The 55871-nt window shown below is 68.3% G+C and carries 55 protein-coding genes (2 of these 55 cut by a window edge); 25 read left to right on the top strand and 30 right to left on the bottom strand.

The window, feature by feature from the left end:
- A protein-coding gene (locus FEI13_RS05460) for a MarR family transcriptional regulator (protein WP_138180154.1) crosses the window boundary here: on the bottom strand, positions 1-44 show its beginning. It extends 370 nt beyond the left edge of the window; only the first 44 of its 414 coding nucleotides appear in the window; its start codon is at positions 42-44; the stop codon falls past the left edge of the window.
- Positions 45-190: 146 nt separating this feature from the next.
- Between FEI13_RS05460 and FEI13_RS05455 the strand changes: the two genes are divergently transcribed.
- Entirely contained in the window at positions 191-757 is a 567-nt protein-coding gene (locus FEI13_RS05455) for a YIP1 family protein (protein ID WP_138180151.1), read from the top strand.
- Between the two features lie 102 nt (positions 758-859).
- Complete coding sequence (locus tag FEI13_RS05450) at positions 860-2029, top strand: globin domain-containing protein (RefSeq protein WP_138180149.1); 1170 nt, start codon at positions 860-862, stop codon at positions 2027-2029.
- 146 nt (positions 2030-2175) lie between these two features.
- Here FEI13_RS05450 and FEI13_RS19050 read toward each other — a convergent pair whose 3' ends face one another.
- The 7 genes from FEI13_RS19050 to norR all read right to left on the bottom strand — a co-directional run bounded on the left by FEI13_RS19050 (position 2176) and on the right by norR (position 10625).
- Positions 2176-2325, bottom strand: a complete 150-nt coding sequence (locus FEI13_RS19050) for a hypothetical protein (RefSeq protein ID WP_158294514.1) — start codon at positions 2323-2325, stop codon at positions 2176-2178.
- A gap of 13 nt (positions 2326-2338) precedes the next feature.
- Positions 2339-2857 carry a hypothetical protein gene (locus FEI13_RS05445; protein WP_138180147.1) on the bottom strand — a complete coding sequence of 173 codons (519 nt, stop codon included), beginning with the start codon at positions 2855-2857 and terminating at the stop codon, positions 2339-2341.
- Positions 2858-3051: 194 nt separating this feature from the next.
- The gene (locus FEI13_RS05440) at positions 3052-3759 is read right to left on the bottom strand and encodes a succinate dehydrogenase iron-sulfur subunit (RefSeq protein ID WP_138180145.1); all 708 of its coding nucleotides are present in this window, start codon (positions 3757-3759) and stop codon (positions 3052-3054) included.
- A gap of 133 nt (positions 3760-3892) precedes the next feature.
- Complete coding sequence (locus FEI13_RS05435) at positions 3893-7012, bottom strand: efflux RND transporter permease subunit (RefSeq protein ID WP_138180143.1); 3120 nt, start codon at positions 7010-7012, stop codon at positions 3893-3895.
- A complete protein-coding gene (locus tag FEI13_RS05430) occupies positions 7009-8367 on the bottom strand; it encodes an efflux RND transporter periplasmic adaptor subunit (protein ID WP_138180141.1) in 1359 nt (452 codons plus the stop codon). Before FEI13_RS05430 ends, FEI13_RS05435 begins: the two co-directional genes overlap by 4 nt.
- Positions 8364-8981, bottom strand: a complete 618-nt coding sequence (locus tag FEI13_RS05425) for a TetR/AcrR family transcriptional regulator (RefSeq protein WP_240036441.1) — start codon at positions 8979-8981, stop codon at positions 8364-8366. Before FEI13_RS05425 ends, FEI13_RS05430 begins: the two co-directional genes overlap by 4 nt.
- Before the next feature lie 108 nt (positions 8982-9089).
- Positions 9090-10625 carry a nitric oxide reductase transcriptional regulator NorR gene (norR, locus tag FEI13_RS05420; RefSeq protein WP_138180137.1) on the bottom strand — a complete coding sequence of 512 codons (1536 nt, stop codon included), beginning with the start codon at positions 10623-10625 and terminating at the stop codon, positions 9090-9092.
- Positions 10626-10778: 153 nt separating this feature from the next.
- On the opposite strand from norR, the gene ytfE reads away from it, so the two are divergent.
- Positions 10779-11435, top strand: coding sequence for an iron-sulfur cluster repair protein YtfE (gene ytfE / locus FEI13_RS05415; protein ID WP_138180135.1), 657 nt, complete (start codon positions 10779-10781; stop codon positions 11433-11435).
- A 59-nt stretch (positions 11436-11494) separates the two neighbouring features.
- Positions 11495-12127 (top strand): hemerythrin domain-containing protein, encoded by a 633-nt coding sequence (locus tag FEI13_RS05410; RefSeq protein WP_138180133.1) that lies wholly within the window; start codon positions 11495-11497, stop codon positions 12125-12127.
- Positions 12128-12181: 54 nt separating this feature from the next.
- On the opposite strand, the gene FEI13_RS05405 is transcribed toward FEI13_RS05410, so the two are convergent.
- Positions 12182-12610, bottom strand: coding sequence for a globin (locus FEI13_RS05405; protein ID WP_138180131.1), 429 nt, complete (start codon positions 12608-12610; stop codon positions 12182-12184).
- Positions 12611-12808: 198 nt separating this feature from the next.
- Between FEI13_RS05405 and ubiU the strand changes: the two genes are divergently transcribed.
- The 6 genes from ubiU (at position 12809) to FEI13_RS05375 (ending at position 18394) form a co-directional block, all read left to right on the top strand.
- Positions 12809-13804: a ubiquinone anaerobic biosynthesis protein UbiU gene (ubiU, locus tag FEI13_RS05400; RefSeq protein ID WP_138180129.1), complete on the top strand. Its 996-nt coding sequence runs from the start codon at positions 12809-12811 to the stop codon at positions 13802-13804.
- A gap of 8 nt (positions 13805-13812) precedes the next feature.
- Positions 13813-14730 carry a U32 family peptidase gene (locus FEI13_RS05395; RefSeq protein ID WP_138180127.1) on the top strand — a complete coding sequence of 306 codons (918 nt, stop codon included), beginning with the start codon at positions 13813-13815 and terminating at the stop codon, positions 14728-14730.
- Positions 14727-15467 (top strand): anaerobic ribonucleoside-triphosphate reductase activating protein, encoded by a 741-nt coding sequence (locus tag FEI13_RS05390; RefSeq protein ID WP_240036440.1) that lies wholly within the window; start codon positions 14727-14729, stop codon positions 15465-15467. Before FEI13_RS05395 ends, FEI13_RS05390 begins: the two co-directional genes overlap by 4 nt.
- A gap of 186 nt (positions 15468-15653) precedes the next feature.
- The gene (locus tag FEI13_RS05385; RefSeq protein ID WP_138180125.1) at positions 15654-17417 is read left to right on the top strand and encodes a ribonucleoside triphosphate reductase; all 1764 of its coding nucleotides are present in this window, start codon (positions 15654-15656) and stop codon (positions 17415-17417) included.
- A gap of 20 nt (positions 17418-17437) precedes the next feature.
- On the top strand, positions 17438-17608 hold the full coding sequence (gene nrdD / locus FEI13_RS19635) for an anaerobic ribonucleoside-triphosphate reductase (RefSeq protein WP_138180123.1): 171 nt from the start codon (positions 17438-17440) through the stop codon (positions 17606-17608).
- A gap of 66 nt (positions 17609-17674) precedes the next feature.
- Entirely contained in the window at positions 17675-18394 is a 720-nt protein-coding gene (locus FEI13_RS05375; protein WP_138180121.1) for an anaerobic ribonucleoside-triphosphate reductase activating protein, read from the top strand.
- Positions 18395-18520: 126 nt separating this feature from the next.
- On the opposite strand, the gene FEI13_RS05370 is transcribed toward FEI13_RS05375, so the two are convergent.
- From FEI13_RS05370 to ubiT, 3 genes are all read right to left on the bottom strand, one after another.
- Complete coding sequence (locus tag FEI13_RS05370; RefSeq protein WP_138180119.1) at positions 18521-19264, bottom strand: ribonucleoside-diphosphate reductase; 744 nt, start codon at positions 19262-19264, stop codon at positions 18521-18523.
- A gap of 54 nt (positions 19265-19318) precedes the next feature.
- Positions 19319-22561, bottom strand: a complete 3243-nt coding sequence (locus FEI13_RS05365; protein WP_138180117.1) for an LAGLIDADG family homing endonuclease — start codon at positions 22559-22561, stop codon at positions 19319-19321.
- A 73-nt stretch (positions 22562-22634) separates the two neighbouring features.
- Positions 22635-23120, bottom strand: coding sequence for a ubiquinone anaerobic biosynthesis accessory factor UbiT (gene ubiT / locus FEI13_RS05360; protein WP_138180115.1), 486 nt, complete (start codon positions 23118-23120; stop codon positions 22635-22637).
- Positions 23121-23725: 605 nt separating this feature from the next.
- Here ubiT and gdhA point away from each other — a divergent pair.
- On the top strand, positions 23726-25078 hold the full coding sequence (gene gdhA / locus FEI13_RS05355; protein ID WP_138180113.1) for an NADP-specific glutamate dehydrogenase: 1353 nt from the start codon (positions 23726-23728) through the stop codon (positions 25076-25078).
- A 115-nt stretch (positions 25079-25193) separates the two neighbouring features.
- Here gdhA and hemN read toward each other — a convergent pair whose 3' ends face one another.
- Positions 25194-26579, bottom strand: a complete 1386-nt coding sequence (gene hemN, locus FEI13_RS05350) for an oxygen-independent coproporphyrinogen III oxidase (protein ID WP_138180111.1) — start codon at positions 26577-26579, stop codon at positions 25194-25196.
- A gap of 114 nt (positions 26580-26693) precedes the next feature.
- On the bottom strand, positions 26694-27890 hold the full coding sequence (locus FEI13_RS05345; RefSeq protein WP_138180109.1) for an NnrS family protein: 1197 nt from the start codon (positions 27888-27890) through the stop codon (positions 26694-26696).
- 158 nt (positions 27891-28048) lie between these two features.
- On the opposite strand from FEI13_RS05345, the gene FEI13_RS05340 reads away from it, so the two are divergent.
- Complete coding sequence (locus FEI13_RS05340; protein WP_138180107.1) at positions 28049-28531, top strand: RrF2 family transcriptional regulator; 483 nt, start codon at positions 28049-28051, stop codon at positions 28529-28531.
- Here FEI13_RS05340 and FEI13_RS05335 read toward each other — a convergent pair.
- Positions 28516-30000, bottom strand: a complete 1485-nt coding sequence (locus FEI13_RS05335; RefSeq protein ID WP_138180105.1) for a sensor histidine kinase — start codon at positions 29998-30000, stop codon at positions 28516-28518. The two genes, FEI13_RS05340 and FEI13_RS05335, sit on opposite strands and share 16 nt — an antisense overlap.
- Positions 29997-30737, bottom strand: coding sequence for a response regulator transcription factor (locus tag FEI13_RS05330; RefSeq protein WP_138180103.1), 741 nt, complete (start codon positions 30735-30737; stop codon positions 29997-29999). The genes FEI13_RS05335 and FEI13_RS05330 overlap by 4 nt, the downstream gene beginning before the upstream one ends.
- A 190-nt stretch (positions 30738-30927) precedes the next feature.
- Here FEI13_RS05330 and FEI13_RS05325 point away from each other — a divergent pair, with 190 nt between their 5' ends.
- The 12 genes from FEI13_RS05325 to FEI13_RS05270 all read left to right on the top strand — a co-directional run bounded on the left by FEI13_RS05325 (position 30928) and on the right by FEI13_RS05270 (position 42494).
- Positions 30928-31212, top strand: a complete 285-nt coding sequence (locus FEI13_RS05325) for a hypothetical protein (protein ID WP_138180101.1) — start codon at positions 30928-30930, stop codon at positions 31210-31212.
- Between the two features lie 81 nt (positions 31213-31293).
- Positions 31294-32169 carry a cytochrome b/b6 domain-containing protein gene (locus FEI13_RS05320; protein WP_138180099.1) on the top strand — a complete coding sequence of 292 codons (876 nt, stop codon included), beginning with the start codon at positions 31294-31296 and terminating at the stop codon, positions 32167-32169.
- Entirely contained in the window at positions 32153-32923 is a 771-nt protein-coding gene (locus FEI13_RS05315) for a molybdopterin-binding protein (protein ID WP_204758358.1), read from the top strand. The genes FEI13_RS05320 and FEI13_RS05315 overlap by 17 nt, the downstream gene beginning before the upstream one ends.
- 158 nt (positions 32924-33081) lie before the next feature.
- Complete coding sequence (locus tag FEI13_RS05310; protein ID WP_138180095.1) at positions 33082-33399, top strand: c-type cytochrome; 318 nt, start codon at positions 33082-33084, stop codon at positions 33397-33399.
- 117 nt (positions 33400-33516) lie between these two features.
- The gene (gene nosR / locus FEI13_RS05305) at positions 33517-35619 is read left to right on the top strand and encodes a transcriptional regulator NosR (protein ID WP_240036439.1); all 2103 of its coding nucleotides are present in this window, start codon (positions 33517-33519) and stop codon (positions 35617-35619) included.
- Between the two features lie 3 nt (positions 35620-35622).
- Positions 35623-37497 carry a TAT-dependent nitrous-oxide reductase gene (nosZ, locus tag FEI13_RS05300; RefSeq protein ID WP_138180091.1) on the top strand — a complete coding sequence of 625 codons (1875 nt, stop codon included), beginning with the start codon at positions 35623-35625 and terminating at the stop codon, positions 37495-37497.
- Between the two features lie 228 nt (positions 37498-37725).
- Positions 37726-39057 (top strand): nitrous oxide reductase family maturation protein NosD, encoded by a 1332-nt coding sequence (locus tag FEI13_RS05295; RefSeq protein WP_138180089.1) that lies wholly within the window; start codon positions 37726-37728, stop codon positions 39055-39057.
- Positions 39054-39998, top strand: coding sequence for an ABC transporter ATP-binding protein (locus FEI13_RS05290; protein ID WP_138180087.1), 945 nt, complete (start codon positions 39054-39056; stop codon positions 39996-39998). Before FEI13_RS05295 ends, FEI13_RS05290 begins: the two co-directional genes overlap by 4 nt.
- The gene (locus FEI13_RS05285; RefSeq protein ID WP_138180085.1) at positions 39995-40819 is read left to right on the top strand and encodes an ABC transporter permease; all 825 of its coding nucleotides are present in this window, start codon (positions 39995-39997) and stop codon (positions 40817-40819) included. The genes FEI13_RS05290 and FEI13_RS05285 overlap by 4 nt, the downstream gene beginning before the upstream one ends.
- Positions 40820-40848: 29 nt before the next feature.
- Positions 40849-41391 carry a nitrous oxide reductase accessory protein NosL gene (locus tag FEI13_RS05280; RefSeq protein ID WP_138180083.1) on the top strand — a complete coding sequence of 181 codons (543 nt, stop codon included), beginning with the start codon at positions 40849-40851 and terminating at the stop codon, positions 41389-41391.
- A gap of 90 nt (positions 41392-41481) precedes the next feature.
- Positions 41482-42054, top strand: coding sequence for a hypothetical protein (locus FEI13_RS05275; RefSeq protein ID WP_240036438.1), 573 nt, complete (start codon positions 41482-41484; stop codon positions 42052-42054).
- 74 nt (positions 42055-42128) lie between these two features.
- Entirely contained in the window at positions 42129-42494 is a 366-nt protein-coding gene (locus FEI13_RS05270) for a DUF6164 family protein (protein ID WP_138180081.1), read from the top strand.
- 84 nt (positions 42495-42578) lie between these two features.
- Here the strand turns inward: FEI13_RS05270 and ahpF are convergent, their stop codons facing one another.
- The 14 genes from ahpF to ltnD all read right to left on the bottom strand — a co-directional run bounded on the left by ahpF (position 42579) and on the right by ltnD (position 55682).
- The gene (gene ahpF / locus FEI13_RS05265; protein ID WP_138180079.1) at positions 42579-44135 is read right to left on the bottom strand and encodes an alkyl hydroperoxide reductase subunit F; all 1557 of its coding nucleotides are present in this window, start codon (positions 44133-44135) and stop codon (positions 42579-42581) included.
- A gap of 172 nt (positions 44136-44307) precedes the next feature.
- Complete coding sequence (gene ahpC, locus FEI13_RS05260) at positions 44308-44871, bottom strand: alkyl hydroperoxide reductase subunit C (RefSeq protein WP_138180077.1); 564 nt, start codon at positions 44869-44871, stop codon at positions 44308-44310.
- A 137-nt stretch (positions 44872-45008) separates the two neighbouring features.
- Positions 45009-45401, bottom strand: coding sequence for a ribonucleotide reductase subunit alpha (locus FEI13_RS05255; RefSeq protein WP_138180075.1), 393 nt, complete (start codon positions 45399-45401; stop codon positions 45009-45011).
- A gap of 188 nt (positions 45402-45589) precedes the next feature.
- Positions 45590-46468 carry an NAD(P)-dependent oxidoreductase gene (locus FEI13_RS05250; protein WP_138180073.1) on the bottom strand — a complete coding sequence of 293 codons (879 nt, stop codon included), beginning with the start codon at positions 46466-46468 and terminating at the stop codon, positions 45590-45592.
- 40 nt (positions 46469-46508) lie between these two features.
- On the bottom strand, positions 46509-47969 hold the full coding sequence (locus tag FEI13_RS05245; protein WP_204758357.1) for an aldehyde dehydrogenase family protein: 1461 nt from the start codon (positions 47967-47969) through the stop codon (positions 46509-46511).
- Between the two features lie 27 nt (positions 47970-47996).
- Entirely contained in the window at positions 47997-49271 is a 1275-nt protein-coding gene (locus FEI13_RS05240; protein WP_138180071.1) for a TRAP transporter large permease, read from the bottom strand.
- Positions 49268-49720, bottom strand: a complete 453-nt coding sequence (locus tag FEI13_RS05235) for a TRAP transporter small permease (protein WP_275668716.1) — start codon at positions 49718-49720, stop codon at positions 49268-49270. Before FEI13_RS05235 ends, FEI13_RS05240 begins: the two co-directional genes overlap by 4 nt.
- A gap of 9 nt (positions 49721-49729) precedes the next feature.
- A complete protein-coding gene (locus FEI13_RS19410) occupies positions 49730-49870 on the bottom strand; it encodes a hypothetical protein (RefSeq protein ID WP_240036436.1) in 141 nt (46 codons plus the stop codon).
- A gap of 69 nt (positions 49871-49939) precedes the next feature.
- The gene (locus FEI13_RS05230) at positions 49940-50941 is read right to left on the bottom strand and encodes a TRAP transporter substrate-binding protein (RefSeq protein ID WP_138180070.1); all 1002 of its coding nucleotides are present in this window, start codon (positions 50939-50941) and stop codon (positions 49940-49942) included.
- Positions 50942-51003: 62 nt separating this feature from the next.
- Entirely contained in the window at positions 51004-51966 is a 963-nt protein-coding gene (denD, locus tag FEI13_RS05225; RefSeq protein ID WP_138180068.1) for a D-erythronate dehydrogenase, read from the bottom strand.
- Between the two features lie 46 nt (positions 51967-52012).
- Positions 52013-52807 (bottom strand): 2-oxo-tetronate isomerase, encoded by a 795-nt coding sequence (gene otnI, locus FEI13_RS05220; RefSeq protein WP_138180066.1) that lies wholly within the window; start codon positions 52805-52807, stop codon positions 52013-52015.
- Between the two features lie 21 nt (positions 52808-52828).
- Positions 52829-53476: a 3-oxo-tetronate 4-phosphate decarboxylase gene (gene otnC / locus FEI13_RS05215; protein WP_138180064.1), complete on the bottom strand. Its 648-nt coding sequence runs from the start codon at positions 53474-53476 to the stop codon at positions 52829-52831.
- Positions 53473-54753: a 3-oxo-tetronate kinase gene (gene otnK, locus FEI13_RS05210; protein ID WP_138180062.1), complete on the bottom strand. Its 1281-nt coding sequence runs from the start codon at positions 54751-54753 to the stop codon at positions 53473-53475. The genes otnC and otnK overlap by 4 nt, the downstream gene beginning before the upstream one ends.
- Before the next feature lie 2 nt (positions 54754-54755).
- Positions 54756-55682 carry an L-threonate dehydrogenase gene (gene ltnD, locus FEI13_RS05205; RefSeq protein ID WP_420841570.1) on the bottom strand — a complete coding sequence of 309 codons (927 nt, stop codon included), beginning with the start codon at positions 55680-55682 and terminating at the stop codon, positions 54756-54758.
- 126 nt (positions 55683-55808) lie between these two features.
- On the opposite strand from ltnD, the gene FEI13_RS05200 reads away from it, so the two are divergent.
- On the top strand, positions 55809-55871 hold the 5' portion of the coding sequence (locus FEI13_RS05200) for a LacI family DNA-binding transcriptional regulator (protein ID WP_138180058.1). It continues 972 nt past the right edge of the window; the window shows 63 of its 1035 coding nt (coding positions 1-63); the start codon lies at positions 55809-55811; its stop codon lies beyond the right edge, outside the window.

The raw sequence follows: 55871 nt of genomic DNA, 5'->3' as shown, positions 1-55871 counted from the left end.
GAGAGGCGCTGGAAGTCCTGCTTGGTCAAGGCATCGTCACTCATGGGCAGTTGTCGATCCGTTGGAGGCGTGACCAGGCGGCATGGCTGGGCCCGCGTCGGCTTGACAGAGAATGAACCGGGACCTAATGATTAATTCATAATATCACGCCGTGATATTTTATCACCCCCGAGACACGAGGAGGTTCTCCATGAACCCTGTGACGATATTCAAGCTGCCCTTCACCCGCCAGGCAGGCTGGAAGTCGCTGCAGCAGCGCCAAATCCCTATTCCCGTGCTGGCCTGGTGCCTGGTATTACCCATGTCACTGCTGCCGCCGCTGCTGCTCTACTACGCCGGCACCCACTATGGCGACGACTTCGTGGCCGGCTTCGCCGGCCGGGAGTGGCGCTTCATCACGACCATCCTGTTCCTGGCCGAGCTGCTCACCTTCTTCCTGATGGGCTGGCTGATCCACGCCGTGGTCAATACCACCCGCGAGCTGTCGCTCAGCTACCACGACGCCTACCTGCTGGCCGCCCTGGCCCCGCTGCCGCTGTGGTCCGCGTCCATCGTGCTGCTGATCCCCAGCCTGCTGCTTAACGCCCTGGCGATGCTGGTCGCGCTGGGCATCTCCTGCAGCCTGCTCTATCACGGCCTGCAGGCGCTGTGTGAGCGCAGCGACGATGACGTCAACACCATGTCGGCCACCTACACCATCATGGCCGCCGGCGTGCTGGCCTGGGGCATGCTGCTGACCATCGTCTGGGCTTACTAGTTGTCCTGCGACATTTTGTGTCAGCCCTCGGGGTATCGACGGGGCTCATAAAGATGTATTTTACTTGCATCTTAAAAGACACCCCCTGACCGGAGCCCTGCCATGCTGACGCCAGACCAGGAACGCCTGATCGCCGCCACCGCCCCCGTGGTGGCCGAACATCTCGACGCCATCACCCAATGCTTCTACCCGCTGATGTTCTCGCGCTATCCCGAGGTGAAGCCGCTGTTCAACGAGGCCCACCAGCACGATGGCGGCCAGCCACGGGCGCTGGCCGGCGCGGTGCTCGCCTACGTGCAGCTGCGCCAGGATCCCCAGCAGGCGCGAGGCGCGATGGGCACCATCGTCGGCAAGCACGTCGCCCTCGGCATCCAGCCCGACCAGTACCCCATCGTCGGCGAGTGCCTGATGGCCGCCATCGGCGAGGTGCTCGGCGAGGCGGTGACGCCGGAGGTCGCCGCGGCCTGGAGCGGCCTCTACGAGGAGCTCGCCGGCCTACTCATCGAGCTGGAGGACCATCGCTACCATGCGTTCGCCCAGCGCCCCGGCGGCTGGCGCGGCACGCGGCGCTTTCGCATCGCCGATATCCGCCGCGAGAGCGCGGTGATCCGCTCCTTCATGCTGGAGCCCGAGGACGGCGGTCCGGTGGCCGATCACGCGCCGGGCCAGTTCATCGGCGTGCGGCTGACCATCGACGGTGAACCGGTCTATCGCCACTACAGCCTCTCGGACGTGCCCAACGGCCGCTCCTATCGGATCTCGATCAAGCGCGAACCCGAGGGCCGGGCGAGCCGGCACTTCCACGATGCCATGGCGGTGGGCGATACCCTGGAGCTGCTGCCGCCCGCCGGCGAGCTGACCCTGCAGGACGGCGACGAGCCGCTGCTGCTGGCCTCAGGCGGCGTCGGCCAGACCCCGCTGCTGCCGATGGCGCGCCACGCCCTGGCCGCGGGGCGCCGGGTGATCTACCTACACGCCGCCCTGGACGCCGAGCACCACGCCTTCCGCGACGAGGTAGCGGCGCTGACCGCCGAGCACCCCCAGCGGTTGCGCGCCGTGAGCGTCCACGAGCGCGGCTCTGACGCCGACCATATCGGACGCATCGACCGCGAGCTACTGGCGCGCCTGCTGCCCGAGGGCGCCCGCTGCTACTTCGTCGGTCCCCAGGGCTTCATGACCGCCGTGGACCGGGCGCTGGCCGCGCTCGGCGTGCCCGACGAGCGTCGTCACTACGAGCACTTCGGCCCGTCGCGCCCCCTCGACGCCGCCTGACGTAGACCCAGGAACACGGCCCGATACGCCGACGCCCCGACATGGTCGGGGCGTCGGCGTATGCGTTCGAGGAATCGTCGCGTCTCTCGCGCTCTCCGGGCCTCTGGCGCCGCTTGTGCCGGTCGGATCGCCGCCCCACCGAGGGGTCACAGCGACCTGACCGCCGGCGCGATCATGGGCGACGCCGACTGGCTCGCCCCGCTGTGGGCGTGGCGCCAGAGCCTGGGCACGGCGCTCTCGCCGCAGACGGCCGCGCTGCTGCCATGGAGCGGGCGACCGATCTGTACCCGTCCCATGTGCTCGTCCGTGCTATGGCGTCCCGTCCTCAGGCCTCTCGGGCAGGGACGGCGCTTCGAGCCCCCCAAAGCGATCCGTCACGTAGCGGCTGTGACAGGCCACGCAGGAGTCGGTCATGCGACCGAAGAGGTCCACCTGCCGGGGTGTGTTCCGCTCTCTTCCCGCCTCGGCCAGGGACGCCGCCAGCCGATGCAGCCTCGCGTCCAGCTCCAGAAACTCCGCCGGCACCGCGCCCTTCAGGTCGCGACGATCCTGCGGGGTAAGAGACTGCTCGAGGATGAAGCTGTCGTGGATGGCCTGGCCGCGGCGCGCCACCTCGTCATGCCGGCCCTGGACGATGGCGCTGTACGTCTCCTGCATCGCCACCTCGATCTCGACCATCTCCTTGACCAGCAGCCCGCGCAGCTTGTCGGTCAGGTCGGGACCCACTGGCTCTGCGTCCCCGGCGACGCTCCCCGCCGTCAGGGTGATCGCGATCACGGCACCGCCAGCGACCCGCAGCCACCGTCGCGAGCGGCACCACGGGGTCATTTCACCTGGAGTCTCCTGCCTTACCGTGCGCCTGTTCATCGCCTAACGCCTCTTCTCGTCTCGCTGTCTGTCACGCCCTCGGTCGGGGGGCGCCCTGTTCCCGAGAGCAGCCGACCACGCCCTCCGACACACCGTGACGCTCTCCTCCTCTGTCAGTCGCCTGCCTGGCCTTCAGGATCACGGCTGTCGGACGTTCACGTCCCACGCCCCAGCAGCATCGCCTTGATATGGCCGATGGCGCGCATCGGATTGAGCCCCTTGGGACACACCCAGGTGCAGTTGGCGACCTGTCGGCAGCGGAACACGCTGAAGGGGTCGTCGAGCTCGGCCAGCCGCTCGTCGGTGGCGGTATCGCGGCTATCGATCAGGAAACGGTAGGCCTGGATCAGACCGGCCGGGCCGATGTACTTGTCCGGGTTCCACCACCAGGAGGGACAGGCCGAGCTGCAGCAGGCGCACAGGATGCATTCGTAGAGGCCATCGAGCTTCTCGCGCTCTTGGGGACTCTGCAGGCGCTCCCGAGCGGTCGGCGGCGTATCGTTGATCAGCCAGGGGCGGATCTTCTCGAACTGGCGGAAGAACAGCGTCTGATCGACGACCAGGTCGCGGATCACCGGCATGCCCGGCAGCGGGCGCAGGGTCAGGGTATCGCCGCGTCCCAGCACCTCCTCCACCGGCGTGATGCAGGCCAGGCCGTTCTTGCCGTTGATGTTCATGCCATCGGAGCCACACACACCCTCGCGGCAGGAGCGCCGATAGGCCAGGGTGGCATCGCGCCGCTTCAGGTGCTCGAGGACATCGAGCACCATCGCCTTGCGGAAGCGCTCCTCCACGTCCAGCGTCTCGAGGCGTGGCCGGTCATCCTCATCGGGATGGTAGCGATAGAGCTGGACCTTGAGCATAGCGCCCTCCCCGGTGGTAACGAAGTGCCCCTAGATCAGGAGAGATACAGTCCCGCAACCGTCAGCATTCGGAACCCGCCCAAATAGGTGCATAGAAAATACACCTTACAAGGTAGTCGTCAACGGCAAGGGGTCAAGCCGCCGCGGGGCTCTCCACCTCCCTGACCCACCCCCAGTCGTCGAATAATACGTAGAGTGCTGGGATCACCAGCAGCACCAGCAGGGTGGCGCTGAGCAGACCAAACACCACGGCGATCACCAGCGGCTTGATGGCATCCGCCTGGCTGCTGGTCTCGGCCAGCAGCGGCGCTAGGCCGGCGATGGTGGTGGTGGAGGCGATCAGGATGGCGCGCAGCCGGTCGCGACTGGCCTGGCCGGCGGCCGCTACCGCGTCCAGCCCCTGCTCGCGGTGGGACTTGATGAAGTGGATCAGCAGGATGGCGTTGTTGACCACGATGCCGGCCAGCGAGGCGGCGCCGATCAGCGAGGGCATGGAGAGGTAGTAGCCCATGATCACGTGCCCCCAGAGGGCGCCGATGAAGGCCAGCGGAATCGAGAGCATCACGATCAACGGCTCCACGTAGCTGCGGAACTGGAACGACAGGATCACGAAGATGCCCACCAGGCCGATCAGCAGGCCGCGGGCGATGGAGCCGCCGGTCTCGGCGGAGCTGGCCACCTGCCCCTCGAAGGTAACCGCCACCTGGGGATGGCGCCCCTCGAAGTCGGCCAGCCAGCCACTGTCGACGAGATCGTCGACGATGGCCTGCCCGCTGGCCTGACGGGCATCCACGTTGGCCTCCACGGTGACGGTACGACGCCCGTCGATGCGGGTGATACGCGCCCACTCGCGGCGCTCGGCGACGTCCGTGACCACCGAGAGCGGTACCCGACTGCCGTCGGGGAGCATCAGGGTCTGGTCGGCCAGGTCGTCGAGGCCGTCGCGGTCGGCCTCGGCCTGGCGCACCAGCACCTCGATCTCCTGCTCGCCGATACGCTGGGTATCGGCGATCTCGCCGAGCAGGCCGGCCCGCAGCTGACTCGCCACTTCCTCGGCGGTGAGCCCCAGGCCGTGGGCGCCCGATGCCAGGGAGTAGGCGCGCTGGGGCTTTCCGAGGCGCTGGTCATGCATGACGTTGTAGACCGCCGAATAGCCCTCGAGGCGCGTGGCCAGCTCGAGCGCCGCCGCCTTCATGGCCTCGAGATCCTCGCCGGTCAGGCGCACCTCCACGGGTACCCCGGCGGGGCCGAAGCCCGGTTCCTGGATGATCAGGCGCTGCACTCCCGCGATCTCGCCGATCGTCTCTCGCCACTCGGCGGTCAGCGCATCCAGGGTCAGGGTGCGGCGCTCGGCGGTGAGCAGGTCGACGCTGACCGTGGCGACGTGGGGGCCCGCCTCCCGGGCGCCGGGGTTGTGGTTGAAGCGCACCTGGATCGCCTCGACCAGCGCCGCGCCCTCGGGTTGCTCGGGGGAATAACGGGCGTCGAGCTCGCCCATGGCCGCCTCGACCCGCGCGGCCACCGCTTCGGTGCGCTCGAGCGGCGTGCCCTGAGGCATCAGGATGCGTGCCTCCAGCACGTCACCGTCGATGTCGGGCATCGCCTCGCTGCCGACGTGGCCACCGGCCATAAAGCCCACCGATCCGAGCATCACGGCCAGCACCGCCCCCAGCACCGCATGACGGAATCGGATCGCCCGGTCGGCCAGCCGCCCCACGCCCTCGCGGAAACGCTCGAAGCGGCGGTCGAAGGCGCTGCGAAAGCGGGAATCATGGCTCTGCTGTAGGTGTTTCACACTGTCCTTGAGACTGCCCTTGAGATGGTGGGGCAGGATCCAGAACGCCTCGATGAGGCTCGCCGCCAGGGCGGCGATCAGCACCACCGGCAGCACCTCCAGTACCGCGCCCAGCTCGCCGGCCAGGAAGGAGAGCGGCACGAAGACCGAGGCGGTGGTCAGAAAGGAGGACAGCACCCCGGGCAACACCTGACGGGTCCCCGCCACTACCGCCTCCAGCGGCGTGGCACCCTCCCCGGCGTGGGCGGCGATGTTGTCGGTGATCACGATGGCGTCGTCCATGACGATGCCGATGGCCATCAACAGTGCCACCAGGGTGATCATGTTGAGCGACAGCCCGGCGAGCCCCATCACCAGGAAGGCCCCCATGAAGGCCGCGGGCAGACCTAATACCGCCCACAGCGCCAGGCGCGGGCGGAAGAACAGGCTCATCACCAGCACCACCAGCGCCAGCCCCATGACACCGTTGGCCACCAGCATCTGCAGGCGGTCACGCACGATGCCGGTCATGTCCTGGGTCAGGGTCAGCGTAATGCCATCGTCGAAGCGGCGGCGCTCCGCCGCGATCAGTCCCTCGAGGCGCTCCTTCACCGTCAGGGAGTCGTCGCGCAGGCTCTTGCTCACCTCCAGCACCAGCGCCGGTTCGCCGTTGAAGCGAAGCTTCTCCTCCTCGCGCTCGCCGGTCTCGGTCAGGGTGGCGATGTCGCCCAGGGTCAGCTCGCCGCCGGCCGGATCGGACATCACCACCAGGCGCGACAGCTCGGCGAGCGAGCGGCGCTGGTCGGTGAAGCGCAGCAGGAGTTCGCGCTCGGGCGTCTCCAGGGTGCCCAGCGGCAGGTCCAGGCTCTGAGCCGAGATCCGCCGCGCCAGCTCGCGGGCCGAGAGGCCGTGCTGGCCGAGCACCTCGCCGGGCACCTCCACCTGCCACTGGCGCTGGGACATGCCGTGGATCGCCACGTCCGCCACACCGGGCAGCGCCATGATGCGCTCCTCCAGGCGCAGGGCGTACGCCTCGAGCTGGCCGGCGGGCATGTCGGATGACACCGCGACCGCCGCGACCGGGTCGCTGCGATGCAGCTCGCGTACCACCGGTGGGTCGGCCCGGGCTGGAAACTCGCTGATGGCACCGACCTCGGTGTCGATCTCGCCGAGAAAGCGCAGGGGATCGCCGCCGGCCTGCATGGTGGCGGTGGCGCTGGCCAGGTTGTCCTGGGCTACGCAGACGAACTCGTCGAGGAACTCCACCCCCTTCACCGCCTCGTGGAGGCGACGACATACGGCATCCTCCACGTCGGCGGCGCTGGCCCCGCGATAGACCACCTCGACGTTCACCTCCACCGGGCGGTAGTCGGGGAAGGTCTCGCGCTTGAGCGACGGGGCGGTGAAGAGACCGGCGGCGAGCAGCAGCACCAGCAGCAGGTTGGCGGCGGTGGGGTGGGCGGCGAACCAGCGGATCATGGCTGGGCCTGCTCGGCGACGCTCGCCTCCAGGGCCTCGTCACGACGTGGCTCAAGCGCCATCCCGGCGATCGCCGCGGGCAGGTCATCGACCACCACCCTATCGCCCGGCGCCAGACCGGACGCGATCACCGCCAGGTTGCCCTGCTCGAAGGCCACGCTCACCGCGCGCCGTTCGAGGCGATCCTCGGCATCCACCAGCCACACCTCACCCTGGTGCACCGCACTGGCCGGTATCACCAGGCGAGGCTCGGGACTGGGCGCGCTGAGCCGCGTACGCACATACATGTCGCGCTGCAGTGGCGGACGGTCCGGCGGCCGGGCATCGCGATAGGGATGCTCGACCCGCACCACGGCACGTACCGTGCGGGTGGTCGGGTCCAGGCCGCTGGCCACGCGCACCAGCTCCCCCGACCAGCCCACGCCCTCGGCGCCGGCCAGGAAGAGCTCGGCCTGCACCGCCGAGAAGTCCAGCCGCTCCGAGAGATCCAGCCCCTCGCCGGTGGGCGCCTCCGGCATGACCGCGCCCAGCAGGCGGCGCATCATGGCGATGGGAATGTGCGCCTCCACCTCGGCGGCCGCCAGGCTCTCGGCCTGGAACAGCCGCTGTCCGGTGCCGACGAACTGATGCAGCTCCACTTCCACCGCGGCCAGGCGCAGGTCGTAGGGCGCTTCGAAGCGGGTGTCAGCCAGGTCCTTGCGGGCCTGGGCCAGGCGCACGCTGGCCTGCTCGCGCTGCGCCTCGAGCACCTCGCGCCGCGCCGGCATCAGCGCCAAGCCGTCCTCCAGCGAGGCGACCGCCTGGCGCTGGCCCAGGGTGCTGCGGCGCTGCTCGTCACGCCGGGAGCTGGAGACCGAGCCGCTGGCCGCCAGGCGCTCGATGCGCGCCAGCTCCTGCTCGGCCAGGGCGAGCGCCTGCTGCTCAAGCGCCAGCAGGCGGCGGGTGTTCGCCTCCTCGGCCTCGAGCTGGGTCAGCTCGCCGGCCAGGCTCGCCAGCTCCGCTTCGGCCTCGGCGATGGCCAGCTCATAGCGGCTGGGATCCAGGGCCACCAGCAGGGTGCCCTCGGGCAGCAGTGTACCGCTCTCCAGTTCCGGGTGGCGCTTCACTACCCGCCCCGCCACGCTGGCCGTCGCCTGCCAGGTCTCGGCGGGGCGCGCCACGCCGTGGCCGCGCGCCTCCAGGCGCAGCGCCAGGGGGCGGACCTCGACGAACCTGACCGGGGTAACGGCGGCCGCCGCCTCCTGGCGCTCGGGAGTCTGCCGGTTGGCCACGAAGACCACCAGCAGCGCCACGCCCACGACGACGCCGATCAGCACCGCCAGTCCCCGCCCCAGCCGGCGTATCGCGGGCCTCATGCGTCACCTCCCGCATCCGCGCAAATGCCGTGTCGGTAGAGCTCGAAGGCCGCCGGCGCCCGGTCGACGATGCCCGCCACGTCGTCGGCGATCAGCGACTGCAGCACCAGCCCCTGGACGCAGCCGATGAATTGGGTCGCCGCCGCGTCCAGATCGAGCCCGGCTCGCAGCTGCCCCCGACGCCCGGCCTCCTCGAGCAGGCCAAGCAGGCGACGCCGATAGCGCTCCAGCAGCTCGCGCACCAGGCGGCTGGCGGCGGTGGGCCGCGGGTGCTGCAGCTGGCCCATCAGCAGCCGCGGCACCCCCGGATGCTCGGCGATGAAGGCCACGTGGGCCAGGAACATCGCCTCAAGCGCTTCCAGGGGGGCCTCGCTGCCCTCGGCGGCGGCGGCCACCCTCGCCATTACCCGCTCGGCGACCCAGGCCACCGCCGCCTCCCAGATGGCCTCCTTGCTGGCGAAGTGGCGAAACAGCGCCCCTTGGGTGACACCCATGCGGCGGGCGATGCGCCCGGTGGTCAAGGTGGCAGGCTCCTCACGGCCGCAAAGCTCGATAACGGCCTCCACGGTGCGCTCCCGACGCTCGTCGGCGGGGAGATGCTGGCGCTGCGACATGATCGAGCCTCAGAAGATAGTAATCAGTCACTATCTAGCACGGGGATGATGCCTCCGCCAGCGGAAAGCTGTCGCAGGATGACCTCGATCAAGGGGCAATGGAAAGGCTCAGCGACCGGGCTTCAGCCCCAGCCGCCGGGCCAGCTTGTGCAGGTTGGAGGGGTCCAGCTCCAGGCGCCGCGCGGCCGCCGCCCAGCGGCCGTCACAGGCCTCCAGGGCCTCGCGGATCGCCCGGCGCTGGGCCTGCTCCACCCTTGCGCGCAGGCTCGATGCGCCGAGCTGACCGGCGTGCTCCGACGCTTCCGGTGCGCGGCTCCCGCTTCCCTCGGGGACGGGCAGGTCAAGCCACTCGGGCACCAGGGTGATGATCTCGTCACGCCGCGCGCCGTGGCTCAGGGCCTTGATCGCCGCGCGGCTGATCACGTGCTCCAGTTCACGCACGTTGCCCGGCCAGGCATAGGCCAGCAGCATCTCCTCGGCATCCGGCGAGAGGCGTAGGCTGCGCACCCCCAGCCGGGTGCGGTTGATCTCCAGGAAGTGGCCGGCCAGCACCAGCACGTCGCTGCCCCGCTCGCGCAGCGGCGGTATCGCCACCGGATAGACCGACAGGCGGTGGTAGAGGTCGGCGCGGAAGCCGCCCTCGCGTACCGCCTCGGCCAGCTGCCGGTTGGTGGCCGCGATGATGCGCACGTCGACGCGCCGCGGGACATCCTCGCCCAGGCGCTGTACCTCGCCCTCCTGCAGGGCGCGCAGCAGCTTGGCCTGGACCGGCAGCGACAGCTCGCCCACCTCGTCGAGCAGCAGGGTACCGCCGTCGGCTGCCTCGAAGCGCCCGGCGCGCTCGGCGGTGGCGCCGGAGAAGGCCCCCTTCACATGGCCGAACAGCTCGCTCTCGGCCAGCGACTCGGGCAGGGCGGCGCAGTTGACCTGCACCAGCGGCGCGGCGTGGCGAGCGGAGCGACGGTGAAGGCGACGGGCGAAGAGCTCCTTGCCCACCCCGGTCTCGCCGCTGAGCAGCACCGGCAGGTCCACTCCCGCCACCACATCGAGTTCACGCAGCAGCCGTTGCAGTTCCGCGCTGTGGCCGAGGATATCGCGCGCCTCGGGCGCCGCCAGCGGCAGGCCGCTCTCCTGCTGGGCCATGCGCAGGGCGCGCAGGTCACGCTCCAGGCGGCTGACCCGCACCGCCGCCTCGACCAGCAGCGCATAGCGTTCCAGGGCCGCCCGGTCGGCGGCATCGAAGGTCCCGGCCTCCAGCGCATCCAGGGTCAGTGCCCCCCAGGGTTCCCCCTCCACGTGCAGGCTGATGCCCATGCAGTCGTGGACGTGCAGCGGCTGGCCGGGCTGCTGCTCCACCAGGCCATCGTAGGGGTCGGGCAGGCTGGCATCCGGCGGAAAGAGGGTGGTGCGCCGACTGGTGAGGATGATGGCGAGGCGCGGGTGCTGGGCCACCTCGAAGCGCCGTCCCAGCGCCTCGCGCACCAGGCCGTCCACGGCCAGCGGCACCAGGCTGCCCTCCTCCAGGCGCAGCAGGCAGACGGCGCCGCAGCGAAAGCCCTCGCGCAGGGTCCGCACCAGGCGCTGCAGGCGTACCGCACTGGGAAGGTCGGCGACCAGGTCCGCCAGCAGGGTCTCGTCGAGCATGGTGATATTCACCTTGAAGGGTTTTATCTACCCTAATCGAGTCGGGTACTTTTCACCATCCTGGCATCAATGCCCTATAAAACAGGCCGTTGGAAACTGGCACGCCGCTTGCTTTAGGTAGGCCGTCACCTATCTGACCAAGGAGCTCCTGCCATGAGCCTGATCGAACAGACCGTCGGCCGCACCGCCCTGACCCTGCCCGGCGCCACCCGGGTGTTCCGCGACCACAACATCGACTTCTGCTGCGGCGGCCGCATCAGCCTGCGCGAGGCCGCCGAGCGCATCGGCCTGTCAGCCCAGGCGCTGGTGAACGCGCTCGAGGCGTTGCCGGCCGGGACCAGCGACGAGCGCGACTGGCAGTCGGCCAGCAACGACGAACTGATCGAGCATATCCTGACCCGCTACCACGACGTCCATCGCCAGCAGCTGCCCGAACTGGTGCGCATGGCCCGTCGCGTCGAGCAGGTCCACGGCGAGCGCGACACCTGCCCCAACGGTTTGGCCGACCTGCTCACCACGATCCATCAGGAGATGGAGAGCCACATGCAGAAGGAAGAGCAGATCCTCTTCCCGATGCTTCGCCGGGGCATGGGCGCCCAGGCCCAGGGGCCCATCGCGGTGATGCGCCACGAGCACGACGACCACGGTGAACACCTCGAGCAGCTGGCGGCGCTGACCGACGACATCACCCCGCCCAAGGGCGCCTGCACCACCTGGCGCGCCCTCTATACCGGGTTGCGTGAGTTCCGTGACGACCTGATGCAGCACATCCACCTGGAGAACAACCTGCTCTTCGAACGCGCCGGCTGACCCCGGCCGGCGCCCAGCCGCGACGCACCGCCACCCGGCGGTGCGTCAAGGAGGCCACCATGAAAGCCATCGTTCTCGAACGCCTGCACGCCGACCACCATCGCTATGCGGCGCTGCTCTGCATCCTCGACCGCCAGCTGCATATCGCGGCCTGCGACGAACTCCCCGACTACCGGCTGCTGGCCAGGCTCTGCCACTACCTGACCCACCAGCCCGAAGAGTGGCACCACCCGGTGGAGGACGCCCTCTTCGCCCGCCTGGCCGGCTGCCATGCCCAGAGCGCCGAGCTGCTGGTGGTGCTCTCCGAGGAGCACCGGCGGATCACCCGCGATGGAAACGAGCTCGAGGCGACCTTCCGCCGCCAGGCGGATGACATGCCGGAGGAGGAGCTCGACGACAACCGGCTCAACCTGGCCCGCGCCTTCAGCGAGCTCTATCACCATCACCTGTACAGCGAGAGCCGCCACGTCTATCCGCTCATCGAGCGCTGTATCCCCGCCGCCGAGCTGGATGAGATGTCGCCCCGCATCCCGCTTTTGATCCCCGCCGAAGGCAGCCCCGGCTTCCAGGGGCTCTACCGGCAGATCGCCGATAACCACACCGGGCTGCGTCTCGGCCACGGCGAGCAGGCCGACTTCTGCCCGCTCTGCGACGCCAGGCCGGGGCCGCTTCCTGACCCGACAATCTGCTGACTCCACGGTATCGGCTCCCAGGGACATCTGCCCCTGGGGGCTTCCTGCATTCGCCTAGTCGCAACGGGTGCCGCGGTCGTAATGGAAGGTCATGAAGACGATGCCCGGCGTCATCACCAGCCGCCAGGCCAGCTCGACGTCGTCATCGAACTGCTCGTCGAAGGTGCGAACCGTGTCGATCAGGGTTTCGAGCCAGAGGTCATAGAGCGCCGGGGAGATATCGAGGTGGGCGCGATCGTGGCTGATCGCCACCTGCTGCAGGTAGTAGTCGGCATGGCTTGACACGTAGAACGTCAGCAGGTGATAGAACGACTTTTTCAGCATGGCCCGCTGGCGCGCCATGTCGGTATGGAGGAACTTCGCGGCGACGGCTGGCGAGGACGCAATAAAGCGCTCGTAGAAGGCCGCGAAGAACCCCCGCCCCTCGACCTCGCGGCTCAGCACCCGCACGTAGCTCTCGTCGAAGAGGCGTTCGATGTCCATGGCCACCCCGCATGGTGAACAGGCCTGATCACAGCCTAGGTCAGGCGCGCGCACACGCCACGGCCGGGGGCCGAACGGTGGGCAGGACATGATCTGGATCATGCCGGTGACGAATGCCGGCCCGGCATGACGCCCGTCAAGGGCGGGACCGGGAGGGTCGACTAGCATGGTCGAGTTTTCATCGAGAGGAGTCGCGCCATGGAGCTCGTCTGCCCCGCCGGCAACCTGCCCGCCCTGAAGCGCGCCGTGAACGAGGGCGCCGATGCCGTCTACTTCGGCTTCCAGAACACCACCAACGCGCGTCAGTTCGCCGGGCTCAACTTCACCGACAAGCGCGCCGGGGAGGGCATCGACTACGCCCACGCCCGCGGCAAACGGGTGTTCTGCGCCATCAACACCTATCCACAGCCGGACGGCTGGGCGATGTGGACCCGCGCCGTGGACCAGGCCGCCGAGCTCGGTGTCGACGCCCTGATCATGGCCGACATGGGGCTGCTCGACTACGCCGCCCGGCGCCATCCGGGCCTCGACCGCCACCTCTCGGTGCAGGGCTCGGCGACCAGCCACGAGGCGCTGCGCTTCTATCACGAGCAGTTCGGCATCAGGCGCGCGGTGCTACCCCGGGTGCTCTCCATCACCCAGGTCCGCGACCTGGCGAAGCAGAGCCCGGTGGAGCTCGAGGTGTTCGCCTTCGGCAGCCTGTGCATCATGGCCGAGGGGCGCTGCTACCTGTCGTCGTATCTCACCGGCGAGTCGCCCAACACCCGCGGCGTCTGCTCACCGGCGGCCCACGTGCGCTGGGAGGAGACGCCCCGGGGCCTGGAATCGCGCCTGAACGGCGTGCTGATCGACCGCTACGCCGAAGGCGAGCGGGCCGGCTACCCGACCCTGTGCAAGGGGCGCTTCGCGGTCGACGGCGAGACCTACCACGCCATCGAGGAGCCCACCAGCCTCAACACCCTGGAGCTGCTCCCGGAGCTTGCCGAGCTCGGCATCAGCGCAGTGAAGATCGAGGGTCGCCAGCGCAGCCCCGCCTACGTCTCGAAGGTGGCCGGCATCTGGCGCCAGGCCCTGGACCGCGTCGCGCGCGCCCCCGGCCACTTCCGCGCGGATCCCGCCTGGATGGCCGGCCTCGGCGAGCTCTCCGAGGGCGCCACCACTACCCTGGGCGCCTACGAGCGGCGCTGGAAATAGGAGGCTTCATGACCGCCACGACCCTGGAACTGAGCCTGGGCCCGGTGCTCTTCTACTGGACCCGCGAGGACTACGCCGACTTCTACCGCGCGGCCGCCGACTGGCCCGTCGAGACCGTCACCCTGGGCGAGTCGGTCTGCTCGCGGCGCCGCGACATGAAGCTCGATGACTGGCTGGGGATCGGCCGCGAGCTCGCCCAGAGCGGCAAGCGGGTGGTGCTGGCGAGCCAGACCCTGATCGAGTCCGAGGCCGACCTGCGCGACCTGCGAAAGCTCTGCGACAACGGCGAGTTCACTGTCGAGGCCAACGACCAGAGCGCGGTGCAGCGCCTCGCCGCCGCCGGGCTGCCCTTCGTCGCCGGGGCCGCGCTCAACCTCTATAACCCGGCCTCGCTCGCCGTGCTGGCGCGGGCCGGCATGCAAGGCTGGCAGGCGCCGGTGGAGATGTCCCGGGACGATCTCACCCGGCTGCTGACCGACTCCCGCGAGCAGGGACTCGAGCAGCCCTGTGAGGTCTTCGCCTACGGTCACCTGCCGCTGGCCTGGTCGTCGCGCTGCTTCACCGCGCGGCGCCACCAGAAGCCCAAGGACCGCTGCCAGTTCGTCTGCCAGCAGTATCCCGAGGGCCTCGCCCTGCGCTCCCAGGAATCGCGGGAGGTGTTCACCCTGAACGGCATCCAGACCCTCTCCGGCGCCTGCCAGGACCTGCGCCACGAACTGCCGACCATGGCCGAGATGGGTGTGGCGAGCGCGCGGCTGAGTCCGCGCGCCGAGGGCATGGCCGAGGTGGTCGTGGACTTCGATGCGGCCCGTCGCGGCGCGCTTCCCGCCCCCGACCCGCTGGCGCTAGTGGAGGCCGAGGTGTGCGACGGCTACTGGTACGGCCGCCCCGGCATGGACAACACTCGCGGCGTCGCCGCACCGTGAGCGAGCCGGGTCTGCACGGATCAGGCGCACACGATATCCGCCTGCCGCTGGCCGAGCTGGCCACCCTCGACACCGAGGCCTTTCCCGGCCGCCGTGCCGCGGTGATCCACCTCCAGGGCTGCCCGCTGCAGTGCGGCTACTGTGAGAACGGCCGCATGATAGCGCCGCGGCGCGCCCCCCCGGGGGAATGGGCGGCGGTCGAGGACTATCTCTCGGCGCGCCACGCCACCCTGGAGGCGGTGGTGTTCAGCGGCGGCGAGCCTACCCTGCACGCCGACCTGCACGCGGCTATCGCGCGGGTGCGGGAGCTGGGCCTGGCGGTGGGCCTGCACACCGCCGGCCCCTATCCTGAGCGCCTGGCCGAACTGCTGCCGTGGCTCGACTGGGTGGCCCTGGACGTCAAGGGCCGCGGGCGCGACGTCGACCGAATCTGCGGGCGCCGCGGCATCTGGCAGCCGCTGGCCCGCAGCCTCTCACTGCTGCTGGAGGGCGCAACGCCCTTCGAGTGTCGCACCACGGTGCACTGGCGGGACTTCACACTGGAGGACCTGGAGCGTCTGGCCATGACTCTGGCCGACTGCGGGGTGCGCCGCTACGCCATCCAGCTCGCCCGCCTGGAGCGCTGCCGCGACCCCGACTACTGCCTGCCGGTGGTCGGCGCTCCGTCCTGGGAGACCCTCGAGGCCCTGACCCGGCGCCTGCGCCCGCACTTCGAACGACTCGACCTGCGTCCCTGACATCTCACCTGTACTGACATCCTTCCCGGCAATCGATGAGACGCCGCCCGCCCCGGGCGGCGTCTCGGCCTGCCTGCAGGTCCCTCCACGCGCCCCGAGCGCGGCTTTGCTGACCTGGATCATGTCCCTCGCCGACTCGAGCGGTTAGCCTCCATACACCACATGTAGTGTTTTGGAACGATATTAATGTCATATATAGACAAAACCACGACCCCTCCCCGCTGCGACAGGGCGCGCGTCGATGTCGCCAGCACCGTCGATGAATACCTGCAGCGCGCCGACTGGCGTGTCCATGCCAACGCCAACCAGGGCTACTCCCTGGGCGGCCTGATCCTCAACGTCTCCGGCAAGCTGATCGCCAACTACTGGCTCGACGAGATCTATCCCGAAGCGGTCGGCCAGGCCCATCGCGAGGGCGACCTGCACATCCACGACCTGGACATGCTCACCGGCTACTGCGCCGGCTGGTCGCTGCGCACCCTGCTCATCGAGGGCTTCAACGGCGTGCCCGGCCGGGCCGAGAGCGCCCCGCCGCGCCACCTCTCAAGCGCCCTGGGGCAGATGGTCAACTTCCTCGGCACCCTGCAGAACGAGTGGGCCGGCGCCCAGGCCTTCAGCTCCTTCGATACCTATCTGGCACCCTACGTGCGTCGGGACGGCCTGGACTACCCGGCGGTCCGGCAAGCGCTCCAGGAATTCATCTACAACCTCAACGTGCCCTCCCGCTGGGGCAGCCAGACGCCCTTCACCAACCTGACCTTCGATTGGACCTGCCCGGCGGACCTGCGCGACCAGGTGCCGCTCATCGGCGGCGAGGAGCAGCCCTTCACCTACGGCGAACTGCAGGCCGAGATGGACCTGCTCAACCGCGCCTACCTGGAGGTGATGGCGGAGGGCGACCGCCAGGGACGGGTCTTCACCTTCCCCATCCCCACCTACAACATCACCCACGACTTCGACTGGGAGAGCGACAACGCCGAGCGGCTCTTCGCGCTGACCGCCAAGTACGGACTGCCCTACTTCCAGAACTTCCTCAACTCCGACCTGGAGCCACACATGGTGCGCTCCATGTGCTGTCGGCTGCAGCTCGACCTCAGCGAGCTGCTCAAGCGCGGCAATGGCCTGTTCGGCAGCGCCGAGCAGACCGGCTCGCTGGGGGTGGTGACGATCAACTGCGCGCGCCTGGGGCATCGTTTCGCCGGCGACAAGGCGGGACTCTACGCCGAGCTGGACCGACTGCTCGAACTGGGCCGCGACAGCCTGGAGATCAAGCGCGACTGCATCCAGCGGTGGATGGACGCCGGCCTCTACCCCTACAGCCAGCGCTACCTGGGCACCCTACGCAACCACTTCTCCACCCTGGGGGTGAACGGCCTCAACGAGATGGTGCGCAACTTCAGCGAGGATACCCACGACATCGCCGCCCCGGAGGGCCAGGCGCTGGCGCTCGAGCTGCTCGACCGGGTGCGCGACCGGATGCGCGACTTCCAGGAGCAGACCGGACACCTCTACAACCTCGAGGCCACTCCGGCCGAGGGCACCACCCATCGCTTCGCCCGGGAGGACCTGAAGCGCTACCCGGCGATCCTCCAGGCCGGCACTCCGGAGGCGCCCTACTACACCAACTCCAGCCAGCTGCCGGTGGGACACACCGACGATCCCTTCGAGGCGCTGCTCCATCAGGACCCGCTGCAGACCCGCTACACCGGCGGCACCGTGCTGCACCTCTACATGCGCGAGCAGCTCTCCTCGACGCGCGCCTGCCGGCAGCTGGTGCGCACCGCGCTGTCGCGCTTCCGGCTGCCCTACCTGACCATCACTCCGACCTTCTCGATCTGCCCGGTCCACGGCTACCTGGCCGGCGAGCATGAATTCTGCCCGAAGTGCGACGACGCCCTGCTGGCAGAGCAACAGGCGAAGGCCATCCAGGCCGGCGCCGAGACCCACTGAGCCCACCCAAGGAGATGCTCATGAACACGATCCAGACCCAGCGCGACACCCTACCCGCCGACCGTCGCCAGCCCTGCGAGGTATGGACCCGGGTGATGGGCTATCACCGCCCGGTCAGCCAGTTCAACCTCGGCAAGCGCAGCGAGCATCGCGAGCGCACCCCCTTCACCGAGCGCGCCGCCGCCCGCTGATCCTGAGCCGCCGGGGGGTCGCTCCCGGCGGCTTTCACATAGCCCTCACCACACCAGAGCCCCGCCATGGACGCACCCCGCGAGATTCGCCTACCAGTCGCCGGGTTGACCCGGCTGACCACCCTGGACTTTCCCGGCCGCCTGGCCGGCGTGGTCTTCCTGCAGGGCTGTCCACTGCGCTGCGGCTACTGCCACAACCCGCAGATGCTCGCCCCACGACGCGGCGAAACCGCGGAGTGGGCCGCGGTGCGTGACTTCCTCGAGGCGCGACGGGGGCTGCTGGAGGGGGTGGTATTCAGCGGCGGCGAGCCCGTCATGCATCGCGACCTCCCCGCGGCGGTGGACGAGGCCAGGGCGATGGGCTTCGCCGTGGGTCTGCATACCGCCGGCGCCTACCCGGAACGGCTGCGGACCCTGCTATCCAGGCTGGACTGGGTGGGGCTGGACGTGAAGGGCGAGGCGTCCCGGGTCGAGACGATCGTCGGGCGCCCCGGCATCGCCCCGCGGCTGGCCCACAGCCTCGACGTGATGCTCGAGGGCGACGTCGCCTTCGAGTGTCGCACCACGCTGCACGGGCGCGACTTCACCCTGGCCGACGTGGAGCGCCTGGCCCTGACGCTGGCCGCGCGAGGCGTGCGCCACTATGCGCTGCAGTTCGCCCGCCACGACCAGTGCCTGGACCCGCGCTACGCCGCGCCGGTGCCCGGCGGCCTCCCCCGGGTCGATCTCGAGGGGCTGGTCGAGCGGCTCACGCCGCGCTTCGAGACCCTGGTCTTGCGCGACTGAGCCCGCAGGGCAGATGCCATCAATGAAACGCCCCGGAGCGCGCTGCGTCCCGGGGCGTCTTTCTGGCCATGGCGGCCGTTCAGCTAATCCGGCTTGCGTTATCCACAGGGCCTTGGGCGGACTCGCTTATCCGCACTTGGACCAGCCGCAGCCGGCGTAGCAGGTGGGGCAGCCGTCCATCATGATCAGCTCGCCGTTGCACTCGGGGCAGTGGCCGACCACGGCGGGACCGCCGCCGCTGTGCTCCTGCGCCTGGCGCTCGGCCTGCTCGACCTCCTCCGGGGTGGGCGGATGCCAGGGCTGGCCGCTCGCCAGGCGCTGGGCGTAGCGGGCAACCAGCTCCTCCACCGGCACCTGGTGGCCGTCCTGGTCGAGGAAGCCGCGGCGATAGAGGATCTGCTGGATCGACCAGGCGATGGCCGCGACCTCGGAGTCGTGAAACACCGGTTTGCCCCAGCGGTTCATGCCGCAGCGCACCAGGCCCTTATCCCAGGCCACCTTGCGCAGGTCGGCCACCGCCTGGGTGACGTAGCCGCCCCGGGCGGCCAGCGACAGGCTGCGCATGGTCGCGGTGATCCACTGGTGCTCGCTGGAGAGCTGGCCGGAGGGGAAGAAGAACTCCACCGGGCGCTCGATCACCACCCGCTTGCCGTTGACCACGCCCTCCACCGGCATGAACGACACCAGCAGGTAGACCTTCTTGCGCCCCTCGGCACCGACGTAGGAGATCTTCTCCGATACGGCTTCCAGGGTGCCCTCGGGGCGCGAGGGGATGCGCACCGTGAGCGGGTTCTCCTCGGCCAGCGGCGGCGCTTCCACGGCCTTCTTGACGCTGTAGGACACGATCTTGGAATTGATCTCGACGGCCATCAGGAGGCTCCTCCGGAAAGTTTGTGATTAACGCTGGGCATCAGGCAGATCGACTTACCACTTGCCATAGGTGCCTTCCTTCAGCGCGTCATAGAGGTTCGCCGCGTTGTGCTCCTCGCCGTCGTAGATGACCTTCTCGTCACCGGCGAGCTCGACGGTCTCGCCGTTCTCCAGTTCGAAGACGTAGGTGGTGTTCTTGAGGTCGTCCTCGCGCACCAGCACGCCCTGGAAGGCCTCGGGATTGAAGCGGAAAGTGGTGCAGCCCTTGAGCTTGCTGGCGTAGGCGTCGAGGTAGAGGTCCTTGAACGCCTCGAAGGGAAACTCGGTGGGCACGTTGACCGTCTTGGAGATCGCCGAGTCGACCCACACCTGGGCCGCCGCCTGCACCGCCACGTGCTGCTTGGGGCTCACCGCGTCGGCGGTGATGAAGTAGTCGGGCAGGTCGCTCTCCACCGCCTCGGCGGCGCTGAAGTGGCGGTAGGCGGCCAACTCGAAGGAGACCACCTCGACCTGCTCCTTGGTCTTCTTGCCCGCCTGGATGACGTTGCGGAAGTAGCGGTGCGAGAACGAAGGCTCGATGCCGTTGGAGGCGTTGTTGCCCAGTGACAGCGAGATGGTGCCCGTGGGGGCGATCGAGCTGTGGTGGGTGAAGCGCGCTCCGTGCTCGGCGAGCTGGGCCACCAGCTCCGGCTCCACCTCGGCGACCTTCTGCATGTAGCGGCTATAACGGGCGTGGAGGATGCGGCCCGGCACCTTGTCGCCGACCTCGTAGCCGTCACGCTTGAGCTCGGGGCGCTCGCGCATCATCCGCGGGGTGATCGCGTAGTCCTCGGCGAGCGCCGGGGCCGCGCCCTTCTCGCGAGCGAGCTCGAGGGCCTGCTTCCAGCCCTCGAGGGCCAGGTTGCGGCTCACCTCCTCGGTGAAGGCCAGCGACTCGGGCGAGCCGTAGGGAATCTTCAGCATGGTCAGCGTCGAGCCCAGCCCCAGGAAGCCCATGCCGTGGCGGCGCTTGGCCTCGATCTCGCGGCGCTGCCCTTCCAAGGGCAGGCCGCTGATCTCCACCACGTTGTCGAGCATGCGGGTGAAGATTGCCACCACCTGGCGGTAGCGCTCCCAGTCGAAGCGCGGCGTCTTGCCGAAGGGGTCGATGACGAAGCGGGTCAGGTTCACCGAGCCGAGCAGGCAGGCACCCTCGGGCGGTAATGGCTGCTCTCCGCAATTATGTGCATGAAAACAATTAGCATCAAAAGCATTTATGCCAGGTACCTGAACATCGTAGACCGCTTCTCTACCTACCTCCTCATGCCCCACGACCCGGGCAACGAAGCGTTCACGGTTCAATTGGCGCTGGTACCCGTTCAGCAGGGAATCGAGGCAGGCTTGCTTGTCACTGTCCCCGAAGCCGATACGCGCGGCAAAGCGCACAAGGTTAGCTCCGCTGATCACCAGCTCGTGCTGGGGCAAAGTCTCGTATCCGCGATACCCCCCCTTGCCATCGGGCAAATCGCGCTTGGCAGCGTGCCGCCTGTTCTGATAGAGCATGGTGATGATGCCGAGACGCTGCAGCATGCGCTGTACGGCTTCGAGTCGGGAAAAGTCGGACTGCGCCAGGCGCACGCTGACACCTTTTGCCTGACTTCCCTGAACGGAACCGTCTGCATCGAAGAAACCACGCAGGAACCCGACATAGCCGCTCGATGAGGCCTGCTCCAGTTCGGGCGTGATCATCTTGTTGCCGGGCTGCATCCCCACCTCGAGCGCCAGATTGCGCAGCGACGAGGTTGACAGGCGGTATTCTTGCCGCCCGCTCACTTCCTGCCAGCCTGCGAAGTCGGCACGATGCGGCAGGCTCCTGGCCGCCGTTTCCGCCAGAGTCATGACGGCACGCACACCCTCGTTTGTCGAGACGTCGTTGCCATTGGCCACGGCAGCCTGAGGCCAGACGGACAGGACCGCCTTGTCGTCCTTTAGCGTGCCATCGCCGACAAGCAGCCCCAGAAGATATCCCTGTGCCTCGTCGAGCTTTCCGCCCCAATCGGGGGCCTCACGGTGGTCGTTGAGCAATACACAGTCGCCTGCCTGCAGTTCTCCTGCGGCACACCACTCTGTCTCGGTACGATAACGGGTAAAGGCCGAGACCCGCCGGACCCGGTGATCACGGGTCAGCTTGAGGCTGTAGCCTTCGGCCGTGCGCAGTCGCACCACCGGCTTCTCTGCCGTAAGGAAGAATCCTTCCGGCCCGCTTTGGTGAGCCTCGCCATCGACCACGGCAGTGAAGGGGCGGCCGATCAATTGGGCAACCTGGCGCGGCCCCTGCGTAGTCTGTACCCAGGTATCTGCGGTCACACAGGGGTTGGTCGCCCGGACCTCCTCGCAGAACCAGTTGTTGTTCATGCGGTTGACCTGGTCGATCAGGATGAAGCCCGGCTCGGCGAAGTCGTAGGTCGAGGCCATGATGGTGTCCCACAGCTCACGGGCCTTGATCACCTCGACGATGCGACAGGCCACGCGCCCCTCGTCATCGACCGTGTAGCCCTCCTCGATCACCGGCCAGTCGCGATAGATCAGCTCCTCCTTGCCGACGTCGTCCTTCTCCCCCGGGTGGAGCGGGAAGGCCAGCGGCCAGTCGGTGTCGTTCTTCACCGCCTCCATGAACTCGTCGGTGATCAGCAGCGAGAGATTGAACTGGCGCAGGCGGCCCGCCTCGCGCTTGGCCTCGATGAAGCTCTTCACGTCGGGGTGGCCGACGTCGAAGGTGCCCATCTGGGCGCCGCGGCGCCCGCCCGCCGAGGCCACCGTGAAGCACATCTTGTCGTAGATATCCATGAACGCCAGCGGGCCGTTGGTGCCGGCGCCGGCGCCGAACACGAAGGCGTTCTTGTGGCGCAGGGTCGAGAACTCGTAGCCGATGCCGCAGCCCGCCTTGAGGGTCATGCCGGCATCCACCACCGAGTCGAGGATGTCGTGCATGGAGTCGCGGATGGTGCGTGACACGGTGCAGTTGATCAGGCTCACCGCCGGCTTGTAGGCCTCGGCGCCGGCATTGGACATGATCCGCCCGGCCGGGATGGCGCCGTTCTCCAGCGCCCAGCGAAACTTCGGCAGCCACGCCTCGGCCTGGTCACCCTCCACCGCCGCCAGGGCCTTGGCGACGCGCTCCCAGGTGGCATGAACGTCCTTGTCCACGGGGTGGCCGTGACGGTCCTTGAGGCGATACTTGGCGTCCCAGATATCGCGGGACGGCACCTGCAGGGGCACCTCGTTGGAGGTCTTGACGGCCTTGGCGGATGTGCTCATGTCGGGGGTCTCCAGAGCGGTGTCATCGTTGTCGGTGTAACGCTTTCGGTCTTCGGATGCCGCGGGCGGCAGGTCAGTGATCACGGGCCGCGAAGCGCTCCAGGCGCAGCAGCCACTCGCCGAGGCGCCCCTGGGCGAGGCCCTCCTCGCGCCCGTCGAGCAGGTTCTTGACCGTCAGGCCAAGCTCGGTGTCGCCCTCGATCAGCAGGCGACGCTGGAAGAACAGGCTGTCGGGATCCTCGCGCCGGGTGGCCAGGCACAGGAACTCGCGCCAGCCGCCGCGGATGATCGCCTCGCCGGGCTCGCGGCAGAGCATCAGGCGCTGATCCGTGAGGCTCAGGGTCAGCGTCACGCCGAGATCCTCGATGGTCAGGCTGATCCGACGCCCTTCCAGGGCATCGAACTCGCCCTCCGCGAGCGGCTCGGCGAAGGTGCGGTTGAGCAGCGGCTCCACCAGCCGCCGCTTGACGCCCAGCGGCACCCGAGGGTCCAGGGCGCGGATCAGGCGGCTCGGGGCGGGCGGGCGCACAAGCGACAACGGCGGATGGGGCAGAGACATGAGGATTCTCCTGATGACGTCGAGGCGGCTGGGCCACCGAAGCGCTCATCCTAGGGGGCATCTAAACCGCCTGCACTGACATGCGTCAAGGCGTCGCCAGCACCGCGTTCCCCGAGGGCTGCGCACCATATATAGACCACCGAACAGACCCAAGCACAAGATGTGCAAGAATCGCCTCAACGCACGCGATCACGCCGCGAGGCCATTCGCACCGCCCAGGCCCCGCCGCGACGGGGCTCCATCGAGGCGGCGGGGCGCTCGGTGCCGACCGAAGTGGCGGCGCCGGCAAGCTGCTTCATCCCCCCTTCCCCGCCCCCAGGCGATGTCCTGCCGATACCTGCCTCACTCACCCCCGGCTGCCCCGGTTTTTCCCAAGCGCTTGGCCGATTTGTGCCCGGCTTGCTCGAACCGGGTCGAGCATAAACGTTGACTCATCATATATTAGATATTTTTCATGTTTTATTGTGGTGCACAGATTTTTGCGATTTTGAAGGAATTCCGCGTCAATAGTATGTCCAATCACTGCATGGCCCATGCGCTTGCTGCATAATGGTGCATTGGCATATAGTGCGTGGAACCTTTTTCCACTGCATAGGAATCGCCCCATGCCCTACGTGCACGACACCCTCGAGGCCCTGCGCAAGAGCAGCCCGGCCCAGACCGAGTTCTACCAGGCCGCCGAGGAGGTGCTCGAGTGCCTGCGCCCGCTCTTCGAGCGCAGCCCCCATTACCTCGACCACAACATCATCGAGCGCATCGTCGAGCCCGAGCGGCAGATCATGTTCCGCATCTGCTGGACCGACGACGCCGGCAAGGTGCAGGTCAACAAGGGCTACCGCATCCAGTTCAACTCGGCCCTCGGCCCCTACAAGGGCGGGCTGCGCTTCCACCCCAGCGTGACCTCGGGGACCATCAAGTTCCTGGGCTTCGAGCAGATCTTCAAGAACGCCCTCACCGGCCTGCCTATCGGCGGCGGCAAGGGCGGCTCGGACTTCGATCCCAAGGGGCGCTCGGACGGCGAGATCATGCGCTTCTGCCAGGCCTTCATGAGCGAGCTCTACCGTCATATCGGCCCGACCACCGACGTGCCGGCCGGCGACATCGGCGTGGGGGCGCGCGAGATCGGCTTCCTCTACGGACAGTACAAGCGCCTGACCGGCCGCTACGAGGGCGTGCTGACCGGCAAGAGCCTCAACTGGGGCGGCTCCATCGGGCGCAAGGAGGCCACCGGCTACGGGGCCGTCTACTTCGCCGAGAACATGCTCGCGGCCCGCGGCGAGACGCTCGCCGGCAAGACCTGCCTGGTCTCCGGCGCCGGCAACGTGGCCATCTACACCATCGAGAAGCTCGTTGAGCTCGGCGCGATCCCCGTCAGCTGCTCCGACTCCCGCGGCACCCTCCATGACCCGCGTGGCATCGACCTGGCGCTGCTGCGCGAGCTCAAGGAGGTCCAGCGCACCTCGCTGGAAGCCTACCTGGCACAGCACCCCGAGGCCCACTACATCCCGGCGGGCGACTACCCGGCCGACGGCCACGCGGTGTGGCGACTCGAGGGCGAGGTCGCCTTCCCCTGCGCCACCCAGAACGAGCTGACCGAGGCCGACGCGGAGACGCTGCTGGGCAACGGCGTGACCTGCATCAGCGAGGGCGCCAACATGCCCTCCACCGCCGCGGCCGTGGAGCGCTTCCTGGCGGCGAAGATCGCCTACGGCCCCGGCAAGGCGGCCAACGCCGGCGGCGTGGCGACGAGCCAGCTGGAGATGGCGCAGAACAGCAGCATGGAGCAGTGGCCGCTGGAGAAGGTCGACGCCAAGCTCAAGGCGATCATGGCCAACATCCACCGGCAGTGCGCCGAGACCGCCGCCGAGTTCGACGACCCCACCAACCTGGTGCTGGGTGCCAACATCGCCGGCTTCCGCAAGGTCGCCGACGCCATGATCGAGCAGGGCGTCTGCTGATCCCGACGCACCAGGTCAAAAGGCCAGACTGAAGCAAGAAGGCAGCGCGGCGCCCCGAGGGGCGCCGCACTACGTTGGGCGGGATGAACCACCCTGAGCGGGATGGCCGCCGGGATCAGACGGTGCGCGAGTAGCGCCCGGTGCTGTGGCTCAGGTAGGCGTCGAAGGCCATGGCGGCGTTGCGCATCATCAGCCGCCCGGCGGGCAGCACCTCGATGGCGGCATCGGTGATCGCCAGCAGGCCGTCGTCGACCATCTCCTCGAGCTCCTCGAGGGACTTGGCGAAGGTGACGCGGAAGACGATGCCGTGGGCCGCCTCGATCTCGGCGAAGTCGATGCGGCCGTGGCACATCAGGGCATTGATCACGTCGCGGCGCAGCACGTCGTCGGCGTTGAGGCGGTAGCCGCGCATCACCGGGAGCCGGCCCGCCTCGAGGCGCGCCTGATACTGGGCGGTCTCCTTGACGTTCTGGCTGTAGCTGTCGCCGACCTTGCCGATGGCGGTGTTGCCCAGGCCGATCAGGTCGCAGTCGGCGTGGGTCGAGTAGCCCTGGAAGTTGCGCTGCAGGGTGCCGTTCTCGCGGGCCAGCGAGAGCTCGTCCTCGGGCAGGGCGAAGTGATCCATGCCGATGTAGACATAGCCCGCCGCGGTGAGGCGGCGGATGATCAGCTCCAGCAGCTCGATCTTGCGCTCCGGCGGCGGCATGTCCTCGGGGCGGATCAGCCGCTGCGCCTTGAACAGCTCCGGCAGGTGGGCGTAGCTGTAGGCGGCGATGCGGTCGGGACGCAGAGCGATGATCTTGGCAAGGGTCTCGTCGAAGCTCGCCACGGTCTGCAGCGGCAGGCCGTAGATCAGGTCGACGCTCACCGACTGGAAACCGGCCTCGCGGGCCGCGGCCACCAGCTCCACCACCTGGGCCTCGCTCTGGATGCGGTTGACCGCCTCCTGGACCCGAGTGTCGAAGTCCTGCACGCCGAAGCTCAGGCGGTTGAACCCCAGGGCATGGAGCTCGTGGATCTGCTCGGGGGTGACGGTGCGGGGATCCACCTCCAGGGAGAACTCCCGCGCCTCGGGCGCGGCGAAGTGGAAGGCGGCATCCAGCGCGGCCATCAGCTCGCCGAGCTGGTCGTTGCTCAGGTAGGTGGGGGTGCCACCGCCCAGGTGCAGCTGGGTCATGCGCCGCGAATCGTCGAACAGCGCCCCCTGGAGCGCGACCTCGCGCTTGAGCCAGGCGAGGTACTCCGCGGCCCGCTCGCGGTTGTGGGTGATGATCTTGTTGCAGGCGCAGTAGTAGCAGAGGCTCTCGCAGAAGGGGATGTGCACGTAGGCCGAGAGCGGCTTGGGCGACGCGGCCGCGTTGCTGCGCTCGGCGGCGGCCCGGTAATCATCTTCGGCGAAGGCCGCCTGGAACTGCGGCGCCGTGGGATAGGAGGTGTAGCGCGGGCCGGGGCGATCGTACTTCTCGACCAGGGGGCGGATGAACGGCAGGGTATCTTGCATGATCGAATCGAGCCTCTTGAACCGAAGGGCGGCGGCCACAGCCGTCACCGTTGGGCGAATTATGCCAGCCGCGACCGCACGCGTCGGTACCCTCGAAGGGGTAGCTGACCCAGATCAAGTTGCCGCCGTCGACGTCGCGGCTCGCGCCGCGCCGCGCAAGGCCGCTCGGCGTGACCAGTACCGCAGCCGCCAGGCCACCAGCAGCCAGGCCAGGCTCCAGCAGCCGGCCGAGCCCCATAGCAGCAGGTGCCAGCCGCTCCCGGCCAGGGGCATGGCGAGCCGCAGCCCTGCTGCCAGGGCAAACAGCCCCGCCAGGACCGCCAGCCACGGCTCGCCGGCCGGGTGCCCCTTGGCCCTCAGGATGGCCTGGCGCAGCATGATACCGCTGGCCAGCGTGCCGAGCGCCCCGACCGTCACGGCATGCAGTCGAGCCGCCGGCGCGGCGCCGGCCAGCAGATCGGCCGCCACGAGCCATGCCCCGACGCCCAGCCAGGCGTAACCCAGCAGCAAGGCGAGCAGGTCGGGACGGCCCCGCAGCCGCCAGGGAGCCCAGCGCCACAGGCGTACCAGGATCATGAGGCCCGCCAGGATGAGCAATACGCCGGCCAGCGGCCACAGCGCGCGCTGAGTGACGGTGAACCCGACGGCCACCAGCAGGCCCAGGAGGGCGGCTTCCAAGCGCGGCTGTACACCGCCCCCCGCCGCCCGGTCGCGGGCCATCAGGTGGCCATTGACCGCCGGGGCAATGACCCGCCCCCCCATGAAGACCATTAGCAATAGTAGCCAGAGCACGCCCTGATGGAGCAGGGGCGAGAGATGCTCCGGGGCGAGGGCGCGCACCGCGAGGCTGGCCATCGCCAGCAGGCAGAGCAGCCCGAGCAGCGGCGAGAGCAGGCGGTTGCGCCACTTCTTGGCCGCCAGGAAGCGCGGCAACAGCCGGGCGGCGAGCAGCAGGGCGAAGGCCGCATCGGCCAGCAGCGCCGGCCAGGCCATGGGCAGAGCCAGCCACCCGAGGCGCCCGACCAGCCACAGCCCCGCCAAGAGGGTCAGGCGCCGTGAGGGCAGCGGTCCCAGCAGGTAGCCGGCGATCACCGCCAGGGCGAAGCCAAACAGCAGCTCCCGTCCATGGGCGGCCGGCGTCGCCAGACCGGACAGCCATTCCGCCTCCGTCACCATCGCCGCCAGCGACAGCGGCAGCATCAACGCCGCCTGCAGGGCGGCGAGCGGAAAGAACAGCGACCAGGCGGGGCGCCGGTCGGGCCGGCGTGCGCTCGAACATTGACCTGGGGCATTGACAGGGACCTTTAACATGCATGTAAATTACATCTTAAAAGCAGCCTTGCCAACCCCGCCCTAGCGGCCGCCCGTGACCGAATGCCGCCGCACAGCGGCCTAATTGACATAGTGATAGAATGGCAAGCTTCGATGCCCATTCTGCCCATCAAGGCGCCCGAGGCGCCGGGATTCCCATGCACCTGACCCGTTTCACCGACTATTCGCTACGCGTGCTGCTCTACCTGGCCGTCAAGGGCGAGCAGCGTTCGACCATCAACGAGATCGCCGAGCGCTTCGAGATCTCGCGCAACCACCTGATGAAGGTGGTGCAGGACCTCAACCACCAGGGCTACCTCACCGCCATTCGCGGCAAGAACGGCGGCCTGGTCCTCAAGCGCAGTCCCGAGTCCATCCCGCTGGGCGAGCTGGTGCGCGCCACCGAGCGCGACCTCGAGCTCGTCGAGTGCTTCGGCGACAGCAACGAGTGCGTGATCACCCCCGCCTGCCGGCTCAAGCCGATCCTCGCCGAGGCGCTTGACGCCTTTCTTGCCGTGCTCGATCGCTACACCCTGGCCGACCTGCTCGGCCCGCAGCGTCCCGGGCTGGTGCAACTGCTGCACATCGAGGATCCGACCTCGCCGGACGCCCCGCCTCAGGCCCCTCACCCTAAGGCATAGGGCAGCAGCAGGCTGACTCGGGTGCCTCCCCCCTGGCGGCTATCGATGGACAGCGTCATGCCGTGCCGCTCGCAGATCTCGCGCACGATGGACAGCCCCAGCCCCGAGCCCTCGCCCCGTGCCTGACTGCCCCGGGTGCGATAGAACCGCTGGGTCACCAGCGGCACCTCCTCGGTGGCGATGCCGATCCCGCTGTCGACCACCGCCAGCCTGACGCCCTCGGCCACCGCCTCGAGCTCGAGCCGCACCCGCCCCCCGGCGGGGGTCGCATGCAGGGCGTTCTCGACCAGGTTCGACAGGGCGCGGTCGATCAGGCCGAGATCCGCGGCGACCCAGGGCAGCGAGGGCTCCACGACCACCTCGAGGACGACCCCCGACTGGCGGGCCTGGTGCTGGAACTTGCCGACGATGTCGTGGGCGAGCTCGACGAGCGAGAAGGGCTCGCACTGCAGCGGCCGATCGTAGGCATCGAGCCGGGCCTGGGTCGACAGCTGCTGGGCCAGCCGCGTCAGGCGGTCGGCGTTGTCGAGTATCGCGCTCAGCGCCCGTCGCCGCTCCCCGGGTGACACCTCGTCGCGCTCCAGCAACTGTTCAACATAACCGCGCAGCGAGGTCAGCGGGGTGCGAAAGTCATGGGACAGGTTGGCGACCAGCTCGCGACGCTGGCGATCGGTCTCGCGCAGGGCCGCAAGCTGGGCCTCGAGGGTCCCCGCCATGTCGTTGAAGGCCCCTGCCAGGCGACCGATCTCGTCGTCCCGCGGCACGGCGACCCGCTCGCCATAATCGCCCTCGGCGAAGCGCTGCACCGCCGTGGTCAGCTGCGAGAAGCGCCGGGTCAGCAAGGCGAACCAGACCAGGCCAAAGATGCCGGAGATCAGCAGCGCCAGCAGGCCGGCGGCGATCAGGGTGCGGGTGATCGAGCTGGTGCGCAGCATGGCGACCATGGAGGCGTGGCTGGCACGGTTGAGATCGGCATAGAGGTAACCGGGATGGCGCGCCTCGCCATAGGCGATCCGCGCCACGGAGAAGACCCCCGGCCGACCGCCGCAGGGCGAGGTGGCCAGCACCGGCAGCATGGGCGCCTCGCCGAGCAGGGTCTCCAGGGCGTCGCGGTCCACCCGTCGTCCCTGGCCGCAGGCCGAGGCGGTGAAGTCGGCGATCACCGCTCCCTCGGCGTCAAGCACATACAGCGACAGGGAAGGGTTGATCGAGGCGATGTGCCGGGCGATCTGCCGGGCGGCGTCACTGTCGGCCCCGTCGCGTAGCCCCGGGCGCATGACGCGGGCGAGGTTGTCGGCGAGGTCGATCTCCTGGCGCTGCTGGAGCTCACGCCCCAACTGGTCGAACTGGCTGATGGCGATCCAGGCGGCGGCCACCGACAGCAGCAGCAGGCTGGTCAGGTAGACCACGGCGATGCGCGCATAGAGGCTGCGCCCCAGGCGCCCGACGCGCCGCAGCAGGGCGCTCATGTCTCCTCGTCCGGCGCCGCGGCGGGATCGATGAAGCGATAGCCCACCCCCCACACGGTCTGGATGAAGCGGGGCCGGGCCGGGTCGACCTCGATCTTCTTGCGCAGACGGTTGATATGGGTGTTCACGGTATGGTCATAGCCGTCGAATTCCTCGCCCCAGACCCGATCCAGCAGCTCGCCGCGGGTGAAGCCATGCCCCGGGTGGCGGGCGAACAGCGACAGCAGCGCGAATTCCTTGCCGGTGAGCTGCACCGGCTGGCCGTCGAGGGTGACCCGATGCTGGTCGGCATCGATGACCAGCCCCCCGCAGACCAGCGGAGGGGCCTCGACGATGCCATCCTCCCCCTCCGCCTGGCGCTGCCCCCGGCGCAACAGGGCCTGGACCCGCGCCAGCAGGATCGGCATATGAAAGGGCTTGGTGACGTAATCGTCGGCGCCGAGCTCGAGCCCCACCACCACATCGCGGATCGCCGCCTTGGCGGTCACCATCAGCACCGGCGTCCGGCTGTCGCGCCGGCGCAGCCGGCGGCATACCTCCAGGCCGTCGATGCCCGGCAGCATCAGGTCCAGCATCACCAGGTCATAGGTGCTGCCCGGCGCCGCCCCCTCCAGCGCCGCGAGGGCCGCCTCGCCATCGGTGATCCAGTCACAGCGATGGCCGGCCTCGGCGAGGCGCGCGCTGAGCAGCTTGCCGATCTCGGGGTTGTCCTCGACGCAGAGTATCCGGTCGGTCATGGCCATAGGCTCCGGCGAGGGGTTCGGTCTCTACTCTAGAGCTACCCAGCGATGGGTGCATCACGAAACCCTCACACCATTGCCCCGGTTCCGTGATGATTTCGTGATGAATGGCCTCGGCGGGCTGGCTAGCGTGACAGTTGCCGTCATGGCATGTCGCCGGCGGCAAGACCATCACCGGAGGTGTGAGATGTTCAAGCCGACCTACCCCAGGACCACCCTGTTCGCCATCCTGATCGGCGCCCTGATGCTGCCGACCGCCGCCCTGGCGGACCACCATGAGGACGCCATGCAGGAGGACGGTGGCATGGCGCAGGACGCCATGTCCGGCGAGGCCATGGCCGAGGAAGACGCCATGGCCGAGGAAGACGCCATGGCCGAGGAAGACGCCATGGCGGGTGACGCCATGAGCGGGGACGACGAGATGATGATGGAAGACGAGGACTCGATGATGGAAGAGGACGGCGAGATGTGATGCACGCCGCCCCATGACCGGCCGGATCACGGTCCGGCCGGTCATGTTTTCCCGCTCCGCCTCCTAGGGAGGGCCTTTCTCATGCGACTCCTCGGCGCCACACGCCATGCTTCCCGGCCGACGGTGATCAAGCGGCACTCGGTGTTTACCCGGCTGTGGCACTGGATCAACGTCATCTGCCTGGCGATCCTGCTGATGAGCGGCCTGCAGATCTTCAATGCCCATCCGGCCCTGTACTGGGGCCAGGACTCCAGCTTCGACGCCCCAGCGCTGTCGATCGGCGCCATGCGTACCGATGACGGCGCGCTGCGCGGCATCACCCGCATCGGCGACCTGCGCTTCGACACCACCGGCGTGCTGGGCGTCTCGGGACCGCGCGCCGATCGCGAGCGGCGTGCCTTCCCCGCCTGGGCGACGCTGCCCGGCCCCCGCTGGCTGGCCATGGGCCGGCAGTGGCACTTCCTCGCCGGCTGGATCTTCGCGCCCCTGCTCGTGGCCTACCTCATCTACCTGGTGGCCAGCGGCCAGCTGCGACGGCGCCTGCTGCCACGGTGCGACGAATGGTCGCGTCTCGGCCATGTCGTGGTCGAGCACCTGCGACTGCGCTTCCCGCGGGGCGAGGAGGCACGCCACTACAACCTGCTGCAGAAGCTGGCCTACCTGCTGGTGCTGTTCGGGCTCGCCCCGCTGGTGGTGCTCACCGGCCTGACCATGTCGCCGACCATGGATGCCGCCTGGCCCTGGCTGCTGGACGTCTTCGGTGGTCGGCAGAGCGCCCGCACCCTGCACTTCCTGGCCGCCGCCGCCCTGCTGGCCTTCTTCGTGGTGCATCTGCTGCTGGTGCTGGTCTCCGGCGTCGGCAACAACCTGCGTTCGATGATCACCGGGCGCTATGCCCTGCCTCCGGACCATGCCCTGCCGAAGAAAAAGGAGACGCGCGATGACGCATCCCACTGATCCCGGCCGCCGACGCTTCCTGACCCGCGGCCTGCTGGCCGGCGGCACGCTGATGCTGACCGGCTGCGACCGGCTCTCGCGCAGCGACGCCATGCAGCCTCTGTTCGCCGCCAGCGAGGGCCTGACCCAGCGGGCCCATCGCCTGCTGGCCTCCCGGGAGGCCCTGGCCCGGGAATACGGCCCCGAGGACATCGCCCCGACCTTTCGCGCCAACGGCACGACCATGCCTCGGGAGGTCGACTACCTGCGCCTGGCGGCTGGCGACTTCCGTGACTGGCGACTCGAGGTCGACGGCCTGGTCGAGCAGCCACAGGCCTTCTCCCTTGCCGATCTCCGGGCGATGCCCGCGCGCACCCAGATCACCCGCCACGACTGCGTGGAGGGCTGGAGCTGCATCGGCGAATGGACCGGGGTGGTGCTCGGCGAGCTGCTGGCCCGGGTGGGGGTCCGCGACGAGGCTCACTTCGTGGTCTTCCACTGCGCCGATCGCTATGGAGGGGGCGAGCGCTACTACGAGAGCCTCGACCTGCGCGAGGCCCTCCATCCCCAGACCCTGCTGGCCTACGGCCTCAACGGTGGCGACCTACCCATCGCCAACGGTGCGCCGCTGCGCCTGCGTGCCGAACGCCAGCTGGGCTACAAGATGGCCAAGTACGTGATGCGCCTGGAGCTGGTGGCGAGCTTCGCGCATCTCGGCCGTGGCCGGGGTGGTTACTGGGAGGATCGTGGCTACCGTTGGTGGGCGGGGATCTGAATCGACGGGCCGAGTCGCTGCCGGGTGACTAGGCTGAACATGATGCACGTCAAGCCTCGTCCGGGCGATGGCTGGCATCATGGCATCAATCGCCTGGCGAGCTCATAGCTTGATCCAGGCTTTTTCAAGCACTTAAAGATGCATACTGGAGGTATGTTATGAAGCCATTGCTCGTTGCCGCCCTGCTGGGCAGCGCCTTCCTCGGCATGGACGCCCAGGCCGCCGGTGATCCCACCGCCGGAGAGGGCAAGGTCGCCGCCTGCGCCGCCTGTCACGGCACCGATGGCAAGGCCACCGCGCCCATCTATCCGAATCTTGCCGGCCAGAACGCCGACTACCTGGTGAGCGCCCTCAAGGCCTACCGGGCCGGCGAGCGCGGTGGCGGCATGTCCGCGATGATGACCCCCCAGGCCCAGGCGCTGTCCGACGAGGATATCGCCGATATCGCCGCCTACTACGCCAGCCTCACGCCCTGATCCCCGGCCGGCCTTCGGGCCGGCCCAATCCTGAAGGGCGGCATGCCCGCCCTTACCATGCTCTTTTCTCCGGGTACCGCCATGTCGATACGCCACAGGATCGCAGCTCGATGGCTCGTGCTGTTACTCGCTCTTGGCCTGTTGCTGCTCTCCTCATCGCTGCACGCCCTCGAGTTGGCGCAGGTTCGCGAGGGGTTCCCGGAGAGTGATCGGCTCGAGGCCGCCGAGTCCCAGTGGCCGGTGAGCGAAGTGCATGCCGGCGATGAACTCATCGGCTATGCCTTCGAGAGCGTCGACGTGGCGCCGATTCCCGCCTACTCGGGCAAGCCGGTCAACCTGCTGGTGGGCATCGACCTCGAGGGGCGTATCGTCCAGGCCGACGTCATCAGCCACGAGGAGCCCATCATGCTGGTGGGCATCCCCGAGTCGAAGCTCGAGGGCTTCGCCGACGACCACGTGCCCGCCCACGTCAACGACCGCCTCAAGATCGGTGAAGAGCTGGACGCCATCTCCGGCGCCACCGTCACCGTCATCGTCGTCAGCGACACCATCACCCGGGCCGCGCGGAAGGTCGCCGCGGAGCAGGGGTTGATCGCCGACCCCTCTGCCGCCCCGGCAGCAACGGTCCGGGAAGACGTCTTCGAGCCCGCCGACTGGGCGACGCTCACCGGCGACGGCACCATCCGGCGCCTGCGTCTGACCCATGGCGAGGTCGACGCCGCCTTCGCCGGCAGCCCCGCCGAGGACTACCTGCACACCCCGCAGCCGGCCGACCGGACCTTCATCGAACTCTTCACCACCTATCTGAACCCGCCCACTGCGGGCCGCAACCTGCTAGGAGAGACCGAGTACGACCAGCTGATGGCCGAGCTGGATGCAGGCGAGCACGCCATCGCGGTCATGGGCCGTGGCGACTACTCCTTCAAGGGCTCGGGCTACGTGCGCGGCGGCATCTTCGATCGCATCGAGCTCTCCCAGGGCAACACCAGGGTCAGCTTTCACGACCGCGACCATATCCGCCTGGGCAGGCTGGACATCGAGGGGGCACCGCGCCTCGACGAGCGCGACATCTTCATCGTCCGCGATGAGGCCGCCTTCGATCCCGGTCGGCCCTGGCAGCTGGAGCTGCTGGTGCGCCGCGCCTCCGGCCCCCTGGACACCGAGTTCCGCCGCTTCAGCGCCGACTATAGCGTCCCCGAGGCCTACATCGAACGCCCCGAGCCGCCGGTGGAGGAGCCGATCTGGGTACAGGTGTGGCGCGACAAGGCGTTCCAGATCGCCGTGCTGGCCGCCGGCCTCATCGTGCTGACGGTCATCATGCTGTTCCAGGACGTGCTGGCGCGCCATCCGCGGATCCTGCGCCCGCTGCGCCTGGGCTTCCTGGTCTACACCCTGGTGTTCATCGGCTGGTACTCCCTGGCCCAGCTCTCGGTGGTCAACATCCTGACGTTCACCAATTCGCTGATCAGCGGCTTCAGCTGGGGTTCGTTCCTGATCGACCCGATGATGTTCATCCTCTGGTCCTTCGTGGCGGTCAGCCTGCTGCTGTGGGGCCGCGGCGTCTTCTGCGGCTGGCTGTGCCCCTTCGGGGCCCTGCAGGACCTGGTCAACAAGGCCGCCCGCAAGCTGGGCGTGAAGCAGATCGAGGTGCCCTTCGGGCTCCACGAGCGCCTCTGGGCGGTGAAGTACATCCTCCTGCTGGGACTGTTCGCGGTCTCGTTGCACTCGCTCGGTACCGCCGAGCGCTACGCCGAGGTGGAGCCCTTCAAGACCGCCATCACCCTGCGCTTCCAGCGCGAGTGGGGCTTTTTGCTCTACGCCCTGGCGCTGGTGGCGATCTCGGCCTTCAACCACAAGTTCTACTGCCGCTACGTCTGCCCGCTGGGGGCCGGCCTGGCCATCCCCGCTCGCCTGCGACTGTTCGACTGGTTGAAGCGGCACCGCAACGACTGCGGCAGCCCGTGCCAGATCTGCGCCAACGAATGCGAAGTGGCCGCCATCCACCCCGACGGCCACATCAATGCCAACGAGTGTCACTACTGTCTCGATTGCCAGATCACCTACCACGACGACCAGCGCTGCCCGCCGGTGATCAAGCGCCGCAAGCGCTATGAGAAGGCGGCACGCCTGGCCGCGGGCAAGGGCGGCGTCGAGACCCATGACCCCGGCACCGCCGGAGACCGCAAACTGCAGCGAATCCCGACTCTTCAGGAGGAGTGAACCATGGTAGACAAGAAGAAAGAGATCGAAAGCCTCGGCCGCCGCCACTTCCTGCGCAATAGCGCGGTGACCGGCGTCGCCGGCGCCGGGCTCGCCGGCGGCTTCGGTGCCAGCGCGCTGATGAGCAGCCGCGAGGCGCACGCCGCCGAGAACGGCATCGAGATCGCCCCCGGCGAACTCGACGAGTACTACGGCTTCTGGAGCGGCGGCCATCAGGGGGAGGTTCGGGTACTGGGCATCCCCTCCATGCGCGAGCTGATGCGCATCCCGGTCTTCAACGTCGATAGCGCCACCGGCTGGGGCATCACCAACGAGTCGAAGCGCATCCTCGGCGACTCGTCACGCTTCCTCAACGGCGACTGCCACCATCCGCACATCTCCATGACCGATGGCAGCTACGACGGCAAGTACCTGTTCATCAACGACAAGGCCAACACTCGCGTGGCCCGCATCCGTCTCGACATCATGAAGACGGACAGGATCACCTCCATTCCCAACGTGCAGGCTATCCACGGCCTGCGCCTGCAGAAGGTGCCGCACACCAAGTACGTCTTCGCCAACGCCGAGCTGCCGATCCCGCAGATCAACGACGGCCGCGACCTGGAGAGTCCCGACAACTACTTCACCATGTTCAACGCCATCGATGCCGAGAGCATGGACGTGGCCTGGCAGGTAATCGTCGATGGCAACCTCGACAACACCGATGCCGACTACACCGGCCGCTTCGTGGCCTCGACCTGCTACAACTCCGAGAAGGGCATGACGCTGGCCGATACCATGCGCGCCGAGCGCGACTGGGTGGTGGTATTCGACGTCGAGGCCATCGAGGCCGCCGTAGCCGCCGGCGAGTTCGAGACCCTGGGCGACAGCGAGGTGCCGGTGCTCGACGGCCGCAAGGGCTCCAAGCTGACCCGCTACATTCCCGTGCCCAAGAATCCCCACGGCCTCAACACCTCGCCGGACGGCAAGTACTTCATCGCCAACGGCAAGCTCTCGCCGACCTGCTCGATCATCGCCATCGACAAGCTACCCGAGCTGTTCGATGATGCCATCGAGCCCCGCGACGCCGTGGTCGGTGAACCGGAGCTGGGTCTGGGGCCACTGCACACCACCTACGACGGTCGCGGCAACGCCTATACCACGCTGTTCATCGACAGCCAGGTGGCCAAGTGGAACATCGAGGACGCCATCCGCGCCTATAACGGCGAGGACGTGAACTATCTGCGCCAGAAGCTCGACGTCCACTATCAGCCGGGGCACAACCATGCCAGCCTCACCGAGTCCAAGGACGCCGACGGCAAATGGCTGGTGGTGCTCTCCAAGTTCTCCAAGGACCGCTTCCTGCCGGTGGGTCCGCTGCACCCGGAGAACGATCAGCTGATCGACATCTCCGGCGAGGAGATGAAGCTGGTCCACGATGGCCCCACCTTCGCCGAGCCCCACGACTGCATCCTGCTGCGCGCCGATCAGCTCAACCCGAGCCGGACCTGGACGCGTGACGATCCGTTCTTCGCCGAGACGCGTGCCATGGCCGAGGCGGACGGGGTCACCCTCGAGAGCGATAACAAGGTGATCCGCGACGGCAACCGGGTGCGGGTCTACATGACCTCGGTCGCCCCGCAGTTCGGCCTGACCGAGTTCAAGGTCAAGCAGGGCGACGAGGTGACGGTGGTGGTCACCAACCTCGACCAGGTGGAGGACCTGACCCACGGTTTCGTGATGGTCAACCACGGCGCCTCCATGGAGATTGGCCCGCAGCAGACCTCCAGCGTCACCTTTACCGCCGACAAGCCCGGGGTGTACTGGTACTACTGCTCCTGGTTCTGCCATGCCATGCACATGGAGATGACCGGCCGCATGCTGGTCGAGAAGGCCTGATCGCTATCGAACCCCGATAGCTGGCCAAGGGAGGGTAAGCCGTTAGCCTCATGGAGTGAGAGGCACCGGGGGCAAACCAAAGAGGAGGTCCTACGCCATGGAAGGCGTCGGTAGCGTACAGGGAAGTATTCACAGCGCCTCCTCGACGGTTTGCCCTCGGAACAGCCTCGAGCGATGACGGCCAAGCGTATTGCCCTCGGACTTTCCCGCTTGTTCGCGGAGAGACGCATGACACGACGACTGCCTCGCGTCGTCCCCCGACTCTTTCTCGTCGCCTGGCTGCTCGCGTGGCTGCCGGGCAACCTGCTGGCCGCCGACTGGACGGCCCGCCCCGGCGAGCCGCTGCAGCCGCTGGTCGACCAGGCCAGCGACGGCGACCGCCTGATGCTGCCCGAAGGCCGCTACCCTGGACCCGTGATCATCGACCGTACGCTGACCCTCTCGGGCGAGCCGGGCGCGGCGATCGACGGCGGCGGCGAGGGGCATGCCGTGACTCTCGCCGCCCCGGACATCGTGCTGGAGGGCCTCACCATCGAGAACTGGGGCGCCAACCTGACCGACATGGACGCCGGCATCTTCGTCGAGGAGAGCGCCGCCGGTAGCGTGATACGCGACTCGCGCCTCACGGGCCCCGGCTTCGGCATCTGGCTCGACGCCGTGAGCGACGTCCAGGTCCTCGACAACGTGATCCGGGGCGACGCCGCGCTGCGCTCCCAGGATCGCGGCAACGGCATCCACCTGTTCAACGTCGTGAATGTCCGGGTGGAGGGCAACGACATCCACGGCACCCGCGACGGCATCTACATCGATACCAGCCGCGACAGCCTGCTGCGCGACAATCACATGGAAGACCTGCGCTACGGCGTGCACTACATGTACGCCCACGACAACCGGCTGGTGGACAACGTCACCCGGGACACCCGCACCGGCTATGCCCTGATGCAGTCCAAGCGGCTGACGGTGATCGGCAACCGCTCGGATAACGACCGCCACTACGGCATCCTGATGAACAACATCACGCACTCCACCCTGCGCGACAACCGCGTCACCGGCATCCAGCAGCGCCGGGACGCCCAGGGCCAGGGGCTGGTCAGCGGCGGCGAGGGCAAGGCGCTGTTCGTCTACAACGCCCAATACAACCGCTTCGAGGGCAACCGCTTCGCCGACAGCGACATCGGCATCCATCTCACCGCCGGCTCCGAGGACAATGCCGTGGTGGGCAACGCCTTCGTCGACAACCATCAGCAGGTGATGTACGTGGCCACCCGCCCCCAGGAGTGGTCCGAGGCGGGCCGGGGCAACTACTGGAGCAACTACCTGGGCTGGGATCTCGCCGGCGACGGTATCGGCGACACTCCCTTCGAGCCCAACGATGCCATGGACCGCCTGCTGTGGCGCTACCCGGTCGCTCAGCTGCTGATGCACAGCCCCGCGGTCCTCGCCCTGCGCTGGATACAGCGCCAGTTCCCGGTGTTCCGCCCCCAGGGGGTCAAGGACAGCGCCCCCCTGATGACGGAACCCGACATGAATGCACGCAACCCGGGAGACGCCGACGCATGACCGCGATGATCGATTTTCAGGGCGTGACCAAGCGCCATGGCGACCTGCTGCGCCTCGACGCCCTCGACCTCTCGGTCAACGAGGGCGAGGTCCTGGCCCTGCTGGGCCATAACGGGGCCGGCAAGACCACCATCATGCACCTGATCCTCGGGCTGCTCTCGCCCAGTGCCGGGCGAGTCTCGGTGCTCGGTGGCGCCCCCGACGGCTCCCATGCCGAGACCCTGCGCCGACGGCTGGGCTACCTGCCTGAAAACGTCAGCTTCTATGAGCAACTCAGCGGCCGCGAGGTACTCGACTACTTCGCCCGCCTCAAGCGCGTCGATCGCCGTCAGGTCGACGCACTGCTCGAGCGAGTCGGCCTCGGCCCCGCCGCCCGCCGGCGCGTGAAGACCTACTCGAAGGGCATGCGCCAGCGCCTGGGACTGGCCCAGGCACTGCTCGGCGAGCCGCGCCTGCTGCTGCTGGACGAACCCACCACCGGCCTCGACCCCGCCGCCACCCGCGACTTCTACGACACGGTACGCGAGCTGCGAGAGCGGGGCTGCACGGTGCTGCTCTCATCCCACATGCTCCCCGGGGTGGAACCCTATATCGATCGTGCCCTGATCCTGGGCGCAGGACGACGCCTGGCGCTGGGCGACATGGAGTCCCTGCGCCGGCAGGCGTCACTGCCGCTGACCATCCGCGCCTGGGGGCCCATGCGCGACGACGACTGGCGGCATGGCTGGGAGGATCCGCGTATCGAGGCCAGGCCCGTCAACGGGCACGAAGTGACGCTCTCGGTGCCCGCCGACGCCAAGCTCGCCGTGCTGCGCCGCCTGACGGCCCTGCCTGGCGTGAAGGATATCGAGCTGCTGCCACCGACCCTGGAACACCTCTACACTCACTTCTCCGCGGCGCCTCCTGCCCCGCGGGGGGCCGCCTCGGGAGACGCGCGATGACTGCCATCCTGACCATCGCCGACAAGGAGTTCCGCGACGGCATGCGCAACCGCTGGGTGCTGGCCATCGCCCTGGTGCTGGCCCTGCTGGCCGTGGGCATCGCCTGGTTCGGGGCCGCGGCCAGCGGCGGGCTGGGCTTCACCTCGCTGGCCACGACCCTGGTCAGCCTGGCCACCCTGGCGGTGTTTCTGATCCCGCTGATCGCCCTGCTGCTGGCCTTTGACGCCGTGGTGGGCGAGCAGGAGGCCGGCACCCTGCTGCTGCTGCTCACCTACCCCATCAGTCGCACCTCGCTGCTGCTCGGCAAGTTCCTGGGACACGGCCTGATCCTCGGCGCCGCAACGATCCTCGGCTTCGGTATCGCCGGGGCGGTGATCGCGCTGGCCGCCGAGGGCGTGGCCCTCGCGGAGCTCGCCGCCGGCATGGGCCTGCTGATCGCCAGCAGCGTGCTGCTGGGCTGGGTCTTCATCGCCTTCGCCTACCTGATCAGCGTCTGTGTCACCGAGAAGGCCCGGGCCGCCGGCCTCGCCCTGGTGGTGTGGTTTCTCTTCGTGCTGGTCTTCGACCTGGGGCTGCTGGCCCTGCTGGTCAGCGTCGAGCAAGGCGGCGACTGGTTGCCCTGGCTGCTGCTGCTCAACCCCACCGAATGCTTCCGCCTGATCAACCTGGCCGGCTTCGAGGCGGCCCACAGCTACATCGGCCTGACCGCCATCGCCGAGGGCGGCGCCTTCCAGCCCGCCGTGCTGGTACCGATCCTGATGGCCTGGATCCTCGTCCCCCTGGGCCTGGCCCTGCTGCGCTTCCGCCACCGTTCGGCCTGAGGCCACTCCCACTCCTCCGGAGTCTTGCCATGCCCCGTTTATTTATCCTGCTGACGCTGCTCCTCGTGCTGCTCACCGGCTGCAACGAGTCCGATCCCGAGACCCTCGCCGCGCCGGTGCCCATCGAGGACGGCGATAGCTGTCACGTCTGCGGCATGCTGATCCAGAACTTTCCGGGCCCCAAGGGCGAGACCTTCCTGAAGGGGCAGGACACGCCGAGCAAGTTCTGCTCCACCCTGGAGCTCTTCACCTTCCTCAAGCAGCCCGAGAACGAGACCCGCCTCTCCCACGCCTATGTCCACGATATCGGCAAGACGACCTGGGAGCAGCCCGCGGACGAGGCCTTCGTGTCGGCCAGCGACGCCTGGTACGTGGTCGGCCATGACCGCCGCGGCGCCATGGGACACACCCTGGCCTCCTTCGCCGAACGCCCCGATGCCGAGACCTTCCGCGCTGATCATGGCGGCCGACTGGTGGCCTATGAGGAGATCGATCTCGATCTGCTGGGGCGTCTGGGGCGCGGCGAACTGGGCGACGCCATGGACGAGATGGACGCGCACGCCGCCCACTGAGCGAGGGGTAGCCGTCGACGGTGGAGCGCAAGACAGCCCCGCCGGGGCGTGCTAGCCTCGGGCGCGTCCCGGTCCGAGGAAGCCCATGTCATGCCCCGCCGTTCGCGTCTCGCCCCGTTCCTGCCGCTGTTCTCGACGCTGTTCTTGTCGGCAGGCCTGCTGCTGGCCGGCCCCGCCGCGGCCACGAACTACAATACCAGCGACGCCCGGGCCCACGGCGGCTGGCACTCCCTGGCCCTGTCGCTCGGCGAGGCGCGCCACTTCCGCGCCCTCGACCAGCACAGCTACAGCGATTCGCTCTTCAGCGTCAACGCCAGCGCCGGGGCCTGCGACCTGCCCTGGCTGGAGCTTCGCGTGGAGCTCGACGCCTACCAGCCCGAGAGCGCCACGGTGAACCGCGTGCCCGCCGACCTGCGCGTCGATTACGAGACCATCCACAGTGGCCATGCCGCCTTCGTCACCGAACGCGGCGACCGCGGCTTCTACGTGCGCATCGCGCTGCCCGAGCTGGACCTGCTGCTCGACGAGATGGCCGACGGCGAGCTGCTGCGCCTGCGCCTGATGCGCGGCGAGGACGATCCCTGGTTCATGGCCTTCGACCTAACGGGGGCCGGCGAGGCGATCGCGCGCATGCAGCGCCTCTGCGGCCAGGCCGTCCGCTGACCGGGCAGGGAGGCGGCCCCCGCTCGGGGCGCCGATCGGCGACACGATGGATATGACGAACTGAGGAGTGCGAGGTGGCCAAGCTGCTGTTTCACCTGGGCAACGTGCCCGATGAGGAGGCCGAGGAGGTGCGTCGGCTGCTCGACGAGCACGCCATCGCGACCTATGAGACCCGCGCCGGCTTCTGGGGACTCGGCGTGGCGGCCATATGGCTACGCGACGAGAACCAGCGGGAGCAGGCCCGGTCGCTGATCGACACCTACCAGCAGACACTCGGCGAGCGCATGCGAGACGAGCAGGCGCGCCTCGCCGCCCAAGGCGAGGCGCCGACCCTGTGGCGGCGCCTCAAGCGTCGGCCGTTGCGCACGCTGCTGCTGGCCCTGCTGGCCGCCGCGGTGCTCGCCGTATCGCTGCTGCCCTTTCTCTGGCTGCTCGACTGAGCAACGAGAACGCCCCCGCAGGCCAGGCCTGCGGGGGCGTCGTATCGAACGGCGTGGATCGTCACATCTGCCCTGGCCGCTGGATCACTGGCGGATGAGGTAGTCGAAGGCACCCAGGGCGGCCTTCGAGCCCTCGCCCATGGCGATGACGATCTGCTTGTAGGGCACGGTGGTCACGTCGCCGGCGGCGAAGATGCCGGGGATCGAGGTCATGCCGTGGTTATCGACCACGATCTCGCCACGCTCGGAGAGCTCGATGGGCGACTCCTGCAGCCACTCGGTGTTGGGCACCAGGCCGATCTGCACGAAGACGCCCTCCAGATCGACCCGGCGCAGCTCGCCGGTGGCGCGCTCCTCATAGGTCAGGCCGTCGACGCGCTTGCCATCGCCGTTCACCTCGGTGGTGCGGGCGCCGAGGATGATCTCGACGTTGGGCAGGCTGCGCAGCTTCTTCTGCAGCACCGCGTCGGCGCGCATCTCGTCCATGAACTCGAGCAGCGTCACGTGGCCGACGATGCCGGCCAGGTCGATGGCCGCCTCGACGCCGGAGTTGCCGCCGCCGATCACCGCCACGCGCTTGCCCTTGAACAGCGGGCCGTCGCAGTGGGGGCAGTAGGCCACGCCCTTGTTGCGGTACTCGGCCTCGCCGGGCACGCCCATCTCGCGCCAGCGGGCGCCGGTGGCCAGCACCAGGGTCCTGGCCTTGAGGCGAGCGCCGGACTCGAATGCCACCTCATGCTCGCCCCCCGGCTGGGTGGCCGGCACCAGCGACACCGCCTGCTGCAGGTTCATGATGTCGACCTCGTACTCCTTGACGTGCTCCTCCAGCGCCGCGGCCAGCTTCGGGCCCTCGGTGCGGGGCACGGAGATGAGGTTCTCGATGCCCAGGGTGTCGAGCACCTGGCCGCCGAAGCGCTCCGCGGCCACGCCGGTACGGATGCCCTTGCGCGCGGCGTAGACGGCCGCCGCAGCGCCGGCGGGTCCGCCGCCGATCATCAGGGTGTCGAAGGTGGCCTTGTCGTTGAGCTTGGCGGCCTCGCGCTCGGCGGCGCCGGTGTCCACCTTGGCGAGTATCTGCTCCAGGCTCATGCGGCCCTGATCGAAGGACTCGCCGTTGAGGTAGACGCTCGGTACCGACATGATCTCGCGCGCCTTCACCTCGTCCTGAAACAGCGCGCCGTCGATGGCGACGTGATGGACGTTGGGATTGAGGATCGCCATCAGGTTCAGGGCCTGGACCACGTCCGGGCAGTTCTGGCAGGAGAGCGAGAAGTAGGTCTCGAAGCGCATCTCGCCGTCGAGGCCCTTGATCTGCTCGATCACCTCCTCGGCGGCCTTGGGCGGATGACCGCCGATCTGCAGCAGCGCCAGCACCAGCGAGGTGAACTCGTGGCCCATGGGGATGCCGGCGAAGACCACGCCGCTCTCCTCGCCGGGACGGTTCAGGGCGAAGGAGGGCGTACGGGGGTCCTGGCCATCGAGCTTCAGGGTGATCTTGTCGGTCAGCCCGACGATATCGGTCAGCAGGCCATGCAGTTCCCTGGACTTGTCGCCGTCATCGAGGGACGCGACGATCTCGAACGGCTGAGTGACCTTCTGCAGATAGGCGTTGAGCTGACTTTTCAGATTGTCGTCCAACATGACAGCGGCATTCCTTCATGTTCGGGGTTCAAGACGGAGGCATGGGGGGACCGTGGCGTCCCGCGCGGGGCACCTCGGTTGGCTCGAGCTTCCGTCATCAGGACCCGGGCAGGGGACGCCCGGGTGGGGACAGGCGAGGCCGTGAGGGGCCTCGCCGGCAGGGGCAGATCGCTTAGATCTTGCCGACCAGGTCCAGGGAGGGAGAGAGGGTCGCTTCGCCTTCTTCCCACTTGGCCGGGCAGACTTCGTTCGGGTTGGCGCGCACGTACTGGGCGGCCTTGACCTTGCGCAGCAGCTCTTCGGCGTTACGGCCGATGTTGCCGGCGTTCAGCTCGATGATCTGGATCTTGCCGTCCGGGTCGACCACGAAGGTGCCGCGCTCGGCGATACCGGCATCCTCGATCAGCACCTCGAAGTTGCGCGAGATGGCGTGAGTCGGGTCGGCGATCATCGGGTAGGTCAGCTTGTTGATGGTCTCGGAGCTGTCGTGCCACGCCTTGTGGGTGAAGTGGGTGTCGGTGGAGACGCTGTAGATCTCGACGCCCAGCTTCTTGAACTCGGCGTAGTTGTCGGCCAGGTCACCCAGCTCGGTCGGGCAGACGAAGGTGAAGTCGGCCGGGTAGAAGAAGAAGACGCTCCACTGGCCCTTGAGGCTCTCGTCGGAGACGTCGACAAACTCGCCGTTGTGGTAGGCGGTGGCGTTAAACGGCTTGACTTCGGTGTTCAGCAGGGACATTCGGTGATGCTCCTTTCGACTTTCGTGGAATGATTGGCTTCGATACGAGACGCATGGTATCCCGCATCTCTTGATAGCGTAAATTGAATGGTGCCATGGATCTGATAATTCAACCCTATGACCCATGCTGGCGGGCCTCAGCCGATGCTTACCGCCTCGCCCCGGCGGTCGAAGGCCAGGAACGACGCGACGTTGCCCATCTTCAGCGACTCCACCATGCGGTTGAGGTGCTGTTCGGCCTCTGCCTCGGCGTTGTGGCCGGCCAGGGCGGCCACGAAGACGATGTCCCACTCGGCGCCGGTCTCGCGAGACTCCGCGACCAGCGTCGCCATGTCGGAGAGCGCCTCGGGCGCCTTGTCGACGCAGACCACCGGGGTCAGCACACCGCCCTCGCCCTGGGCGAAGCGGCGCCGCTGCTCCTCGCTGGGGTCGTCGGGCAGTTCGGCGCGGGTGAAGACGAACAGCAGGCGCTGGGGCTCGGACTGGGCACGCGCCTCGTCCAGCAAATCGGCAAAGCAAGAAATGGCCACGGGGCTTCCTCGAGATGACATGACGGGTATGGGGCTGACAGGTACAGGGCAGCGTAACGGGCCGGCTCCGCTTCGGAAAGGGGGATACGCGGCCCATGCGGCGACCCAGGTCATGTTCCGGAGTGCCAGAGAGAGTATTCCCGCCGCTGGCCCGTCAGCTGCGCCATGCCATCAGCGGCGTTCCTCCATCAGCCCTCCTGCCTCTCCAAGATGCGGATGATCTCCGGCACCGTCAGGCCCTGATCGTCGATCCCCCTGTACAGTGCCTCGACCGCCTCGGCGAGCCGGCGAGAGGCTCCCAGTTCGTCGGTCATGGCATGGTAGTAGCCCAGATCCTTGGTGGCGTTGGCCACGCTGAAGCGGAACCCGGACGGGTCCGCGGATTCGACGAAGGGACGCAGGCGCTCGAAGACCACCCCGCCGCCGCCGCCACGGCCCACGACCTCCAGGAAGGCCGTGTCGTCGATACCCGCTCGGCGCGATGCCGCCGCCGCCTCGGCGAGCACCGCCGAGAAGCCCAGCGACACGAAGTTGTGCAGCAGCTTGAGGGTATGGCCCGCACTCACCTCACCGGCATGGGTGATGTTCTCGGCGAAGCTCTCGAGCAACGGGCGAAGCTCGACGTACAGCGCCGCCGGGGCCCCGACGATCAGGTTGAGCCGGCCCGCCTCGGCTTCCTTCGGCGTGCGGGTCATGGCCGCGTCCATGAAGCGCCCCCCCGCCTCTTCGACCCGCCGGGCGACCTTGGCCGTCGAGCTGGGCAGGGCGGTGGAGCAGTCGATCACCACCGTGCCGGGCGCAAGCCCCTCCAGCACGCCGTCGGCCTCGAACAGGACCGCTTCGACCTGGGGGGAGCCGGTCACGCAGAGCATGACCACGTCGGCGGCCTCCGCCACCTCGCGCCCCGTGGTCCGCGCGGTGGCGCCGGCGGCCAGCAGGTCGTCCACCGGCTGGTTGCCCGGATGGTCGAGGAAACACAGCCGATGGCCGGCCTGTAGGAGGTTGCGCGCGATGCCGTGGCCCATCAGGCCGACACCGACCAGCCCGACCCGCATCGTCTGGGTCATTGTCGTCTCCTTTGGTGGCTGAGTTGGGGACGCCACATTGTCATCCATGGCGGATGGCCAGAGTCTTCAGCCGAGTGTAGCTCCTGAGCCCCTCGAAGCCCTTCTCGCGGCCGTGGCCGGAGCGCCCCACGCCACCGAAGGGCAGCTCGATGCCGCCGGCAGCGCCGTAGTTGTTGACGAACACCTGGCCGCTGCGAATGCCCTTGGCGAGGCGCAGCTGTCGACCTCCGTCGCGAGTCCAGATACCGGTACAGAGGCCGAAGTCCGTGGCATTGGCCAGGGCCAGGGCCTCGGCTTCGTCCTCGAAGCACTGCACCGTCAACACCGGCCCGAACAGCTCCTCCCTCACCACCTCGTGGCCGGCCGGGATGTCGGTCAGGATCTGCGGCACCACGAAGTGTCCCCCGGCGGGCGCACTCTCGGCCAGCCGCCCCTGGGCCAGCACCCGGATACCGTCGGCCCGGGCGGCCTCGAGCCTGGCCTCCAGGCCCGTCTTCTGCCGGGCACTGATCAGCGATCCACAGTCGGCATCCGCCTCGCCGGCATCGCAGCGCAGTGCCGAAAAGCGCTCGACGAGGCGCGCCAGCAGGGGCTCGGCGACCTCACGCTGGACCAGCAGGCGACTTCCCGCCGAGCAGGTCTGGCCGGCATTCTGGATGATGCCCCGCACCACCGATTCGAGCGCCAGGTCCAGGTCGGCATCGGCGAAGACGACCTGTGGCGACTTGCCCCCCAGTTCCAGGGTGACCGGCACGTGATGCACGGCCGCGGCCTGGGTCACCAGGGTGCCGGTCTCGGGGGAGCCGGTGAACGACAGGTGGTCTATCCGAGGATGCGCCGCCAGGGCAGCGCCCGCCTCGCGGCCCAGGCCCGGGACGACGTTGAGCACCCCGGCGGGCAGGTCCGCCTGCACCGCCAGCTCGGCCAGGCGCAGCACGCTCAGGCAGGCCTCCTCCGCCGGCTTGAGCACCACGGTGTTACCTGCCGCCAGGGCGGCGGCGACACAGCGGCCGAAGATCTGGGCGGGGTAGTTCCAGGGAATGATCTGGGCGCAGACCCCGAAGGGCTCGCGCCAGGTCATCACCGCGAAGTCGTTCTCGAAAGGAAGCGTCTCGCCGTGCAGCTTGTCGGCGGCGCCGCCATAGAAGCGGAAGTAGCGAGCGCAGGCGGTGATGTCGCCACGGGCCTGGGTCAGAGGCTTGCCGGTATCGATACACTCCAGGGCGGCGAGGCGCTCGTGATCCGCCTCGATGGTCGCGGCGAAGTCCAGCAACCACTCGCTGCGTCGGCGCGCGCTCCAGTCCGACCAGTTACCCAGACGACCGGCAAAGGCGTCACCGGCCGCCTTGACGGCCTCGTCGATCTCCTCGGCCTGGCCGCGGGCGATGCGCGTGATGGTCTCCCCCCGCGCGGGTGCCTCGACCGCCAGGGTCTCGCCGGTGGCAACCCATTCTCCGCCGATCAGGGCCTCGCGGCGCGGCATGTCAGTTAAAGCAGGCATGGGGTGGACTCCGTATCGTTGTTGTCGTCAATAGAGCAGATCGACCAGCCCCAGCGAGATCCAGGGCAGGTAGGTGATGGCGATCAGGCAGGCCAGCACCACCAGCACGAAGCGCATCAGCCAGGGCAGCAACTGGTCGACCGACAGCCGGGCCACCGCACAGGCCGCGAAGAGGTTGACGCCGAGCGGGGGCGTGAACATGCCCAGCGCCAGGTTCACCACGACAATCAGGCCGAAGTGCACCGGGTCGATGCCGTACTGGATGGCGATGGGCGTGAAGATCGGCGCCAGTACCAGGATCGCCGCGGAGGTCTCGATGAACATGCCGACTACCAGCAGCATGACGTTGACCGCCAACAGGAAGGCGATGGGGCTGTCGAACACCTGGGTCACCCAGCCCGCGATCTCGCCCGGCAGTCCCGAGCGACTGATCAGGAAGCTGAACAGTGCCGCCGCAGCGATGATCAGCATCACCGCCGCCGTCGAGATCACGCTCTCCTTGAAGATCGGGAACAGCTCCGCCAGGGGCAGCTCGCGGTAGACCAGCCCGCCGACGATCAGGGCATAGACCACCGCCACGGCAGAGGCCTCGGTGGGGGTGAAGACACCGCCATAGATGCCGCCGATCACCACCACCGGCATCAGCAGCGCGGCCCAGGCCCGCTTGAAGGCGGTCGGAAAGTCGTGGCGATCCTCGCGGTCACGCAGCCCGTAGCCGCGGACCTTGCAGAACAGGTACAAGAACAGCAGCAGCGCGCCACCGATCAGCAGCCCCGGGCCGATGCCGGCGATGAACAGCTTGCCGATCGAGGTGTCGGTGCTCACCCCGTAGAGGATCAGCGGGATGGAGGGCGGGATCAGCACCCCCAGCTCCGCCGAGGAGGCCTGGATGGAGGCCGCCAGCGGTCGCGGATAGTCGTGTTTGACCATGGCGGGGATCAGGATGGAGCCGATGGCGAAGGTCGTCGCCACACTCGAGCCGGAGACCGCAGCGAACATCATGCAGGTCAGCACGCAGGTCATGGCCAGCCCCCCCTGGAGGCCGCCGACGAGGGCCTTGGCGAGGTCCACCAGGCGGCGGGAGATGCCCCCCGCCGCCATCAGGTTCCCCGCCAGGATGAAAAACGGAATCGCCATGAGGGGGAAGTTGTCGATACCCACGAACATCTGCTGGGGCACCAGCAGCAGCGGCAGCGGCGTAAAGAACTCGATGCCGATGATCGAGGCCAGCACGATCGAGACGGCAATGGGCACCCCCAGGCTGAACAGGATGATCAGCGAGAGGCCGATGGCGGCATTCATGGGCGTTCACTCCTGTCGTTGGGCTTGCCGGGGGCGACGGCATCCTGGGTGGGGCCGCCGGTCACCGGCATCGCGCCCTCGCCGGCCACCGCCGGCACTTCTTCCACGACCGGGCCGATGGTCTCCTGGCCGGCGGCCTGGGCGAGCAGGCGGGCCACCACCGCGATCAGCGCGAAGGAGGCGCCCACCGGCATGGCGGCATAGGCCCAAGAGATCGAGACCTCGAGCCCCGACAGCATCTGGGTCTGGACGCGCAGCATCATGGCGGTGCCGAAAGTGATCAGCACGAACAGCACCAATGCGCAGCAGGAGGCGATGAGTCCTTCCAGCCATATCAGGCGACGGCCCGGTACCAGCTTGTAGATGACCTCCACGGACATCATGAAGCCGCCCCGGAAGCCCGCCGCGGCGCCGAGAAAGACACACCAGATCATGGCCGACCGGGCGATGACCTCGGATCAGGTCGAGGGGGCATCGAAGACGAATCGCGTCATCACCTGGTAGAAGCCCAGGGTGACCGACACGATCAGCATGAGAACGGCGCCGAGCAGGGCCAGACGCGTGGTCTGTCGCTCGACGCTGAGAAAGAGTTGCAGCATCGTGGCCACCATCAATCAATCAGGACCCCGGCACCCGAAGTAGGGATACCGGGGCGTCGGTTCAGCGGATCAGCAGTCGCTGGCCCGCACACGGTCGAGCATCTCGCTACCGTACTGGTCGGTATAGATCTGGTAGGCGGGCTTGACGGCTTCCTGGAACGGCGCCTTGTCGATCTCCGTTTCCACGGTCATGCCCTTCTCGCGCAGTAGCTCCACGCCCTCACTCTCGAGGCGCGACACTTCCTCGCGGGTGGCGTCGGCCGACGCCTGAGCGGCCTGCTCGAACCAGCCGCGCTCCTCCTCGGAGAGCCCGTCGAGCAGGATCGGCGAGCCTAGCACCACGGCGGGCGAGTAGACGTGCCCGGTCAGCGAGAGGTGGTCCTGCACTTCCCAGAACTTGGTGGCGACGATCACCGTGATGGGGTTCTCCTGGCCGTCCACGGTGCCCTGCTGCAGGGCGGTGAACACCTCGGGGAAGGCCATCGGCGTGGGATGTACCCCCATCTGCTCGAAGGCCTCCATGTGCACCTTGTTCTCCATGGTGCGGACCTTGAGGCCCTCGGCATCCCCCGGGGAGGTGACCGGCCGCTTGCTGTTGGTCATGTGGCGGAAGCCGTTCTCGGACCAGGCCAGGCCCACCAGATCATGCTCGCTCATCTGGTCGAGCAGGTCCTGGCCGACCTCACCGTCGAGCACGCAGCGCGCCTGGTCGTAGTCCTTGAACAGGAACGGCAGGTCGAGCACATAGGTCCCCGGCACGAAGTTGCCCAGCGGACCGGTGGAGGTGATCACCACGTCCACGGTGCCGATCTGCAGGCCCTCGATCATGGCGCGTTCGCCGCCGAGGGCGCCCGAGGGATGCTCCGCGACCTCGAACTCGCCGTCGCTGAGGCGCTCCAGGGTCTCCTTGAAGGCATCGGCCCCGACCGAGTAGTGGGAGCTGTCGGAGAGGGTGTGGCCCAGGTTGATGGTCTGTGCCGCCTGGGCGCTGAGCGACCCCATGGCGAGTGCGGCGGCGGTGGCACCGGTGATGGCCGTGACCAGGGTGCGGCGTGCGAAAGTGGCTGTCATTGTTGTTACCTCATATGGCATTGACACGCTTGGGAAGGACCCCAGGACGCGTGGCCCCGGGATCAGGCACGTTCGTCGAGAAAGGCCTCGACGATCTCGCGGAAATTCTTGTCGCCGTGGAAGCCCAGCCGGCGGGCGCGCTCGTTGGTGAAGCGCGCCGGCCAGCTGCCGACGATGGCCGCGATGCGCGCATCGGGCTCGTGGCGGACCCGGGCCAGCGCCTCCTCGCCGGCCACCTCGTGCAGCGCCTCGAGCATCTCGGCGACGCTGACGGTGATACCCGGCAGCATGAAGGCCCTGAAGGGCCCCAGGGCCTCACCCGGCACCTCGGCGCCGTGGATCAGGGCCTCGACCACCCTGGCCGGCGACATCACGAACAGGTCCAGGTCGGTGGGCACCGGGCAGATAGCCTCCTCGCCGTTGAGTGGCTCGCGCAGGATGCTGGAAGCGAAGCTCGACGCCGCGGCATTGGGGCGCCCGGGACGAATGACGATGGTCGGCAGGCGCAGCACCAGCCCATCGACGAGCCCGCGACGGCTGTAGTCGTTGACCAGCAGCTCGCTCATGGCCTTCTGGGCGCCATAGGAGTTCTGGGGGTGCAGCGCGGTCATGTCGTCGAGCACCTCGGGCAGGTCGCCGCCATAGGCCGCCACGGAACTGGCCATGACCAGGCGGGTAGCGGACAGCCCCTGGGCGCGACAGCCCTCGAGCAGGGCCCGGGTGGCATCGAAGTTGACGCGCATGCCCAGGTCGAGGTCCGCCTCGGCCGCCGAGCTGACCACCGCGGCCAGGTGGTAGATGACGTCGGGCCGGGCGTCCAGCACCGGGTCCAGGGCCCCCGGGCTGCTGATGTCCAGCGCCAGGCAGCGGATCTCGACGCCCTCCCGCTCGATGGCGGGCGGCTCGGCCTGGTCGATCAGGGTCAGGCGGCGGATCGCGGTGCCATCGAGCGCGCCGCGATCGAGGAGCTGGTGCACGAGGCGCTGGCCGAGAAAGCCGGCGGCGCCGGTGATCGCTATATGCATGGGGTCTCGCTTCCTGAGGTTGTCGTTGTCGTGTCGGTCCCGCCGGTCAGGGCTGGAGCCCGTAGTCGCGCCCCCAGCCCAGGCCGTCGCGGGTGTCGGCGGCCGGTCGGTACTCGCAGCCGACCCAGCCGCGATAGTCCAGGGCCGCGAGGCGCTCGAGCACCGCCGGATAATGGACCTCGCCGATGTCCGGCTCGTGGCGCTCCGGCACCCCGGCGATCTGCACGTGACCGATGTGCGGCAGCAGCCGCTCGAGATGGCGGATCAGGTCGCCTTCCATGATCTGGCAGTGGTAGAGGTCGAACTGCAGCCGCAGGTTGTCGGCGCCCACGGCCTCGAGGACCGCCACGGCCTGGTCCTGCCGCGAGAGGAAGTAGCCGGGCATGTCACGGGTATTGATCGGCTCGATCAGCAGGTCTCGTCCGGCCTTGGCCGCCTCCCCGGCGGCGTAGCGCAGGTTCGCCAGGTAGGTGGCGTGATGGGCCTCACGGACCTCGGAATCGGCGTCCTTCGGGAGTAGCCCGGCCATGGCGTGCACGCGCGGGCAATCCAGGTGCGCGGCATAGCGCAGCCCCTCGATCACGGCATCGCGGAACTCCGCCTCACGGCCCGGCAGGCTGGCCAGGCCGCGCTCCCCCGCTTCCCAGTCACCGGGCGGCAGGTTGAACAGCACCTGCTCGACGCCGTTCTCATTCAGTGCTGTGCGCAGCGCCTCGGGGGAATGGGCATAGGGGAACAGGTACTCGACCCCCGTGAAGCCGGCATCGGCGGCCGCCGCGAAGCGGTCGAGGAAGGCATGCTCCTGAAACAGCATGCTGAGGTTCGCGGCCAGTCGGATCATGATCGGTCCTCGCTGTGGGGGTCAGTCGCGCGGGAAGCGCGCTTCGAGTTCGGCCACCTGCTCGGGGCTCAGGCCACGGGGATTCTGGCCACGCAGCAGCAGGTACAGCCTCGCGGTCTCTTCCAACTCTTCGGTGGCATAGACCGCGGCCTCCAGCGACTTGCCGGCCACCACCGGGCCGTGGTTGGCCAGCAGCACCGCGCTATGACGGCCGGCCAGTCCGCGCACGGCATCGCCCAGGCCCGGGTCGCCGGGGATGTGGTAGGGCACCAGCGGCAGACGGCCCACCCGCATCACGTAGTAGGCAGTCAGCGGCGGGATGCAGTCGCAGGGATCCACGTCGGGCAGGCAAGAGACGGCCACCGAATGGGCGGAGTGGAGGTGGACGATGGCGCCGGACTGAGGGCGCTCCTGGTACATCGCCGTATGCAGGAAGTGCTCCTTGGTCGGCTTGTCGCCGTCGAGCAGCCGGCCGTCACGGTCGAGGCGCGAGATGCGCGCCGGATCGAGACGTCCCAGGCAGGCGTTGGTAGGCGTCATCAGCCAGCCGCCATCCTCCAGGCGCACGCTGATGTTGCCGCTGGAGCCCATGGTCAGGCCTCGGTCGAACAGGGACTGGCCGAGGGTGGCGATCTGGTCACGCAGGGCATTGATGGCAGGGGCGCTCATGGCAGCACCTCGAAGGCACGGGTGAAGAAATCGGGACCGCCGAAGTTGCCCGATTTGAGAGCCAGGGACAGGGGTGCCCTGTCGCCCTCCAGCGGGACCTGGGTCCATGGCACGCCGGGATCGATCTGCTCACCAATGCGTAGCGTGCGGATGCCGAGCGCCGACACCACCGCACCGGAGGTCTCGCCACCGGCCACCACCAAGCGCCCCACGCCCTCCACCACGAGCTGGCGGGCCAGGTTCCCCAGCGCCGCCTCGACCAGTTGGCCGGCTCGTTCGGTGCCGAGGACCGCCTGAGCGGCCTTGACTCGGTCGGGGTCGGCCGAGGCATAGACCAGCACCGGTCCGCCGTCGGCCAGCCGTTCGCGGGCGAAATCCAGGGCCGCCTGCAGGTGCGACGGGCCCTCGTCGAGGGACAGCGGGTCGAGGGCGAAGCCGGAATGATGCGCGAGGAAGTGGTCGACCTGCCCAAGCGTCGCCCGTGAACAGCTCCCGGAGAGCACCAGTGCACTGCCACCGGAGGGAGACAGCCGCCCCGCTTCGGTCACCTCGGCCAGCCAGCCTCGACGCCGGTACTGCTCGGGCAACACCTGGCCGAGACCCGACCCACCGGTCACCAGCGGCATGTCGACCACGGCCTCGGCGATCACCTCGAGGTCCCGCTCATCGAGGGTGTCACAGATCACGTGGCACACCTCCTCGGCGCTCAGCGCGTCCAGGTGCCGACGGGTCGCCTCGGGGCCTTGGGCCAGCACCTGCCGGGGGGCGAGTCCGACCTTCCGGGAGGACTGGCGCGACAGCACACGGACGAGGTCGGCATCGCGCATAGGGTTGAGCGGGTGGTGCTGCATGCCGCTGTCGTTGAGCAGCCGGTCGCCGACGAAGAGGTGCCCCTGGTAGACGGTGCGACCGTTGATCGGAAATGCCGGAACCATGACGGTCTGCTCCGCGCCGAGACGATCGAGCAGGGCATCGCTGACCGGCCCGATGTTGCCCGCGTCGGTGGAGTCGAAGGTCGAGCAGTACTTGAAGAAGCACTGGCGGGCCCCCTGTGCCTGCAACCAGTCAAGGGCGGCGAGGGACTCGCTGACCGCCTGAGACGCGGGACAGGAGCGGGATTTCAGCGCCACGACCACGGCGTCCACATCCTCCAGTGTCAGCGGCGCCTCCGGTACGCCGATGACCTGAACGCAACGCATGCCGCTGCGCACCAGGTTGTTGGCCAGGTCAGTGGCTCCGGTGAAGTCGTCGGCGATGGCGCCCAGCACGACCCCCATGCTCACACCTCACCGCCGTCGTTGGCCGCCTCGGGAAGGGTAATGCCCGACAGCCGTTCGTAGACCTTGATCACCGCCGAATCATCCTCGCGACCGAAGCCGGCTCCCTTGGCGGCGGTGAACTGCTGCAGGGCGCTGGCTGCCACCGGGGTCGGCATGGCCAGTTCGCGACCGGTGTCGTGGACGATGTTGAGGTCCTTGACGAAGATATCGACGGCGGAGAGCGGCGTGTAGTCGCCCTTGAGAATGTGCGGCACCCGGTTCTCGAACATCCAGGAGTTGCCCGCCGAATGGGTGATCACCTCGTAGACGGTCTCCGGGTCTAGTCCCAGACGGATACCCAGGGCCAGGGCCTCAGCGGCGGTGGCGATATGTACCCCGGCCAGCAGCTGGTTGACGAGCTTCATGCTCGAGCCGATGCCGACCTCCTCGCCCAGGCGATAGACGGTGGCCGCCATTCCGTCGAGGGCCGGCGAAGCCTTGTCGAACGCGGCCGAAGTGCCGGACGCCATCACCGACAGCTGACCAGCGCGCGCCTTGGCCGCCCCGCCGCTGATCGGCGCGTCGATCATCGCGAGCCCGGCCTCGGCGAGCCGTTCGCCGAGCCGGCGGGCGATGCTGGGAGCTACGGTGGCGCACTGCAGCACTACGCTGCCGGGGGCAAGGTGGCCCACGAGGCCCTGGTCACCGAACAGCACCTGCTCGACCTGATCGGCATTGACGACCACCAGGAGCACGATCTCGCAGTGCCTCGCCAGCTCCGCAGGAGTGGCGGCGCACTGACCGCCCGCGTCTTCGAAGGCACGGCATGCCGAAGGGGATACGTCACAGCCCGTCACCGTCATGCCCTGCTCGAGCAGCGCGGTGGCCGTTCCCATGCCCATGGCCCCCAGGCCGATGACCCCGATGCGAGGCGTGCTTGCGGAAATGTCGCTCACCTTGTCGATCTCCCGATAGTCCCGAAATTCTTTGTGGTAGCGCTACCATGTTAGCGCTAACATAGTTCTAGACGAGTGACTTCCCAGCAGCAAGCCCAGCGTGCAAGGACGAGACCAATGTCTAACCATGAACCCTCACGAACGCGGCGCAGGCGTGGCTCGGCCCACCCTACCCTGAAG

Origin of the sequence: Halomonas urmiana (genome assembly GCF_005780185.1) — a bacterium.
Taxonomy (GTDB): domain Bacteria; phylum Pseudomonadota; class Gammaproteobacteria; order Pseudomonadales; family Halomonadaceae; genus Halomonas; species Halomonas urmiana.
The sequence above is the reverse complement of the archived record's forward strand: the minus strand, read 5'-3'. Positions and strand labels throughout refer to the sequence as shown.

Coding starts and splice junctions, on each gene's coding strand:
- FEI13_RS05330 (WP_138180103.1), bottom strand. CDS start 30,737: ATGACCGACCGGATACTCTGCGTCGAGGACAACCCCGAGATCGGCAAG.
- denD (WP_138180068.1), bottom strand. CDS start 51,966: ATGCATATAGCGATCACCGGCGCCGCCGGCTTTCTCGGCCAGCGCCTC.
- FEI13_RS05280 (WP_138180083.1), top strand. CDS start 40,849: ATGCCCCGTTTATTTATCCTGCTGACGCTGCTCCTCGTGCTGCTCACC.
- FEI13_RS05365 (WP_138180117.1), bottom strand. CDS start 22,561: ATGAGCACATCCGCCAAGGCCGTCAAGACCTCCAACGAGGTGCCCCTG.
- FEI13_RS05405 (WP_138180131.1), bottom strand. CDS start 12,610: ATGGACATCGAACGCCTCTTCGACGAGAGCTACGTGCGGGTGCTGAGC.
- FEI13_RS05245 (WP_204758357.1), bottom strand. CDS start 47,969: ATGCCTGCTTTAACTGACATGCCGCGCCGCGAGGCCCTGATCGGCGGA.
- ahpC (WP_138180077.1), bottom strand. CDS start 44,871: ATGTCCCTGCTGAACACCGAAGTCAAGCCGTTTAACGCCACCGCCTAC.
- ubiU (WP_138180129.1), top strand. CDS start 12,809: ATGGAGCTCGTCTGCCCCGCCGGCAACCTGCCCGCCCTGAAGCGCGCC.
- FEI13_RS05340 (WP_138180107.1), top strand. CDS start 28,049: ATGCACCTGACCCGTTTCACCGACTATTCGCTACGCGTGCTGCTCTAC.
- FEI13_RS05385 (WP_138180125.1), top strand. CDS start 15,654: ATGTCATATATAGACAAAACCACGACCCCTCCCCGCTGCGACAGGGCG.
- FEI13_RS05310 (WP_138180095.1), top strand. CDS start 33,082: ATGAAGCCATTGCTCGTTGCCGCCCTGCTGGGCAGCGCCTTCCTCGGC.
- norR (WP_138180137.1), bottom strand. CDS start 10,625: ATGCTCGACGAGACCCTGCTGGCGGACCTGGTCGCCGACCTTCCCAGT.
- FEI13_RS05240 (WP_138180071.1), bottom strand. CDS start 49,271: ATGAATGCCGCCATCGGCCTCTCGCTGATCATCCTGTTCAGCCTGGGG.
- FEI13_RS05230 (WP_138180070.1), bottom strand. CDS start 50,941: ATGACAGCCACTTTCGCACGCCGCACCCTGGTCACGGCCATCACCGGT.
- FEI13_RS05455 (WP_138180151.1), top strand. CDS start 191: ATGAACCCTGTGACGATATTCAAGCTGCCCTTCACCCGCCAGGCAGGC.
- FEI13_RS05425 (WP_240036441.1), bottom strand. CDS start 8,981: ATGTCGCAGCGCCAGCATCTCCCCGCCGACGAGCGTCGGGAGCGCACC.
- FEI13_RS05295 (WP_138180089.1), top strand. CDS start 37,726: ATGACACGACGACTGCCTCGCGTCGTCCCCCGACTCTTTCTCGTCGCC.
- FEI13_RS05250 (WP_138180073.1), bottom strand. CDS start 46,468: ATGACCCAGACGATGCGGGTCGGGCTGGTCGGTGTCGGCCTGATGGGC.
- FEI13_RS05450 (WP_138180149.1), top strand. CDS start 860: ATGCTGACGCCAGACCAGGAACGCCTGATCGCCGCCACCGCCCCCGTG.
- nosZ (WP_138180091.1), top strand. CDS start 35,623: ATGGTAGACAAGAAGAAAGAGATCGAAAGCCTCGGCCGCCGCCACTTC.
- FEI13_RS05370 (WP_138180119.1), bottom strand. CDS start 19,264: ATGGCCGTCGAGATCAATTCCAAGATCGTGTCCTACAGCGTCAAGAAG.
- FEI13_RS05275 (WP_240036438.1), top strand. CDS start 41,482: ATGCCCCGCCGTTCGCGTCTCGCCCCGTTCCTGCCGCTGTTCTCGACG.
- FEI13_RS05320 (WP_138180099.1), top strand. CDS start 31,294: ATGCGACTCCTCGGCGCCACACGCCATGCTTCCCGGCCGACGGTGATC.
- FEI13_RS05285 (WP_138180085.1), top strand. CDS start 39,995: ATGACTGCCATCCTGACCATCGCCGACAAGGAGTTCCGCGACGGCATG.
- FEI13_RS19050 (WP_158294514.1), bottom strand. CDS start 2,325: ATGGGACGGGTACAGATCGGTCGCCCGCTCCATGGCAGCAGCGCGGCC.
- FEI13_RS05430 (WP_138180141.1), bottom strand. CDS start 8,367: ATGAGGCCCGCGATACGCCGGCTGGGGCGGGGACTGGCGGTGCTGATC.
- FEI13_RS05435 (WP_138180143.1), bottom strand. CDS start 7,012: ATGATCCGCTGGTTCGCCGCCCACCCCACCGCCGCCAACCTGCTGCTG.
- FEI13_RS05345 (WP_138180109.1), bottom strand. CDS start 27,890: ATGTTAAAGGTCCCTGTCAATGCCCCAGGTCAATGTTCGAGCGCACGC.
- FEI13_RS05395 (WP_138180127.1), top strand. CDS start 13,813: ATGACCGCCACGACCCTGGAACTGAGCCTGGGCCCGGTGCTCTTCTAC.
- otnK (WP_138180062.1), bottom strand. CDS start 54,753: ATGGGGGTCGTGCTGGGCGCCATCGCCGACGACTTCACCGGAGCCACT.
- FEI13_RS05445 (WP_138180147.1), bottom strand. CDS start 2,857: ATGACCCCGTGGTGCCGCTCGCGACGGTGGCTGCGGGTCGCTGGCGGT.
- FEI13_RS05440 (WP_138180145.1), bottom strand. CDS start 3,759: ATGCTCAAGGTCCAGCTCTATCGCTACCATCCCGATGAGGATGACCGG.
- otnC (WP_138180064.1), bottom strand. CDS start 53,476: ATGAGCGCCCCTGCCATCAATGCCCTGCGTGACCAGATCGCCACCCTC.
- FEI13_RS05325 (WP_138180101.1), top strand. CDS start 30,928: ATGTTCAAGCCGACCTACCCCAGGACCACCCTGTTCGCCATCCTGATC.
- nrdD (WP_138180123.1), top strand. CDS start 17,438: ATGAACACGATCCAGACCCAGCGCGACACCCTACCCGCCGACCGTCGC.
- FEI13_RS05410 (WP_138180133.1), top strand. CDS start 11,495: ATGAAAGCCATCGTTCTCGAACGCCTGCACGCCGACCACCATCGCTAT.
- FEI13_RS05315 (WP_204758358.1), top strand. CDS start 32,153: ATGACGCATCCCACTGATCCCGGCCGCCGACGCTTCCTGACCCGCGGC.
- FEI13_RS05335 (WP_138180105.1), bottom strand. CDS start 30,000: ATGAGCGCCCTGCTGCGGCGCGTCGGGCGCCTGGGGCGCAGCCTCTAT.
- FEI13_RS05290 (WP_138180087.1), top strand. CDS start 39,054: ATGACCGCGATGATCGATTTTCAGGGCGTGACCAAGCGCCATGGCGAC.
- FEI13_RS19410 (WP_240036436.1), bottom strand. CDS start 49,870: ATGCTGCAACTCTTTCTCAGCGTCGAGCGACAGACCACGCGTCTGGCC.
- gdhA (WP_138180113.1), top strand. CDS start 23,726: ATGCCCTACGTGCACGACACCCTCGAGGCCCTGCGCAAGAGCAGCCCG.
- ahpF (WP_138180079.1), bottom strand. CDS start 44,135: ATGTTGGACGACAATCTGAAAAGTCAGCTCAACGCCTATCTGCAGAAG.
- FEI13_RS05375 (WP_138180121.1), top strand. CDS start 17,675: ATGGACGCACCCCGCGAGATTCGCCTACCAGTCGCCGGGTTGACCCGG.
- otnI (WP_138180066.1), bottom strand. CDS start 52,807: ATGATCCGACTGGCCGCGAACCTCAGCATGCTGTTTCAGGAGCATGCC.
- ubiT (WP_138180115.1), bottom strand. CDS start 23,120: ATGTCTCTGCCCCATCCGCCGTTGTCGCTTGTGCGCCCGCCCGCCCCG.
- ytfE (WP_138180135.1), top strand. CDS start 10,779: ATGAGCCTGATCGAACAGACCGTCGGCCGCACCGCCCTGACCCTGCCC.
- hemN (WP_138180111.1), bottom strand. CDS start 26,579: ATGCAAGATACCCTGCCGTTCATCCGCCCCCTGGTCGAGAAGTACGAT.